This is a genomic window from Corynebacterium sp. HMSC074C01 (assembly GCF_001814605.1).
GTDB lineage: Bacteria > Actinomycetota > Actinomycetes > Mycobacteriales > Mycobacteriaceae > Corynebacterium.
Genome location: NZ_KV817260.1, coordinates 1 through 57671, shown reverse-complemented (window position 1 = coordinate 57671; position 57671 = coordinate 1). Strand labels below are relative to the sequence as shown.

The window sequence follows — 57671 nt, the reverse complement described above, 5'->3', positions numbered from 1 at the left end:
CCATCCGCCGCGGCTATGACCCGCGCGATTTCGTCCTCGTTGTCGGCGGCGGCGCCGGCGCACTGCACGGTGCCGAGGTTGCTCGCGACCTCTCCATCCCCACCGTCGTGGTCCCGCCGCACCCGGGCGTGACCTCCGCGCAGGGCTGCCTGCTCGTGGACATCCGCCACGACATCACCAAGATGTACCAAGCCCCCGTGGACGAAGTGGACACTGCGGACCTGCGCAAGGAATTCCAGGCGCTTATCTCCGAGGCCCGCGAGCGCCTCCACAAGGAGCATGTCCCCGAGGAGCGCATGAAGTTCAAGCTGACCGCTTCCATGCGCTACCGCGGCCAGTGGCGCTCCCTGACCGTAGAGATTCCGGAATCCGATAACCCGCTGGATGATGCCGTGGCCATGTTCCATGACGAGCACGAGCGCGAGTACTCTTTCGCCGACCGCGAGGGCGCCGTGGAGTTCTACCAGATTGGCCTCATCGCCATCGGTGAGCTGGAGAACCCGCCCTTCAAGCATTACGAGGTTGAAGAGCACGAAGCAGAGCTTCCGGAGACGACCCGCCCGGTGTACTTCTCCGCCCACGGCGGCTGGGCCGATGTCCCGATTTACCACCGCCCGGATTTGAAGGCTGGTGCGAAGCTCAACGGCCCCGCCATCATCGATCAGTTCGACGCCACCACCGTCATTCCGCCAGGAGACCGCGCAGAAATTGATGAGTGGTCCAACATCCGCATCCACATCGGCAAGGCCACCAACGCCTAAGACTCTCGCCTTAAGACTCTCCTTTGAAAGGAATCGACATGACTACAACCCAGACACAGTCGCAGACGCAGAATAAGTCCTCGTCCAACCGCCGTTCACTCGATCCGGTGACCTTCGAGGTGCTCAAGAACGCCTTCGCCACCTCGGTCAACCTCATGTCCGAGCAGATTCTGCGTACGTGCTACTCCTTCGTTATCTATTCACGCGACTTCTCCTCCGCGCTGTGCGACGCCGAGGGCAACACCGTCATGCAGGGTGACCAGGACATTGCCGTGCACGTGGGCACGCTGCACTTTCAGTGCCAGGCCGTGCTCAAGGAATTTGGGGATGACATCCACGAAGGCGACGTCTTCGCCATCAATGACCCTTACCAAGGCGGCACGCACATGAACGACGTGTCCTTCCTGCGCCCCATCTTCTACGAGGGCACCCTGCTGGCCTTCGCGCAGAACAAGGGCCACTGGGCGGATGCCGGCGGCTCCGTCCCGGGTTCTTTCGATGTTTCCGCCACCAACTACTACACCGAGGGCCTGCGTATTACTCCGGTGCGCGTGTGGTCCAAGGGCGTGTTCCTCAAGGACGTCGCCAAGCTCCTGGCGGGCAACACCCGTAGCCCCGAGATCGTCATGGGTGACCTCAAGGCCCAGGCTGAGGCCACCGCTGTTTGTGAGCGCGAAATCCACCGCCTCGTGGACAAGTACTCGGTCGACATCGTGCGCACCGCGCTGCGTGAGGTCCAGGATTACGTGGAAGACATCGTCAGCGCCCGCGTCGCCGAGCTTGACGACGGCGAGTGGTCGACCGTCGACTACATCGACCTCGACCCGGCCAAGGAAGAAGGCCTCGTGCCGATTAAGGTCACGATGCGCATCAAGGGCGGGCGCCTGTCCTACTCGCTGGATGGCTCCGCACCAGCTGTGGCCAGCTTCCTCAACGCGGGCTATGGTTCCGCGTTCTCCGGAATCGTCGCCGGTACCAAGACCTTCTTCCCCGACGTGCCGCTGAACTCCGGCCTCTACCGCGCCATGGATATCGACCTCGGCCCCGAGGGAACCGTGGTCAACGCCGGCATGCCGCACGCGGTGACCGGCTTCTGTTCCGGCCCCTTCGAGAAGATCATGAACGCCGTCTTCGAGCTGTGGTCCCAGCTCATGCAGGAGCGCGCCATGGCCTGCGCCTTCAACCTGGAATACCTCCTCATCGGTGGTTGGGATACGCGTGATGCGAAGAAACCGCAGGATAAGGGCGAGTTCTTCATGTGGTACGACTGGATGGCCGGCGGCTGGGGCGGCCGCGTCGACCGCGATGGTTCCTCTGCCACCGCTCCGGTCTTCGGCCCGGGACTAGCGGTCCAGCCGGTGGAAGGCCAGGAGCGCCTCTCCCCGGTTCTCACCAGCCACCACGCGCTGGTCACCGACTCGGCTGGCCCCGGCAAGTTCCGCGGCGGCGTCGGCGTATCCAAGGGCGGCGTGCTCACGGATGCGAACCAGACGGTGATGAGTTACTGCTGTGACCGTTCCCGTTCGGTCACCTGGGGCATCGACGGCGGCTTGCCCTCCATCCCGCAGGGCGTGTGGCTCAACCGTGGAACCCCGGATGAGCAGTACCTCGGCGCGCTCTTCTCCAATGTTCCGGTGGGCCCGGGCGATACCTTCGAGCGCCCGTCTGCTGGTGGCGGCGGCTTCGGTGATGCGCTGGAGCGTGACCCGAGGGCCGTGCTGGAGGACGTCATCGACGGCTATGTCTCCGTGAACCGTGCCGCAAAGGATTATGGCGTGGTCATCCGCCCCATCGACCCCGAAATCGATGAGTATGAGCTCGATGAGGAGGAAACCAAGAAGCTGCGCGAGGAGCTGCGCTCCACCCGCCTGGACAAGCTGGCGGAGTCCCCGGAGTCCGTGGCAGAGCGCTACAACGCCGGCGAGCTGGACCAGCTCGACCTGGTCCGCCACTACGGCGTCATCCTCGACTGGTCAACCGGTGAGCTCCTGCCCACCACCACCCAGCAGTACCGCGAGCAGATGACCAAGCGTTCCTCCTCCCACTGGAAGTAGGTAGCGCCCCGACTAGCCCCCTAAGCTAGGGGGCATGTCTCTCCTCGGCCCCGTACTTTCCCACCTCGCCAGCGGCACCCGTGTCCCCGACGAGTTGCGAGAGCAACTGGCAGCCGAGGAGCTTGGCGCGCTTCGGGCCGTTGAGGAAACCATGCGCGCCAACCACACGTGGCGGGTGATGTCGACCAAGCTTCTCGACGTCTCCCACATGCTCAACTCGGGCCGCGAATCCACCGATATCTTCCGTGCCATCGTGCGCCACGCGCGCTCCACCATCGGCACGGACGTGGGCTACCTCAGCCTCAACGATGAGGACACCGGCTTTACTAAGGTGCTGGCCACCAGCGGTGTCGTGACGGAGGAGTTCCGCACCATCAATATGCCGATGGGCTCCGGAATCCTCGGCATTGTGGCCGCCACCAACCGCCCGGCGTGGACCTATGACCATTCCGCCGATCCCAACGTCACCCACGTGGATTACGTGGACCGCGCGGTAGAAGCCGAAGGAATCCGCGGGATCCTCGGCGCCCCAATCCGCATTGCCGGACGCACGATTGGCGCGCTGCTGGTGGGCGACCGCCACCCCCGCCACTACACGCACGAGGAAATCGCCGCACTGGAGGTGCTCGGCTCTATTACCTCAGTGGCTCTGGAAAATGCGCAAGTCATCGAAAGTCAGGGAGAGTCCGTCGCGGAGCTTACCCGCTCCCAGATAGCGCTGAGCCGGCACGTGGAGGAACTGCAGTGGCTCAATGAGGTCAATACACAGCTACTCCACGTGCTCATGAACAACGCCAGCTTTGAGGAACTCGAGCGCGTGCTGGCTGAAAGCCTTGACGCGCCGGTGACGCTGTGGACCACGGAGGATGCCCCTAATACTCCCCCAACCAGCACCTTCCCCGTAGAGTTCAATGGGCGCGCGCTGGGCACGATTGGTGTGGATAAGGAGCTCAGCGATGCTGAGCTGCGTGTCATCAGCCACGCTTCTGCGGCCTTTACCGCGACTGCGCTCTTTGCCGAGGCGCTTGTCGACGCCACCGCGCGCAAAGTCGATGACCTGGTCTATGCCGTGGCACTCGGCAACGCCGGGCGCGAGGAAATTGCACGCCTGCGCCACCTAACAGGAATTAGCCTGAACTCCTCAGCGCAGCTCTATTTTGTAGGCCTGCACTCGGCTACGAACCTGCCTACCCGCCCGCAGCTGGAGCACCTCTTGCCCGGCAATGCCGCTATTACCCACCACGACCAGCACGTATGCGTGCTCTATCAACCGGAGCGGGATATTGATAAAGCGTTGACCCCGCTGCTGGATGAGTTTCCTGACCTGACGGTCTCCGCCATCGGCTTCGATGGGCTGGATTCGGCACGCAGCGCCCACGATTCCGCCATGGCCTATCTGGATTCTGCCTTGGCGCTCGGCGTACGCGGCCGCCTAGTTACCGAAGATACCTTGGGCACAATCGGCCTCATCTTGGGCGCAGACCCGCAGGCACTCAGCGCGCTGTCCACGCGCACCATCGGTCCGTTGGTGCGTTATGACGCGGAGCATTCCACGGAGCTCACCGATACCGCGCACCACTACCTGCTCTCCGGCCACAGCATCCCGCAGACGGCCCGCGCCATGTTCATCCACCCCAACACGGTGCGCCAGCGCCTAGACCGCATTGCCGAGCTCATGGGTGATAAGTGGGCCGTCGGCCAGCGCGGGCTCGATGTCTTCGTAGCGCTGCGCGCCCACGCGCTCAGCAGGTAGAGAATTCCCCACCCATACAACTATTGGATGTAGGTTTTCCCACACCATTCCCGCCCTCCCCGACGTGACGTGGCGTACATTGCGATGCATTAACCCCATCCGATGTCTGGAGGTATCAATGTCTGACACGATTACCATTCGCGGCGCCGTCCTGGAGCGCTCCGGCGATGAGCGCCCTTACGCCGACTCTCAGCCCATCACCGTGAGCGAGCTCGAGCTCACCGCCCCCGGCGAGGGCGAGATTCTGGTCAAGATCACCGCCGCTGGCCTCTGCCACTCCGACCTCTCCGTGGTCAACAACAACCGCCCGCGCCCGCTGCCGATGCTGCTGGGCCACGAGTCCGCCGGCATCGTCGAGGAAATTGGCCCGGGCGTTACCAACGTCAAGGTTGGCGACCACGTAGTCATGACCTTCCTCCCGCGCTGCGGCGAGTGCGCCGGCTGCAAGACCGACGGCAAGATGCCCTGTGAGGTCGGCTCCAAGACCAACAACGAGGGCACCCTCATTCGCGGCACCCGCCACCTCACCCGCAACGGTGAGATGGTCCAGCACCACCTCGGCGTTTCCGGCTTCGCTACCCACGCCGTGGTCTCCGAGCTCTCCGTCGTACCGGTGGGCTCCGATGTCCCGGCGGACATCGCCGCTATCCTCGGCTGCGCCATCCTCACCGGTGGCGGCGCCGTGCTCAACGAGATCGACCCGAAGCCGGAGGACAGCATCGCTGTCGTCGGCCTCGGCGGCGTGGGCATGGCTGCGATCATCACCGCCGCTGCGCTCGGCGTGAAGGAGATCGTGGGCATCGACATGCAGAAGGACAAGTGCGAGAAGGCGCTCGAAATCGGCGCCACCTCCGCCATGACCCCGCAGGAAGCTGAGGAGTCCGGCAAGAAATTCACCGCCGTCGTGGAGGCCGCCGGCCACCCGAAGGCCCTGGAAACCGCATACAAGGTCACCGCACCGGGCGGCCTGACCGTTACCGTTGGCCTGCCAGCACCGGGCTCCACCATCACCATCGATCCGCTCGTGATGACCGGTGAGGCACGCCGCGTGCACGGCTGCTACTTGGGTTCCTCCGTTCCGTCGAAGGACATTCCGAAGTACGAGCAGCTGTGGCGTGAGGGCAAGCTCAACGCCGAGGCCCTGATCTCCGATCACATCAAGCTCGAGGACATCAACGCCGCCATGGACCGTCTGTCTGACGGTGCGGCCCTGCGCCAGATCATCGAATTCGACTAAACGGAGTTCAGCTAAACCTCAACCACTTCACCTTTCCTCACCAAGCCCTGCGTGGTTCGCGCCCGTAGGGCTTGGTCCCTTTTCTTTGAAAGGAGGCCGTCATGGCCGAAACCACTGAAGCCACCGAACCCGAAGATCAGGGCATCGGTCAAGCTTCGCCCCACTGGAAGATGGGGCCCTTTGATGTCCGTTTGCCATTCGTGCACTACCGCATGGAATGGCCGGACTTCGCCCAAGGCTTGTTCATGTGCGTGGTCGACCTGGGCGCTATCCCCCTGATGACCGAGGCCCTCGGCATGCCCTACGAAGCGGCACTGGCCGTCGTTATGCTCAACGGCCTTCTCTACCTGACCCACCACCTCTTGGGTGACCCGGTTGTCCCGGGCTGGATTACCCCGGCCATTCCGCTGCTGACGGTCTACATCCAAACCTTCCCGGAGGGTGAAGAGCGTATCTGGGCCCTGATCAGCTTCCAGCTGATGCTGGGCATATTCTCACTAACGCTGGGCATAACGGGATGGGCGTCAAAGGTCGTTCGCCTCATCCCCTCGGGCTTGCGCTCCGGCATCGTTCTCGGTGCCGGTATTGCCGCCATCATCTCGGTGTTTAAGGAGGATGGACGTTTCCACTCCTTCCCCATCACCATCACCATCGCGGTAGCCGTAGCTTTCTTCCTCATGTATTCACGAGGTTTCCAAGCCCTACGACAGAAGGCCGCCGGTTGGCGCTTCCTGGCTTCGCTAGGCATCCTGCCTGCCATCTTCGTCGCGGTCTTTGTCGCACCGCTGGCGGGCGAGGCTCCCTGGCCGGACGTGGAGTGGGGCTTTTCAAAACCTGACTTCATGACCTTGTGGTCTGAGTACACCGTCTTCGGTGTCGGTCTTCCGCCGGCGCACATGTTCCTCACCGCTATCCCCACGGTGTTGGCTGCGTACATCGTTGTTTTCGGTGACGTCCTGCAGGCTAACGCCGTTCTCAAGGAAGCCGACCACGTCCGCACGGACGAGGCCGTGGTCTACAGCCCATCGCGCGCGCACCTGCTCTTCGGCGGCCGCAACATGCTGATGTCCATCATCGGCCCGGACATCGCCATGTGTGGCCCGCTGTGGGCGGCGATGCACGTGGTCATCGTTGAACGCTACAAGCAGGGCAAGCGCGCCATGCGCACCATCTTTGGCGGCGCGGGCTCTTTCCGTTGGGGTACTAACACAGGCCTCCTCCTGCTGCCGATTACCTCCTTCGTGGAGCCCATCCTGCCGGTGGGCTTGGCACTGACGCTCATCATTCAGGGCTTCGTGTCTGTGCGCGTGGGCATCATGGAGGCCAAGAACCAGAAGGATCTGGGTATCGCAGGCGTTACCGCCGGCGTGCTGGCCACCCAGGGTGCCGCATGGGGATTCGCCGCCGGCATCATCATGGTTCTGGTCATCTACGGCAAGGACATGTTCAAGGACGAACGCGACGGCACCATCCGCAACTTCGATGAAATCGATCCGGAAGAAGGCTTCGCCGATGCCCAGGCGGACTTCACCGAGCTCGCTGAGCTCAACGATCTGGACGCTGACGGACGCCCGATCGATCCGAACGCCTCGAAGCTGAAGGACACGGACTTTAAAAAGCCGAGAAAGGCCTAAGCCTAGGTAGTTTTGAGCACCTACATTTGCCCTCCCCGGATATACGAAGTACCGGGGAGGGCTACGTGATCGTTGACACGATTGCATTGATCAAGGCGCCACGGCGTCTATAGGAGCGTTTTTATAAGCGCTTCCAGCCCCGCCTCAAAGGACTTGTCCGCACGAAGTCTAGCTTGTTCTTTTTCGTCAGATGATTGTTCTCTAAACTGCGCCAAGTAAATCGAATTCATCTTATTCAAAGCACTATCCTCGGGTCCCGGTGAGGCAAAAATATCCAAGGGCGCATGGACGTCATAGGCAGAGCCAAAAACCAATGCCTCAATTGCAACCAATCTCGTAATGACATCCCGCTCGGGTACTCCGGCAAGTGAAATCACTTGAACTAGCGCTTCGTACATCGCAATCGTTTGTGGCGATCCATAAAGAGGAAGCTGGGTAATAACGCGAATTAGAGGGATGTTGGCAGCCAGGATGTCACGATAAGACCATGCCCATTTTCGAAGCGCATCCACTGCCGAAATTTCGCCTGCGAGCGCACCTTGGAGCACTGAGATATCAACTTTGGCAATGATGTCATCCTGCACCAACGCCAATAACTCTTCCTTATTTGAAATGTGATTGTAGAGCGCTGCGGTGCTCACTTTCATAGATCTCGCCACCGCTGACATAGATAGAGCCTCAAGCCCTTTGCGCTCAACAATGTGCAATGCGGCTGAGGCAATTTTCTGCCGGTTTACCAGTGCTTTAACCGGACGCCCTTTGGGGCGCGAAACTTTTTCCACTGTGATCCCTACAATTCTCTCCGCAACTTTGTTACTGTAGTCACAGCGTTAAATTAAAGGGTTTAATTTAACGCTGGAGCACCGTCGTTCATACGAAGGTTCCCTCCCCCGCATACCTACTGCACGCGAAGGAGAAAAACTCCAATGGTCACGCAACCAAATGGTAATACCAGCGCCGAAGAGCGCACAGTTGATGTTGTAATCGTCGGCGCCGGCGCTTCGGGTCTTATGGCTGCCCGCACCCTAAAGAAGGCAGGTAAGTCAGTCTGCGTTCTCGAAGCGCGCAATCGTGTCGGCGGCCGAACATGGAGCGGCAAGGTGCTTGATGCCCAAGGCACCGAGCATTTCATCGAAATCGGCGGTCAGTGGATCTCGCCCGATCAAACACGACTGACAGAGCTCGTAGAAGAGCTTGGTCTCGAAACCTTCGACCGCTACCGCGAAGGAAAGTCGGTTTATGTTTCCCCGGATGGCACGCGACACGAGTTCGAAGGAGATACGTTCCCGACCTCAAAGGAAACTGCTGCAGAAATGGATCGGCTGATTAGTAAGCTTAATCAGCTAGCCGAGGAAGTCGACGCGGATTCCCCTTGGGAGCACCCACGCGCAAAGGAATTAGACAGCCTATCGTTCCGCGACTGGCTAGAGAGCCTTTCCGACGATTCCGAGGCAATCGACAACATCTCCCTCTACATTTCCTCAGGGATGCTCACCAAGCCTTCTCGGACTTTTTCCGTGCTCCAAGCAGCCCTCATGGCTTCATCGGCCGGCTCATTCGACAACCTTGTTGATGAAAACTTCTTGCTTGACAAGCGCGTCGTTGGCGGCATGCAGTCCGTCTCCATAACGATGGCTGAGGAACTCGGCGACGACGTCATCTTGAGCTCACCTGTACGCACTCTCGAGTGGGCTACGCCGGATCCCGCTACGGCGGATGCCCCCAATAATGTAGAAGCGGATGTCCGCAACGGTGTAGCCAACAACGGCGGCCCTGGCACCGTAACCGCTTACTCGGACCGAGCAATTGTCCATGCTCAATACGCAATCCTTGCGGTTCCGCCCAACCTCTACAATCGCATTTCCTATGTGCCACCGCTACCACGCGAGCAGCATGTTGCCCACCAGCACATTTCCATGGGCTTAGTCATTAAAGTTCATGCTGTCTATGAAACCCCCTTCTGGCGCGAGGAGGGATTGTCCGGTACTGCATTCGGTGGCGATCGACTCGTTGCTGAAATCTATGACAACACAAATTACGGAAAGAACTTTGCGGGCGGGGAGGAAGGAAAGGAAGATACCTTCGGCACATTAGTCGGCTTCGTCTCCGATGTTTACACCGAGGAGATGTGGGCGCTCACCGCCGAAGAACGCAAGGAGCGAATCCTCGATGCAATGTCCATTTACCTTGGTGACAAGGTAAAGAATCCCATCGCATTCTTCCTCTCCGATATGGCGGCTGAAGAGTGGACTCGCGGAGCTTACGCAACATCTTATGACTTGGGCGGATTATCGCGATGGGGCCATCTCCAAAACCAACCAGTCGGTCCGATCTATTACTCTTCCTCTGACATCGCTGGTGCAGGTTACCAGCACGTCGACGGCGCAGTACGTATCGGCGAAACCGTTGCGCAGCAGATCATTGGGCAGGGATAAGCGGTGACTGTCAATGAATCCACTCACCGACTTTCCACGCCGCAAAGCTAGCGGCTCCTTGCTCGTCGCCTATATCGATACTAGTGATGGCCACGATGCACTCCACTTGGGAATCGCTCTCGCACGCAAGCGCCAAGTCACCCTAAAACTAGTCTCTGTTGTTCCACCAATTACCCCTCAAGGGTTTGGCGTGCAGACTCAGGACCCTGGCTACAACGCAATCGTGCGAAAGCAAACCCAACAGCGCCTCACCGACGCAGTAGAGAGTCTTCCCTCTGATATCTCTGCGACGTGTCACATTGTGGAGGGAACCGATCCCGCGCTCGCCTTGAATGACGCCGCGCAAGAACTTGAATGCGATCTAATTATCGTCGGAGCACGCTCAGGCGGACTCTTGAACCGATTCCGCATCGGTACAGTGTCCAGTTCCTTGCTCTACACAGCGCAAGTCCCAGTCGCGCTAGCTCCCCAAGGTTATTCATATCCCGGACCAATAACGTGCGTTTCTGCACTTGTCGGCCCGCGACAAGGACGATCAGATGTCGCTGCTATCGGGCTCGACCGCGCATACCGCCGAGAGGTCCCGCTGCGCATCATTACTCTGAAGATTTCTGGAGAAGATTCCGGGGTCACTTTCGAGCAGCAGCTTTCCGAAGCAATCGAGGACGCGGTTTCCAAAGGCCGGGCGTCGCGCATCACCACATCGGGAGCAAGTGTCCAGTCAGCGCTACAAAACCTTAGCTGGGAAGAAGGCGAAGTAGCAGTTCTTGGATCAGCACGGATTGCCAGTGAAGGTCGGCTCTTCCTTGGCGCTACCGCTCATCGAATCCTCAGGCATGTTCCGGTTCCATCCATTGTTGTCCCTTCGGGCTACATGACGCTGAAAGGAGGTGAACGCTCATGAGCGAACAACCAGTAGTTTCTGACAAAGGCCTGGCAGTTGGCAAAGTCGGTTTGCTCGGCGCAGTTGTCATTGGCATCAGCTGCTTAGCACCAACCTACACCCTAACTTCGGGAATTGGTCCTGCTATTTCGGCGGTGGGTGCCTTCGTTCCGGCCGTCCTCATTCTGGGCTTTATTCCCATGCTGCTTGTTGCTTTTGCCTACCGCGAGCTTAACAACCGTGCTCCTGATTCCGGTACCACCTTTACATGGGCAACAAAAGCTTTCGGCCCATGGGTCGGATGGATGGGCGGCTGGGGCCTTATCGCCGCTACGATTCTGGTCCTGTCGAATCTTGCCGCAGTAGCCGTCGACTTCTTTTACCTGCTCATCGCGCAGCTTGCAGGTAAGCCCGAACTTGCTGAACTCACGCGGAACCTCTGGGTGAATATTCCAACAACCCTTGTGTTCTTGATTGCTGCAGCTTGGGTTGCATATCGGGGTATGGATACAACGCAGAAGATGCAATACATCCTCGTCGCAATTCAAATCATCGCGATTCTCTCCTTCGACATTGCAGCTTTATGGCGCGCATACAACGGAGATGGTTTTGACTTCACCCCCATTCAATTCAGTTGGTTCAACCCATTTGAAATGAAGGATTTCTCGGTGGTCGCAGCCGGTATCTCGCTATCCATCTTCATGTTCTGGGGATGGGATGTCACCCTAACCATGAATGAAGAAACCAAGAACCCAGAAAAGACCCCTGGCCGAGCGGCTACCGTCGTGATCATCATCACGATCATCTTGTATGTTCTTACAGCGGTGGCTGTCATGGCGTGGGCAGGAATCGGCGAAACCGGATTAGGCGCTGGTAACCCTGATAATCAGGAATCCATTTTTGCCGTGCTTTCCTACCCAATTATGGGCCCGTTCGCCATCCTCATTTATATCTCGGTTCTAGCTAGCTCGTTTGCCTCCCTGCAGTCCACGCTTGTTAGTCCCGCCCGTACGATTCTTGCAATGAGCTACTACAAAACTCTTCCCCCACAATTGGCGCGAATCAGCCCAAGGTTTCAAACTCCAACCGTCGCAACGATTGTCGCAACCGTCGTTTCGGGGACATTCTACGCCGTGACAAGGGTGCTCTCGGAGAATGCACTGTGGGACACAATTGCTGCTCTTGGTCTCATGATTTGCTTCTATTACGGAATCACGGCAGTAGCCTGTCTGTGGTATTTCCGAAAAGAGCTCTTCACTTCAGTGCGAAACTTCTTCTTCAAGTTCCTATTCCCACTGCTGGGCGGTGGCTTCTTGCTCATCATGTTTTTCATCACCGCCTATGACTCCATGGACCCGAGCTTTGGCTCTGGTTCTTCCCTCGGAGGCGTCGGAATCGTATTCATCTTAGGAGCCAGCATCCTAGTGCTTGGCCTGCTCCTCATGATGATTACCCGTTTACGCAATCCCGAATTCTTCACCGGCTCAGTCATTAGCCGTAGTGATTCCAGTTCAGATAACACCCCAACCTTTTCCTAGGAGGAAAAATGTCTCAGTACCGTGTCCAGAACCCAGCCAACAACGAAATCATTGAAACCTTCGATGCGCTAGATAATGCTGCCATCGAGCCAATCCTCGAAGCTTCGTCTGCGGCTTTCTCAGAGTGGTCTACAACGCCCGTCGCAAAGCGAGCAGAGATTGTGGCCAAGGCAGCCTCACTGTTCGAAGAACGCAAGGATGAGCTCGCCGCCATCATTGCTGAAGAGATGGGCAAGCCCCTGCCTGAAGGCGTCGAAGAAGCCGAGTTTTCATCTGCCATTATCCAGTACTATGCAGATAACGCGGAAAAATTCCTCGCTGATCAGGAAATCCCCACGGAGGCTGACGGTAAAGCATATATTCGCCGCCGTCCCTTCGGACCGCTGCTCGGCATCATGCCGTGGAACTTCCCGTACTACCAGGTAGCGCGATTTGCAGGCCCCAACCTTGTCGCTGGAAACACCATCATCCTTAAACACGCAGAGATTTGCCCGCGTTCTGCTCTGGCGATCGAAAAGATCTTTCTCGATGCCGGCGTTCCCGCAGGGGTTTATACCAATGTCTTTGCAACCCACGAGCAAATCTCCACCTTTATCGCCGACCCCCGCGTTCAGGGAGTTTCCCTTACCGGTTCCGAACGTGCTGGGGCTATCGTTGGCGCTCAAGCTGGCGAGAACCTCAAGAAAGCCGTACTCGAGCTTGGCGGTTCAGACCCGTATATCATCCTCGACACGGACAATGTAAAAGCTGCAGCTGAGCTCGCTTGGGGAACACGCATGTACAACACTGGCCAAGCCTGCAATTCAAACAAGCGGCTCATTGTTGCAGAAGACATTTATGACGAGTTTGTTCAAGAACTAGTCCATCTTGCGCAGCAAATGGAGCCGGGGCTGCCAGATGCTGCCGGCGGAACTGTGTATGCTCCGCTTTCTTCCCGTAGCGCCGCAGAGAATCTCAAAGACCAGCTCGACCGCGCTGTTTCAGCCGGCGGTCAATTGTTGGTTGGCGGAGAGCTTTCCGATGAGGGAGCCTACATCTCCCCGGCAGTAATCACAGGTATCCCCCGTGGCAGCGATTCCTACTATGAGGAGTTCTTTGGACCTGTAGCCACTGTCTACAAATTTAAGACCGATGAGGAAGCACTCGAGATAGCGAACGACAATGTTTTCGGCCTCGGAGCAGCGGTGTTCTCTCAAGACTCCAAGCGAGCCCAAGCTATTGCTGAACGCATCGATTCTGGAATGAGTAATGTCAACACCCCGACTGGTGAAGGTCCTGAACTGCCGTTTGGTGGCGTCAAGCGTTCAGGTTTCGGCCGCGAGCTTGGCTCACTCGGTATCGAAGAATTCATCAATAAGCAGATGTACTTCATCGCCAACTAGAAATAGTTAAGCCCGAAACCACTTGGAGGAGAGGTCTCGGGCTTATTTCTAACTAAACGCCTGCTCCCCCGTCAGCACACGCCCCAGAATCAGCGTGTGGATCTCATCCGTGCCCTCATAAGTGCGCACTGATTCTAGGTTGGCGGCGTGCCGCAGCGGCGAATAGTCCGCGGTGACGCCGTTACCGCCCAGGATGGTGCGGGCCTGACGGCAGATCTCGATGGCGGTGCGGCAATTGGCTAGCTTGCCCACTGAAATTTGATAGGGCTCCAGCGTGCCGGCGTCCTTGGCGCGGCCTAGGTTGAGCGCCAGCAGCTGGCCCTTGTTGAGCTCCACCGCCATATCCACTAGCTTTTGCTGGGTGAGCTGGAAGGATGCCAGCGAGCGGTCGAATTGCTTGCGCTCCTTAGCGTACTTCAGTGCTACCTCCAAGGAATCGCGCGCAGCACCCAAAGCGCCGAAACTAATGCCGAAGCGCGCCTCATTGAGACACATGAACGGCCCTTTGAGGCCAGGGTGCTTGGGCAACAGTGCATCAGCAGGCAGGGTAACTTCTTCCAGTTCAATATCGCACTGGATAGAAGCGCGCATCGACAGCTTGCGGGTAATTGGCGTCGCTTTAAACCCCGGCGTGGAGGTCGGCACGATGAACCCGCGCACGCCCGCCTCCACGCCAGCCGCAGCGGCGTCCTCCTCAGAAACCTTGGCCCAGATAATGGCCACCCCGGCCACGCTTGCCAGGCCAATCCAGCGCTTCGCACCATCCAGCACCCACTCCCCCGAGCGGTAGCGGGCCACCGTCGCCATGCCCGCCGGGTCCGAGCCCGCGGTCGGCTCCGTCAGACCGAAACAACCAATGATCTCACCGGCGGCCATCTTGGGAAGCCACTGTTGCTTCTGCTCCTCCGAGCCGTGCTTATAAATCGCCGACATCGCCAGCGAGCCCTGCACCGATACCACCGTGCGGATGCCGGAGTCCCCTGCTTCCAGCTCCTGCATGGCTAGACCGTATTCAACCGCGGAACGCCCGGCGCAGCCATAACCTTCTAGGTGCATACCGAACAGACCAGCCTCCGCCAGTACCGGGAAGATCGACTCCGGCAACACCGCCTCTTCGTACCACTGCCCCACGTGCGGGCGGATGTGTTCATTCACGAGTGCCGCGACGCGGTCGCGCGTTGCTTTTTCTTCTTCGCTCAGCAGAGCATCGATTCCCAGAAGATCTGTCATGGCATTCTCCTCAAGATTCGGGTGACGAACCACAATTCGTATGTATAGTAATGTGCATCACTCTACATGCTCGCACCAGGAGGAACAATGCGCGCGCCTGCTAATGCCATCCCCATAACCCTCGCGCTGCGGTGGTCTGACCAAGACGCGAACGCCCATGTCAACAACGCCACCATGGTCACCCTCCTTGAGGAGGCGCGCGTCCGAGCGGCCGCCACCCTCACGGGCCCTGTCGCCACTGATACCTATGCTCACGTGGTGCGATCCCTTGAAGTGCAGTATGACGCCGAGCTCACCTACGCCGATTCCATCGAGGCGCGGGTATGGATCTCCCGGATCGGCACCACCTCCTATCAAGTCGCCCACGAGCTCATCCAGGACGGCACCTCGTGCGTGTTCGCTACGGCGACGCTGGTGCTTATCGACGTCTCCGCGCGCCGCCCCATCCCCCTGTCCGATGACCTCGCCGAGCGCCTGCGCGCTCATTTTTCCGAATAGCCATTCACCCCCTCTAGCTCAAAACTCATTCAGCACTCCCCCTCGCTTTCCCACCACGAAGGAGAACAACTCTCATGATTTCCACCCGCGTTACCGAGATGCTCGGCATCACTCACCCCATCATCCAAGGCGGCATGCAGTGGGTCGGCCGCGCAGAGCTCGCCGCTGCTGTATCTAATGCCGGCGGCCTCGGTGTTATCACCGCGCTCACCCAGCCCACCCCGGAGGATCTGCGCCAAGAGATTCGCCGCACCCGCGAGCTCACCGACAAGCCATTCGGCGTCAACCTCACCATGCTGCCGGCAATCACCCCACCACCCTATGCCGAGTACCGCGACGCCATCATTGAGGAAGGCGTGAAGATCGCAGAAACTGCCGGCAATAACCCGAAGGAGCACATGCCTGCCTTCAAGGATGCCGGCATCACCGTCATTCACAAGTGCACCTCCGTGCGGCATGCGCTCAGCGCGCAAAAGGTGGGCGTGGATATCGTCAGCATCGATGGCTTCGAATGCGCTGGCCACCCTGGCGAGGATGATATCCCGGGCCTGGTCCTCATCCCCGCCGCCGCGGATCAACTCGACATCCCCATCGTGGCCTCGGGCGGTTTCGCGGATGGCCGCGGACTGGCCGCCGCGCTAGCGCTGGGTGCCGAAGGCATCAATATGGGCACCCGCTTCGTGGCCTCCACGGAGGCACCCGTGCACGAGAACGTCAAGCAGGCCATCGTGGAGCGAAGCGAACTCGATACGCAGCTCATCCTCCGCGAGCTGCGCAATTCCACCCGCGTAGCCAAGAATGCCGTGAGCGATGAGGTGGCCGAGCGCCTCGCCCAAGGCGCTGAGTTCGGGGATATCCGTCACCTCGTCGCCGGCAAGCGCGGCCGTGCGGTCTACGAGACCGGTGACTTGGACGCGGGCGTATGGACCTGTGGCACCTCGCAGGGTCTCATTCATGATGTTGCGCCGTGCTCCGAGATCCTCTCCCGCATTTCTACAGATGCCGCGCGCATTATTTCCTCCCTCACCGAACTCGTTAAGGACTAACCATGACCGAAGCCATCCTCACCCGCCGCGAAGGCTCCGCCCTTATCGCCCAGATCAACAACTCCGCGCGGCGCAACGCCATTGCCAAGGAACACTGCGAAGCACTTTCGGCCGCGCTTGCCGACGCCTCCCAAGACCCCTCCATCCGCGCCCTCATCATCACCGGTGATGAGACCGCCTTCTGCGCGGGCGCGGACATCGTGGCGGCGGCACAGGCTGCGGCTGCAGCGCAGCAGTCGGGCGAGACCCCCAACCCGGCTGAGTCGACGATGCTGCCGCAGCTCAACGCGCTCGTCACCGAAATCCAGGCCGCCGAGATTCCCGTCATCGCCGCGGTCGAAGGCGCAGCCGCCGGCGCTGGGGCATCGCTGGCCTTCGCCTGCGATCTCATCGTGGCCGGCGAGCAATCTTACTTCACGCTGCCCTTCGGCAAGATCGGCCTAATCCCGGACGGCGGCGTAAGCCTCACCGCGCTTGCCTCCGTGGGGCGCCACCGCGCGCTTGCTTTGGCGTTGCTGCAGGACAAACTCGGCGTCGCGGAAGCGGAGGCAGCTGGGATCGTCGCCAAGCGCGCGCCCCGGGGCCAGGCGCTGAAAACCGCGCTCAAGGTAGTAGAGCGCCTGCACATTGCGCCGCGCGATGCACTGGCCAAGGCCAAGGAGGCCATCAACCGCACGGCCCTCGCCCATCTCGAGGATCAGCTTTCATGGGAAGAGCCCACGCAGTACGCACAAATGAGCTCTGCCGGGCACAAGGAAGGCGTCATGGCCTTCCTGGAAAAGCGCCCCGCGCGCTTCGATTAGTAGAGGTTGCGACTAGCAGAAAACTGCCAGGAAGAGTTCATGGCGGTGCCAGCGTTAGCCCCCATACTCAGTGTTGTGCGTTTGAGAGAGCGCATGCGAGAGAGAGAACCCCTCACCCTCCAGAGGGCGGCCCGTGGCCGATAATTGGAGGGACTTGATAGAGACGCCGTTGGGCCCCTTACCCCGAGGAATCGGAAAGGGGCCCAACGGTGTTTTTCACCTAGGCTAGACCGTATGAATTCCAGCTTAAGAGGCTCCGCCGTCCTGGACCTTCACTCCTGCGCCACCGCCCGCGCCATGGAGCTCCCCAGCGCCACGCTGACGCATCCATTTGGACCAGACTGGGACGTGTTTAAGGTGCACGGCTTGGTTTTCCTTCTCCTCACCGCAATCACTGGCAAGCACCAAGCCATCCTTAAAGCCGAGCCTCTGGATGCCGAGGCGCTGCGTAGCGAGCACTCCTTCATCACGCCCGGCTACCACATGAATAAGCGACATTGGGTGTCGGTGCACCCTGATCCCCAGCTGACCCCGGAACTTCTGGCCGAACTCGTGACGGACTCCTACCGCCTCGTAGTAGAAAAACTCCCCCGCTCGCAACGCCCCATCGACCCATCCACTTTTGGTTAGGGATTCCGCTGTAAACATTTGCGGACACTATCCCAGAGCTCTTAGGCTTGAGCACGTGACGGATTTTGACCTCATCGATGAGACCATCGCGGAATACCGCCGCTTCGAACGCGCCCGCGCGCGATTCGATACTGAAGCACGCCGCGAATATGGAATCACCGGTTCCCATCTTTCGCTCCTCCGGCTCATTGATAAGAAGAGCCCCATCCCCATCCTGCAGCTGCGCAAGGAGCTGGGATGGCAGCCCGCCACCATCGGGCAGGCGGTCAAGCGCTTGGTGCGCGATGATCTCATTTCCATCGACGACGATCCAGAGGACCTGCGCCGCCGCCTGTGCAGCATTACCGAAGAGGGCCGGCACTTCCTGCTCCACGTGCCCCTCACCGGCCCGGCGCGCCTGCGCACCTATGAGTTCAGCGAGGAAGAGTTGAACACGATGAAGCGCGGTTTTGAGACCGCGCTGAAAGCCTTCGGGTATGTGCCGTGGAGCGATGAGGACTAGCGCGTCGGCCGCGCTATGGACATAGCACGAGGGACCTAGCCCTCCCCGCAGCCGTTTTCCACGAGGCGCTGCGCCACGTGCGTTAGCACGTCCAGTCCAGCCACGCAGTCTTCCTCCGTGGTGAACTCCTTTTCGTTGTGTGAGATGCCGTCGACGGACGGGACGAAGAGCATGACCGTCGGCACCACCTCCTTGAGGTTGGTCGAATCATGGCCGGCCACCGTGTAGATCTCCTGGTGCGAGTAGCCCAGCTCCTCCACGACCTCGCGGGCCAGCGCCACACCGGCTGCCGGGTAGGGGTTGAGCGCCCACTCGTGCGTTGGGGATAGCTCGACTGAGGTGCGAGACTCCTCCTCTGCTTCAGTGATAATTTCCTGCAGGCGCGCCTGTGCCTTGTCCAGCACCTGAGTGGAGGGCGAGCGCACGTCCACGTTGAAGCGCACCTCGCGGGCGATGGTCACCGGCGAGTTCGGCTCCAGTGTTAGCTGCGAGACCGAAGCCTGCAACTGGCCTTCGGCAAATTCGTGGGTCAGGCGCTCTACTGAAGCAATGATGAGGGAGGCACCGAAGAGCGCATCCTTCCTATCGGCCATCAGCGTGGAGCCGGTATGGCCCTGTTCACCGGAGACCACCGCCTGGAATTTCTTCGCGCCCCACGTGGCGGTGACCAGACCAATCGTGTTGCCGGCGGCTTCCAGCTCCTTTCCTTGCTCGACGTGGATCTCCGCATAGGCCGCGAGCTTCGGGGCTTCACCGCGCGGGGCCCAACCGGCTTCCTCCTGGGCCTGCGCGACGGTGATGCCGGCAAGGTCGGTGGCGGAGAGGGCGCGGTCAAGCGCCAGCGTTCCCACAAACACGGAACTGCCCATCATGGAGGGCGCAAAACGCGAGCCCTCCTCATTGAACCAATTGATGACCGCCAGGTTATAGCGCGCCTTGACCCCGGCCTGCGCCACGCGCCCGGCCGCATGGGCTGCCGCCAGCACGCCATAGGCGCCGTCGAAGCGGCCGGCCAATGGCTGCGAATCCAGGTGCGAGCCCAGGCCCACGTACTCGGCGCCGGGGGCGAGCTCGAAGAGCCCGTACTGGTTCCCAATCTCGTCGTAGATGACGCGCGCCCCGAGGGACTCTAGAACCTCGTGGAACCAAGCGCGGTTGAGGTTATCGCCGGCACTTGCTGCTTGGCGTTCCACGCCGCCCCCCGGAGTGGCGCCGTTGGCGGACATGGCCTGGAAATCGGCCAGAAATTGTTCGTTGGTGGTTGCTCGCATTACTACTCCTTAAAAGCTTCCGTAGCGCAGCTCGCCGCCCACGATGGTGGCGGCCACGTCGATGGTGGAAAGGTCATCAGTCTGCAGCGGGTCCTGGGAAAGCAGCACGAAATCCGCCAGCTGCCCCGGCATCACCTGCCCCTTGCGTCCGGCCCAGCCCGTCGCCGCGGCCGAACCTGCGGTGTAGGCGTAGAGAGCTTCAGCTGGGGTCAGACGGTCCTTGGGCCCATAGTCACGGCCCGAGGCGGTGCGCCGCTCCACGAAGGCCTGCATGACCTCGAGCGGCACGCCGGGCGCCACGGGTTGATCGGAGCTGCCGGGGAGGATGAGGGAGGCGTCGAGAAGCCGCTTGCCCGGGTAGCTCCACGCGGTGCGCTCCGGGCCGAGGGCATCCGCCATCGCGTCGCCGAAGGCCTTGATGAACAGCGGCTGTGGCACCACCACGATGGGCTTGCCGCGCAGGCGCTCGATCTGGTCTGGGCGCACCACGCCGCCGTGTTCGATGCGGTGCGGCATGGCGGGCACGCCATGCTTGGCGACGGCCTCCTCTAGCGTCTCTATCGCAAAATCCACCGCCGCATCACCAATGGCATGGATGGCCAGTGACCAGCCAGAATTCGCTGCCTGCAGCGCGCGGGTACGCATCTGTTCTGGGTCGCCCTGGAAGTAGCCGTGATGGGAGCAGCAGGCGTAATTCTCGCTCAGCGCGGCGGTGGTCCCCAGCAGGGAGCCATCGCTGAAGATCTTGACGGGGCCGACCTGCAGCCACTCGTCGCCGAATCCGGTGCGCAGGCCGCCGTCGAGACCCCAACCGGGGCCGTCGGAGGCGTGTCCGGGAATCTCGTGGAGCACATCCATAGTCACCATCACTTGCATGCGGGTATGCAGGGTGGCGTTCTGGTAGGCGGCAATCTCGCGCGGGCTGTGCCCGATCCAGCCGCCGGCCACCCCGGCATCCGTGACGGAGGTTAGACCGCGCTCGAGATAGCGGCGCGTTGCCAGTTCCAAGGCACGGCCGATTTCCTCCCCGGATTCCGGCAGGGTCACCTCCTGGATGGCGCGCATGGCGTTTTCATCGAGCAGCCCGGTGCAGTGCCCGTCGGCATCGCGGACGAACTCGCCGCCGTCTACCTCGGGCGGGTTGGCGGGGTCAACGCCCGCCGCGCGCAGGGCCGCGGTGTTGACCGTGTAGGCGTGGCCGGAGTTGTGCTTGATCAACAGCGGAGCACCGCCGGTCACGCGGTCAAGCTCTGCGATCTTCACCGGGGCATCGAGCCCGGAGGGCCGGAATCCTGCGGCCACCACCCAGCCATCGGGGTTGGGCTCGGCCTCGTGCAAGGCGGAATAGACCTCATCAGGAGTTGTGACCTGGGATAGGTCGACTTCCAACAGCGTCTGGCCGAACCACACGGTGTGGGAATGCACATCATTAAAGCCAGGGGTGAGCGTGCGCCCACCGGCATCCCATGTCTGCTCAGCAGGCAGGGCGCGGGCGTCCTCTCCCACTGCCAGGATGCGGCCGTTGGCAAAGGCCACCGCATCCGTGACCGGCCGCGCGGGATCTTGGGTCAGGATGTGGGCGTTGTCGATGCGCGTGATCATGCGTCCTCCTGAGTTCTCATGCTTCTCCGACAAATTGCACGCGGCGCGCGCTGTGTTTGCTCCCACATGCTAGACGCAACAGTGACACACTTCTCCACATTGAGGGCAATTCACCAAAGGTCGCCGTGTAGCGTTGTGCATATGCACGAGAAACGCTGGCATGACATCGTCACGGAGGTCCATGGCACCATCCCCCGGCTGGTGGAGGATTTCCTCGCGGCCTTTACTCGCTCGGGGCGCTATGGCGACTCGCTGGTGAGCGAGGACGAGCTGCGCCTGACCGCTTTCGAGGTTTTTGCGCGTATCACCGACGTGCTGGTCGGCGCGATGGATGAGGAAGAGCTGCGCACCCACGCGCAGAGCCTGGGTCGGCGGCGCGCACACCAGGGCGTGGAACTAGCAACGCTGATCGACGCCATCCAGCTCGACTTCACAGTCCTCTGGGAGCATCTACGCCGGGCCGCCGGTGCGGACCAGGACGTGCTCATCGACCACGTGACCCAGCTGCATTCCGTTGTGACGATGTACAACCTGGTGGTGCGTGATGCCTATCGCCTAGAAGAGGCGCGCGGGCAGCACGACGTGCACCGCGCCCACGCCCGACATTTGGAACGGCTCTTTGCTGCCGAATCACTGGGCACGCTCGGCATTGCGGAAATCACCCGCGCGCTCAACGTGGACAAGGACTGCCGCTTCGACGTTGTGGTGGCCCACCCCACCGCGGCGGTGGAGTTGCGCGCGCTTCTCGACGACCCCATCTCCTCCGGCGAGGCCTTCGGCCACGGTGTGCGCGGGATGTTTGTGGCCTTCTGGCCCAAGGAGCAATGCTCCAGCGAGCATTCCGCCGGACTCCCAACCACAGAACTAACAGAGATCCCCGGAGTCCTCTTCCAGGACGTCATCGGCCTAGCCGGAGTTCGCGCGTCGGCGCAGCAAGCGCCGCGCATCTTTGACGCCACCGGCCCGCTGGACCACTTAACCGAAGCACCCGACGCACTCTGGGCCGTCGCCGGGGATGCTATCGCTGACTTCAGCGCCAGCGGCATTACGGAGCTCACGCAAACAATCACCGAGCTACGTCTTAATAACGCGCCGCTCTACCGAACCATCACCACCTACCTGGATTGTGGGTCCATCAAGGACTCCGCCGAAGCGCTGCACTGCCACCGCAATACGGTGCTCAACCGCCTTCGACAAGTCACGGAGCTCACCGGCCTTGATATCACTCGCCCAAAGGACGCCGCGCGAGTATTGCTGGCGCTACACCGCACAAACCGATAGCACTTGTGCACAGACACAACCGTTGCCGTTGCGTCGTGGGTCGATGCATAGAAATACCTCCAGATCATTTACTCGCGGGTGATGTGCGCCTAATGTCCCATAAAAAGGTAATGCACTTCACATAAGGAGTACCTCGATATGACTACCCATGCACCGCCGGCCTCTTCGGCCGAATCCGGCGCCGAGGAAATCAAGGTCGAGTCAAAGGACGTCTTCCGCATCGCCAGTTCCGCATTCGTCGGCACTGCCCTTGAATGGTATGACTTCTTCCTCTTCGGCACCGCCGCCGCGCTCGTCTTCAACGATCTCTTCTTCTCGGGAATGTCAGGCACCGGCGCCACCCTGGCCTCCTTCGCCACCTTCGGCGTGGGCTTCCTTGCCCGCCCGCTCGGCGCGGTCATTTTCGGCCAAATCGGCGATAAGATGGGCCGCCGACCAGCCCTCATCATCTCCATCGTTGTCATCGGTGTGGCCACCGGAATCATCGGCCTTCTGCCCACCTTTAACAGCATTGGCATTTGGGCGCCCATCGCTCTCGTCATCCTGCGCCTGCTTCAAGGAGTCGCCGTTGGCGGCGAATGGGGCGGTGCAACGACCATGGCTATCGAACACGCACCGGCTGAAAAGCGCGGCCGCTACGCGGCCTTCGTGCAGATCGGCTCCCCCGCCGGCACACTGCTCTCCTCCGGCGCCTTCGCGCTTGTGCTCATGCTTGATGATGACGCGGTGAACTCCTGGGGCTGGCGTGTTCCCTTCCTCATCGCTTTCCCCTTCCTTGGAGTAGCACTGTGGATTCGCACAAAGGCTGAAGAATCTCCTGTCTACAAAGCCCTCGAAGAGGAAGCAGAAGCCGACGAGGCTGCGCACCAAGGATCACTGAAGGAACTTTTCACGCAGCACTTCCCACAACTGTGCCTTGCTTCCGCAGCGGCCTTCCTCGGCATTGGTGGCTTCTTCGTCATGAGCACCTATGTCCTCTCCTACGCCACAACCACGCTGGACTTCGAACGCCAGACCGTCGTGAACGCCACCCTCCTCGGCGCTGTGTGCCAGATCTTCATCAACATCATCTTCGGACGCATCGGTGAAAAGATTGGCCCGGGTCGTGTTATCGGATACGGCGCGCTTGCCACCGCCATCATGGCGTGGCCGCTGTGGGCGATGATCGATACCGGCAATGCCGTTCTCCTCACGCTTGCCGTCTGTATTGGGCTGTCCCTGGTCACCATCACCTATTCCGTGTCAGGCGTCCTACTCTCAGAGGTCTTCCCCGCCAACGTCCGCTATTCCGGCGTGGCCATCTCCGCCAATATCGCGTCAGCAGTATCGGGGCTGCTCCCCTTCTTTGCCACCGCGTTGAACGCTTCCAACGAGACCCCCAGTTCCACACCGGGAATCATCATCCTGGCCGCGACCGCCCTCATCACAGCCTTCGGCGGCTTCGCTGGCGAGAAACACCGCCGAGAAGACGACGTCGCCATCGTCGACTAATCCGAAACGGTTCATAAGAAAAACAAATTGGGACACGGCACCTCAGCCCACTAAGCTCAGGTGCCGTGTCGCATGATCTCTCCGCCTCCACACTGAACGCTCGCGCCCGGCGCATTGTCGCCTGGGTAGCCGCGCTGAACCTCCTCGGATTCTTCGGCGAGTTCATCATCGCCTGCATCATTGGCTCAGCCTCGCTCTTCGCTGATGCCGCCGACTTCCTCGAGGACTTCCTCATCAATGCGCTCGTGTTGTTAGCGCTGCGTTGGTCGGTGGAGGGGCGTCGCAAAGCAAGCTATGGGCTAGCCGGGCTCATCCTGATCCCCGCGGTGGCGTCCTATGGCATGGCGATTTGGAAGATCATCAACGGCGCTGTCCCTGAACCACTCACGCTATCGGGTACGGCCGTGGCCGCCATGCTCATCAATCTGCTCTGCGCAGTGCTGTTGCTGCAGCTTCGCCACGGCAGCGCACTCACACGCGGGGCATGGTTGGCTGCACGCAACGATGTCGCCGCCAATATCCTCATCCTTGGCGCTGGCCTGCTCATGCTGGCATGGGCAAGTCCATGGCCGGATATCGTCGTCGGCCTCATCATCGGCACCATCAACTTGCGCGCAGCGGCGGAGGTCTTCGAACAGGCACGTTCAGAGGACCCAGAAATCGAAGAAGACTAACCCGGCCTTTATAAGAAACCTTTAAGCCTGCGTCGCGTCGCCGCGCGCCCATTCCCCCGCCCCCTGGTGGCCAGAATTACCCACTGACACCCCACCCAACAACCCCTATACGCCCCTATATGGGGTCATTCTTTAGTTTGTGAACGAACGGTCAAAGAGACGTTTTCGCAGAATACGGTCTAATTGGACAAAACCAAGGTCTTCGCAAATTTCTTAGCAAAATGTTCACCCTAGGGTCACCCAATCGACATTTACTTTCATTGGCAAAAATATGGACAATTCTAAGGGTGCGTGATCCTGAAAAGCGTCTTATCGTTGCAACACGTCACGCACTGGGCACTACAGCTCACCTACAGCGCCACCACAGTGCGTCACCACATTGCCCCATAATTTTTCATCCAGGAGAACAATAATGACCAAGCGTCGTCGCTCCGCCGGCCTTATCGCTGGCCTCGCGATTGCGGGCTCCGCCCTCATCGCACCGGCTGCATCCGCAGCAACCCACACCGAGTCCTACCCGGAGACCCCGGCCGTGAACGCCAAGCTGCCGATCGTTCACACCACCCACGGCTCCGACCACAAGAAGGCCAACGTGCTCAACCCGCGCCCGGTCTGCAACCCGTGGGAGGACCACCGCACCGTGGTGTACAAGGTGACCGATAACTTCATGCCGGCCGGCACCATCTCCACCACCAACCAGACCAAGAAGGACATCCCGCTGCAGCAGGACCTGTCCAAGTCCCAGTCCATCTCCCTGTCCGTCAACGGTGACCGCACTGAGACCACCTCCATGAACGCAGGCGGCAAGGGCTCCGGCAAGAACTCCGAGGGCTCCTTCGGCATCTCCCACGAGATCGCCACCAAGCTCGGCGCTTCTGCGTCCTACTCCCTGTCCTGGGAGGCTGGCCAGTCCATCGGCCCATACGATGTTCCGCCGAACCACACCGGTGAGGCCACCTACGGCTTCCGCGTTCTGAACATGACCGGCACCCAGCAGTACTGCAAGCCGAACGGCACCTGGTCCACCCCGACCTTCTGGTCCGCAATGCAGCCGATGAAGAACGAGGTTCGCGTCAAGCTCTACGACGACATCGCTGATTCCTACGCTCCGAACAAGGACGCTCAGAACACCACCGACGTCAACGATCCGAAGGTTGTTGAGGAGGAGAAGTCCCCGGAGGCTGACGCTGAGGTCATCAAGGACAACGAGGTCGCTCCGGAGGAGAAGGCCGTGTCCGAGGCTGAGGGCAATAAGGAAGAGGAAGCCGACAAGAAGGTCCAGGAGGACGTCGAGAACGGCAAGACCGATGAGGCTAAGCAGAAGCTGGACCTGAAGCCCGTTCTGACCACCTCCGGCGCTAAGCACGCAGGTTTCGCTGGCACCGTTGCTCTCCGCCTGGAGAACGTCGGCACCGAGCGCTACTACGGCGACTTCCCGGCTGTTCAGTACCGCGTTGACGTCAAGACCGCCGAGGGCCCGAAGGGCGTTGACCGCCTCATCACCCCGCGTTCCTCCAACGGCGCGCACATCCGCGACCTGGGCTTCGACGAGAAGACCTCCACCCGCTCCTTCGAGGTCACCCTGGCCAACCCGATTAACGCTGGCGAGTCCGCTCGCGTTGCCAACCTGGACTTCGGCGACGGCAACACCAAGGAAGGCCGCCTGAAGAACTACATCGAGGTCACCCAGATTTCCCGCCTCGACGGTGACAAGTCCACCGACAACGACCAGAACGTTGACTCCCGCGAGATCACCGTGAAGGACACCGGCAAGAAGGCTGAGGGCCTGTTCTAAGCAACACCCCTCGCCCACTGCAGAGAGTGCACAGCCCGCCGGTGCTTCATCCGGCAATGAGAGAGTGAGAGGACCCCGACCGCCACGCGCGGTCGGGGTTTCTTTATGCCCAGAGACTCTTTCACGAGGCTCTCATAACGCAGACGGCATTTCGCGGTACACAATTAGTTGGCTATTGTGAACAAATGCATTTCTCTCGCACCGCACTCGCGGTCCTTCTTTCTGTGGGGCTGGTCCTTTCCCCCACTCACACGCAGCCGGCACACGCACAAACACCGGATACGATGAGCAGCGATATCGCCAACATCGATCAACACTCCAGTGCCCTCGATCCCATAGCACTGGGCCCACTAGCCCCAGTACTCTTTGCCGACAATATCGTCGCTGCCTGGGGGCAGTTGCTTCAGCAATTGAGAATCCCGACGGTAGCACCGGACGCTACGCGCCCACCGGCGACCACCGCACCGGCACAACTGCGCGAGCTGCGACATATCCAAGACAACGTGTGGGAACTTAAGGCCTATTCACCGGCCATGGACCGCGTCATCACCAACGACATCATTCTTCCTCCGGGAGGATTAGACAATACTCAGCCTCGCCCGACCTATTACCTCCTGGGCGGCGCTGGTGGAGGCGAGGACGCACTGTGGTGGGACGGTGGAGGAGCTTCCGAGTTCTTCCGCGACAAGCACGTGAATGTCGTATCACCCCGCGGTGCTTATGGCTCGATGATGTCCGACTGGTCGCAGCCCCATGACACCCACGGAAAATACAAGTGGGCTACCTACCTGACCAAGGAGCTCCCGCAGCTTATCGACGCCGAGTTTCACGGCAACGGCCGCGACGGCATCGCGGGCGTGAGCAACTCGGGTGGCCCAGCCCTGGAGCTCGCCACATATGATCCGCGCTTTAAGGTGGCTGGTTCCTTCTCCGGCTGCCCTTCGACCACAGGTATCCTTGCGCAGTCTTTCGCATGGGTAAGCGCGGCTTTCTACGGTACGGACCCAGCGCGTTCTTTCGGCGCACCATGGGATCCGGCATGGGCACAGCATTCGCCGGTTCTCAATCTCGAACAACAAAAGGGGCGGAAGACCTTTGTCATCGTCTCCCGCGGTGGCCCAGCAGACTTTGACGTCGATATTGAGGACTCACCACTCCCAGCCTTGGGCCTCAACGAACGCTTGGATTACTGGTGCAGTTCCTTTTACGCCAAGCGAGCCACCGCCGCTGGCGTTGATCTTGACTACTACGAGCTTCCGGCCGGGCGCCACACGTGGGGGCTGTTCCGCCGGGAGCTAGCCATCAGTTGGGCCACGGTGGGCCCGGCACTCGGAGTGAACTAGCACCGGCGATCCCGCACACAACTGAAGCGTGTGAGCTCTAGATCACCACGCAGCGCACACGTAAAATCAGCATTCATGAATGTCATGGATACTTGGGAGCCCACGCTGGGCACCGGACCTCTACTTGGAATTGCGGTGGCGGCCATTGCCGTCATCCTCATCCTCGTCATCCACTTCAAGGTGCACGCCTTCGTCACCCTTGTCACGGTCTCCGCGCTCACCGCTTTGGCAGCGGGAATCCCGCTGGATGGCGTGGTTCCCACCATGACGAGCGGCTTCGGTTCGACCCTCGGTTCCGTGGCCTTGTTGGTGGGCCTGGGCGCCATGATCGGGCGCTTGGCAGAGACCTCCGGTGGCGCCAAAACGCTTGCCGACGCCCTCGTGAAACTCTTCGGCGAAAACAAAGCGCCCCTGGCGTTGGGCGTGGCTTCCCTCATTATGGGCTTCCCAATCTTCTTCGACGCAGGCCTCATGGTGATGCTGCCGGTCATCTTTGCCGTTGCCAGGCGCTTGGATGGCCCAGTCCTGGCCTATGGCATTCCCGCGGCCGGTGCTTTCTCCGTCATGCACGTCTTCGTGCCACCTCACCCAGGCCCCGTCGCAGCAGGTGAGTTCTTCAGCGCGAACATCGGCCTGATCCTTATCTTCGGTCTCCTCGTGGCTTTGCCCACGTGGTATCTCTCCGGCTACCGCTTCGGGCTCCACCTGGGCAAGAAGTACCCCTACCGTCTTGAGGAGGCCATAACCGGCGCGCTGGTCAGCGATGCCGAATTGCCGGATCGCCCCGCCTCCCCGGCTTCAGTAATCAGTATCCTACTCATCCCTATGGTCCTCATCTTCGGCAATACCGGGTTGAGCACGCTGGGAACGGCTGGCGTTGTCGATCCTTCTGCTACATGGGTGCGCTTCCTCATCTTCCTGGGGCAAACGCCGATCGCGCTCATCATCACCGCGCTTGCAGCGATGGCCGTGCTGGGGTTGCGCCGCGGGGAAGACAAGAGCGTCATTGAGAAAACCATGGAGTCCTCGCTCGGACCGATTTGTTCCGTCATCCTCATCACCGGTGCCGGCGGCATGTTCGGCGGGGTGCTGCGTACCAGCGGCATTGGTGATGCGCTCGCGGATTCTATGTCCAACCTCGGTGTCCCCGTTATCTTGGCCTGCTACCTCATCGCGGTAGCCCTGCGCCTGGCACAAGGCTCAGCCACCGTTGCGCTCACCACTGCCGCCGCGCTCATGGCACCCGCCGTCGAAGCTGGTGGCTTCAGCGAAATCCAGCTGGTCCTCATCACACTGGCCACCGCGGCTGGCTCCGTCTTTGGTAGCCACGTCAATGACTCGGGCTTCTGGCTCGTCGGCCGGCTCATGGGCATGGATGTGTCGACCACGCTGCGAACGTGGACTGTAAACCAGGCGCTCATTTCCTCTATTGGCTTCGGCATTGTCCTTATCTTCTACGGTGCCGCCGCGCTGCTTTAGCTAGCTCTGAAGGTACTTTGCCGCCGCGGCGGCCAGCTCCTCCGGCCTAGCGCTGACATCGAGCACTACTCCTGCTTCCTCTGGGCGCAGTTCCTCCAGCGTTTCGAACTGCGAATCAAGCAGGGATACAGGCATAAAGTGCCCAGAACGCTTACTCATGCGTTCTTTGAGCAGATCATAAGAGCCGTGCAGGTGCACGAAAACCGTATCTGGCGCTGCGGCCCGAATGAGTTCACGGTAGGAATGCTTGAGCGCGGAGCAGCCGACGATGGCTCCATCTTCTTGGTCCGCGAGGAAGCGCCCGATGGATTCGAGCCAGGGTTTCCGGTCATCGTCGTCAAGCGCCTGCCCCGAGGCCATCTTCTCGATGTTCGCCGCCGGGTGCATGTCATCCCCGTCCTGAAAGGGGAGGCCGGTGTGCTGCGCCAGCAACTCCCCGACCGTAGACTTGCCGCAGCTTGAGACTCCCATGATCACGACATGTTTGCGCATCATTCCTCCTTCACACGCCACCAGATTTTAGGCGCTATGCACTACGTGACAGAGCACGGCTGAACACAGTTCGGCTTAGCCCAGTGGCCCGTAGCCAAAGTCGCCACGCTGGACCTCACCGCGGGATTGTGGGTCGAAGGTCGCACACAGGGCAGCCGCGACGTAGCGCACGCCGCCCGCCGGCGAGGAGGAGCCGACGCGCTCGGCGCAGTTCTGGAGTGTCGGCATGCCGATGCTCTGCCCCGGCTGCGTCATGGAGAAGAAGGAGGCGGCCATCATGGTGTTGCCGTCGGCACGCACATACTCCGAGGAGCCCTTGATGGCTTGCCAGGCAACTGCCCCGACGGGATCGGTGCGGAATTGATCCCGCTCGGTCTGGGTCAGCTCGGCGTTGGCGGCGGGTACGGTCAGTGTGGTGATGAACAGCGCTGCGGTTGCAGCGAGGAGTGGAAACTTTTTCATAGGAACACTCTATCCCCATACCACAGGATTGTCTCGGCATTAACCAGACGGCTTAGCTGATGGCCTTGCGCAACTGCCGAATCTCCGCAGGGCCAACGCGGCAACAGCCGCCCAGCACGTTGACTCCTGCGGCGCGAAGTTTCAACGCCGCTTCGGGCAAGCTCATTTCGCTAGCCGGAGCAGGCTGCCAGTCGTGGGCACTAAAATCCCAGACCTCACCACTGTTGGGGCAGGCCAGAAGCGGCTTATCGATAGCACCGCGCACGTGCGCCACCACCCCGCATGCCTGCGATGGGTTGACGCAATTTACGCCCAAGGCTCCCAGACGGGGTGACTGGTTGGCCAGCTCAATAACCTGCGAGAGCTTCGCCAGGCCCGCCGCGATGGCGCCGGTAATGCTTAGTGCAAAAGGCTTAGGCTGTGCTTCAAGGAGTTCGAGCAGTGCTGCGGCCTCCTCGACGTTGGGAATGGTTTCCGCAAGAAGGAAGTCGGCATCAGTATCCGCGAGTACCGCTACCCTGCGGGCATGCCAGCGCTGCAGCTCATCACGGCGCAGATCATAAGCGCCGTCATAGTCCGTCCCCTTCCCCGGACCGGCACCATAAGGACCGATGGATGCGGCGACAAGCAGTTCACCGTGGGCAGCGCGCTTGTCGACGGCCACTTGCGCCGCCCCACGAGCCACTCCGACGCTGCGACGCAGAAGCTTCTCCGCTTCTTCACCAAGCACATCAAAGGTGACTTGGTAGGAGGCCGTGGTGGCCACCTGAGCGCCGGCGGCGAAGAAGTCCACGTGCGCAGACTCAATGAGCGCGGGGTTCTCCCGCAACACCCGCGCCGACCACAGCGGGCCTGCGATGTCATGCCCCTGGGCTGCAAGGTGGGTTCCGAGGCCACCATCTAAGAGCAGCGGCCCATCAAAGAGTGCCATGGCGCATCAGCCTAGCAACGATTCAGCAACCACCAGGCACCGTCAGGATAGCCCGCCTTAATGGTTCGATTGATTTTCTTAATCCTCAATCTCCACTACAAAGCACACACAGCCCTTCTGCCTGCTCTTCGCCGCGCTTGCCGACGCCTCCTCCGCCAACACCTCCCCACAGATGGATAAATGCAAACTATATTTTGCGCGAAGCAATATAAACGCACAGACAAGCTTAAAACCACTGGTCAAACGGATTTTCCACCCGATTAGGAGCTTTAATTTTAGGTGAAAGTACCGCTCGGTACGCGGCCACAATGCCGCCACTTAGCCCCTGAAGTAGAAAAAGGTGCCCAGCCATGTTCCGCCTTTCATTCGGGCATAAAGCCACAAAGATCGTCGCCCCGATTGCTGCCGCCGCAGCACTCTTCGCCGGCTCCCTCAACGTTCCTGCTCAGGCCGTAAGTTCCTTCGGCTCTTCCACGCCAGCCGCGTTCATCAACGCCATGCCCTCCGCTGCCGGCCCGGCAGCTCCAGCTCCCCGCGCATCCGCCAGTGTGCAAGGCATTATTAAGCAAACCAATGCCCAACGCGTGGGCAATGGCCTCGCACCGCTGCGTGTTGACCCGAATCTGACCAACTTGGCACAAGATTGGGCCAACACCTTGAGCCGCGATGGCAAGACCCGTCACCGCCCGAACTACTGGACCCACTACCCCGCCGGCCTGCCAGCCGGTGGTGAGAATGTTCTCCAGGCATGGAGCGACTACTCCGATGCCCGCGTTGTTCAGCTGTGGATGGACTCCCCTGGCCACCGCACGAACCTGCTCGATCCCCGCGCCAAGTCCGTGGGCATCGGCATGGCCGTCGGTGCTGATAGCAAGCTGTATGCTGTGCAGAATTTTGGGCGGTAGGATTCGTACACTCCGCCACTAAAAGGAAGGACCAAACCGCAGACAGGTTTTAACTCTAAGGAAGCTTCAGGAGTTCTAGAAAATAAAGTCAGAAAATGCTGCAGCAAGAACTGCCGCTTCCTAGGTTGTACGGCCGCCCAGCATCGATCCCACAGGACTTTCTCCCTGAGCGTCACCACACATGGTCATTCTGCAGTTTCAGAGTCAAATCCAATCCACAAGTTCAAGCCGCAGTAGAGACGTCTTGGAGTGAGATTTCCAGAGAACTAACGCTTTTGATTTTGACCCAAAAGAAAAATAAGCGATATTTATATCACGACGTTCTCTCGTCTACAGCAGGAGCCGAAAAGCTCAGACTGACTATCTACCCGAGCGAAACCATCGCTACGCCTCATGTCACCACCGGCGGCCCTATTAGGCTTGGCAACGGGTGCCCTCTCCTTCGACAACCAATCACTGAATGATTCGATAAAACATGGCAAATGACAATTCAAACCCGTTCTACGTTCCCGCAGTTAGGAAGCAAAGCTTCCTCAAGAAACCGGTACCCCTTTGGTCATTGGGCGCCTCACTAATCGCAGGTCCACTTCTAACCTTCGGCGCCATCACACTCGCGGATACTGGAACGACCGACGCACGGGTAAACACCGGCGAGAATTCCTCGGCGGCTCCAGCCAACTTACACTCAACTGCACCAAGTTCGACTTTAACCGGACAGGATGATTCACCGTCTTCGACAGACGAAGGTCAAAACATTTTTTCAGTGGGAGAATTATCTACCAACCACGGGATCCGTCTAACAGTAGAGTCAGTTGAGATAGTCAGTGAGCTAGGGATAAAAAAGGAAGCTCGCGAGTACCTCACTGATTCAGAGGCTCTAACCCCAGATCACGACGGGGCTAAGTTTGTTCGGGTAAACGCTTCTATTACCAATGAGAGCGTCAAAGCCCTTCATTTGTCATGTGGCTTTGACGGCTTTACGGTGCTCATGAATAGCCAAGGACAAGAATATACAACTGTTAAAAATCTGTACCATCTCGCAGGGAACCCTGACTGTTCCGACTCAATCGCTCCCGGCTTCTCGGGGAAGGCATCGTATGCCTATGAAGTGCCGGACAACCACGAATTGGGATACTTTGTCTACGCAGATCCTTCAGTTTCAGGCGCTACCGACAATCCGACCCTTATTCGTTTGGGAGAATCCGTCTAGCGAACACTTTAGGTTCAGGTATCAGACACCTTCGCATCACGGGGTAATAGCTAAACACAGCACCCTTCCAATAGAGCTTTGTACAGGAATCAGGTTGGAATGTTCCACTGACTCACGAACGCTTTAGCGGGAGCTGGTTTCACAAAACCTGCTCCATTTTCTCCTCCTCCCTTGAGCTTTTGAGGCATGCTGGAATGGACTATTCACCACAGAGGAGGCTCCGGTGGGTTTCAACACCAACATGCACCAACTATCGGCGCTGATGCGCTCCACCGAGAACGGAGAGGTTCAGCTCCCCGATTTCCAGCGAAAGTATAAGTGGGAAGACGAGCGTGTTCGTCAGCTCCTCATCACCATTTTCCGTGGGCATCCGCTGGGCATCATCATGTTGTTGGAAACTGGTAACTCCTCGGTCAGGTTCAAGCCACGCCCGATCGAGAGCACCGAGGCTACGGCTACTTCCGAGCCCAAGTTCTTGCTTCTCGACGGTCAGCAACGACTAACATCGCTTACCCAAGCCCTCAAAGGCGACGGCGTTGTTCACACCAAAGACTCACGCGGCAAGCGCCTCGATCGCAGGTACTTCATCAATATCCAGAAGTCTATTGAGGATCCCTTCGAGCTGGATGAGGCAGTGATCTCCGTGCCAGCTGATGGGATAATTCGAACCAACTTCAACCGCGATATCGTGCTTGATCTCAGCAGCATGGAGAAGCAACACGAAGCGGGTTATATCCCCGTTTCGCTACTGCTTGATCAGATGGGACTTTTCGAATGGTTCGGCAAGTTGGGCGATACCGAGCTCATGACCGCATTCAGCGATGGAATCATCCGCCAGATCAACGAATACAAGATTCCAGCAATTGAGCTAGACAAACAGACCGACAAGGCAGCGGTGGCCACCGTCTTCGAAAAGGTCAATGTTGGCGGGCTCCCGCTCAACGTTTTTGAGCTCCTCACGGCGGTGTTCGCAGGCGATGCCGAGTACTACGACAAGTACCAGCGCGATTTCCGCCTCAACGATGACTGGGTTGAGACCAAGGAGCTATGGAAAGAACATGATGTCCTCCACAAGGTGGAAAACACTGACTTCCTCCAAGCAATCACAATGTTAACGACCCTTGAGCGAAGCAAGCATTCTTCGGGAAACCGCAAAGTCGGTCTGTCTGCCAAGAGGGAAGACGTTCTAAGGCTTGAGTTGAACGACTACCTCACCTGGCGTGACGCCCTGCGTCAAGGATTCATCTGGGTAGCAGGCTTCCTCGCAGACCTGCACATCTATCGATTCAGGGATGTCCCCTACCCGAAGCAATTAGTGCCGCTAGCTGCCATCGCCGTTGTCCTTGGCAAGGAAGCAGACAAGCACCACGTGAAAGAAAAAATCACGCAGTGGTTCTGGAGCGGAGTCTTGGGCGAGCTTTATGGCGCTGCCATTGAGACACGCTTCGTGCGTGACCTCGAAGGGGTGCCCGCTTGGGCGATGGGTGAAGAAACTACCGCCCCGCGCACCGTGCAGGACGCTACTTTTGCTGAATCCCGCCTTCATTCCTTGCGCACCCGCAATGCCGCTGCATATAAAGGCATTGCCGCGCTCATCATGGCACAGGGCTCAACTGACTGGGTAGAAGGTAAACAATTCGGCGCATTCCAGTACAGGGATATGGCCGTGGATATTCACCATATTTTCCCGAAGGACTGGTGCAAGAAAAACGGAATTGATGACGAGCGCCGCGAATCCATCGTCAACAAGACGACGCTGAGCGCACGCACCAACCGTGTCATCGGTGGCGTCGCACCGTCGGCATACTTGTCCAAGGTTGAGAGCGAATCAGGCTTCGCTGCCGACGGCGTGGACGACGTTCTCCGCGGACACCTCATTTCACCCAAAGCACTGCGCAGCGACAACTTTGATGCGTTCTTTGAGCTTCGAAGGGAATCACTCTGCACGCTCATCGAGGGTGCCCTGAAGAAGACGGTCCAACGCGATGTCAGCGAAGGAAACGCTGTAGAAGACTCGTCATTCTTCGAGGAAGAAGCCCTTAAAGAACCAGGCCAGTTGGTAGAGGAACCCCTATCAGAAGCCTGAGGCAGCATCTGTTCCTTGCCGACCAGCGCAGCAGCGCAGCCTTCGGCCAAGAACGACTGCACCACCCGTTTCAAGTTTGGGTAACCTTGGCAGACCGTAGCTTTCAATCTTAGGAGTCGCAATGAATGATGCTCACACTCTCCGCACCCCGCGGCTCAGCTTGTCAGCACCAAGAGATGCCGACATTGATGCCGTCTTTGCTATTCACTCGGATGCTCGCACCTACGAGCACCGCCCTGAACTAGCCATGAAGACCAGGGAGGAAGCCGTGGAGCTAGCACGCTCGTGGCAACAGAATTGGAGTGAAAAGCAACTGGGATACTACGTGGTGTCCACACTCGATGGCACAACCATAGGCTTTACCGGTGTGCGCCATAGCGAAGAAGCCGGTGAAGAAGTGCTCAACCTCTACTACCGCTTCGCACCCGAATCGCAAGGCCAGGGCTATGCCAAGGAGGCCGCAGCCGCTGCGATTGCCAGTGCGCGCGAGCGTTTCCCTCAGCTCCCCGTCGTCGCCATCATCGACCCCACGAACGAGGCGTCGATTGCTCTAGCCCTAAAGCTTGGACTTCAGCACGTCCCCGGTGCGGGCGTGCCGGATGACTACGAGGTGTACCGACTCTCCTAGGTTTCGGCGTGCCACGGCACCAAACCCCTAGTCGGGTACCGCGAGTCGATGGTGAAACGCTGACACACCACCTGGGTGTCATCGTTGATATCTAGCTCCCCGATATATTCAACGAACTCGGGTGAACGCCAGAACTGCTCATGCCCGGCGCGCCATTCACTGGCATCGGCGTATCCCTCGCCCTCGGCGATGGCGTGCTCGTCGCTGACGTCCGCAAGCCGGCACGCGTAGACCTCGGTGGTGCGGATGACGCACACCACGTTGTCGTGTGAATCGAGGACGGCCTCAAAGGTGCCCACATCCTCACGCGGGTCATGGTCGCGCGGGTACTCAGCCAGCAAGGACGTCGTGGTGGTCTTGGTGCCGTCCAGGATGGCGGTGACGAGGGCATCGCGAAGCGGGCCGGGGAAGGCGAACTCGCCGCGGGGCAGTTGCGATATAGGTTCCAAAGCGTCCTGAGCCATACGTTTACAGTACGTTGCTCATTAATGCTGTTGACCGTGCACGTGCTAGTTTGCCGTTTCGTCCAACTGGACGTTCGACCCGCGCGTTCGAATCATGCGCAGCCATGTCCAGCTCCACTCCTAATGTCAAAGATTCCCCTACACGGAAGACGGAATCCGCCCTTCTTCCCTATCACTCCGGGGCCGCGCTGCTACTTCCCATTGCCTAGCGGCGCGGCCCCTCTTTCAAACTTCAAAGCTCTTCACAAACTTCAAAGAATTCACAAAATTCGTAAACTTCACAAGGCTTCAAAAGCTCTTTGGGTGGGATTCGCGCAACGGGTCATGGGAGAGCATGAGAAAATTTCCCCTTTCTACTATTCGCGCAGAGTTTTCATTCCCTCCGTCTTTATTCATCCAGCCTCCGGCTAGGGCACGATGGCCTCGGCGTCGATGTTGCCGCAGTGGTGGAGGGACGGACGTCGGCAAGCTCTGCATGGAACCGCACCACGTGCGCGCCAGGACCGTGTGAATAAACGCAGATAATAGTATGCACACAGCCGCAAAAACTGCATCTACGTGGACTTTCCTCACCCTCGGAAGCTTGAAAAAGTTCAAACTCATCTTAGAATTGTCATCTAGTTCACAATCAGCTCTTGCGGTGCTGCCACTCACTACACACGTGGCTAACACGGTGCACCGCACGCAAAGAAAGGTTCACGCAGATGACAACTCCCCCGCTGGGCGTGTGGTCCGAGGTTGGCAAGCTCCGCCAGGTCATGGTGTGTGCGCCGGGACTCGCGCATGAACGGCTGACCCCCAACAACTGTGGGGAGCTGCTTTTCGACGACGTCCTCTGGGTCGACGAAGCCAAGAAGCATCACGCGGAGTTCGTCGCCAAGCTGCGCAGCTACGGCGTCGAGGTGCTGGAGATGCACACCCTCCTGGAGGAAACGCTAGCCACCCCGGGCGGGCGTGACTTCATCTTGGATTTCAAGCTGTTGGATAGGAACGTTGGCGTGGGCATCGGCGGCGAGCTGCGCCACTGGTTCAACGAGATGTCCAACGCGCGCCTGGCGGAGCTCCTCATCGGCGGGCTGCCTTTCGCTGAGATTCCGAAAGGTCTCGGCCACGGCACCATCGACGCCATGCGCGAGGTCTACGGGCCTTCCGCTTTTGCGCTGCGCCCGCTGCCCAATACGCAGTACGCGCGCGATAACTCGGCCTGGATTTATGGCGGGGTTTCGCTCAACCCAATGCGCATGCCGGCGCGCCACCAGGAAACACTCCTAACACGGGCTATCTACAACTATCACCCGCGGTTTGCGCAGGCAGATTTTCAGTTCTGGTACGGAAATAACGATGAGGAGCCGGGGCTGGCAGCGCTGGAGGGCGGCGACATCATGCCGATTGGCAAGGGCATCGTCCTCGTCGGCATGGGTGAGCGCACCACGTGGCAAGGTGTGAGCCAGCTGGCCATGCGGCTCTTCGAGGAAGGCGCGGTGGAGAAGATCATCATCGCGGCGATGGCTGCCGACCGCGCCTCGATGCACCTGGATACCGTCCTGACCTTCCTGGATGCGGATAAGGTCACCGCCTACCCCAAGGTTGTGGACACCATCCGGCCCATCGTTCTGCATCCCTCGACGAGCACGGCGCCTTTCGACGTCGAACTACCCACCGACTCCTTCCTTGAAGTCGTCGCACAGGCACTCGGCATTGGAAGCTTCGAGGTCATCGAAACCGGCGGAGATGTTTATACCGCCGCCCGTGAACAGTGGGATGATGCCAACAATGTCGTGGCCATTGAGCCCGGCGTGGTGGTGGCCTATGACCGCAACAAGCACACCAATAAGAAGTTGCGGGCTGCCGGCATTGAGGTCATCGAAATCGGCTCCGCGGAACTAGGCCGCGGGCGCGGTGGCGGGCACTGCATGACCTGTCCGATTGTTCGCGATGCGGTGGATTATTAACAGCCCTATGGGAATATACTTTCGCATCACCCAGCACATACCCCGCCCTACATAAGAGAGGACCGCGAGGGAGACGAGGGGGACGTCGCCAAGCGCAGCGCCATTTGCACCATAGTGCCTTCCGCGCGTTTCTCACCCCGGGGTGAGAAATGCGGACATGGCAATACCCTTCATCCCCCTCAATCTCACGGTGGAAGATACACAGAGTGAAGCCCACTGCCAGCAGGTTTGACAGAAAACTGTAGGTTTTTCAACTCCCCCACATAGGGTCGACCAAATTATGGTGCACGAAAGGTCAAAACACTGGCAGTCATCATATTGACATCGCTAACCTCCCCACCGGCCTAAGAAAAGTCATTCCTCCTTTTCCTAGGAGTGCGCTTCTGACGCCTAGGATTGTTTCAGGCTTAAATTAGTTCCACATCATTCTTTGAGATTCTTTAAGGACGGTATCCAGGTGCACATCAAGGGATTGCGTGCGCTCGCGCCGCTGACAGCTACTGCCGCGATGGCAACCGCGGCCTTCATCGCGCCCGCAGCACAGGCGGCCAGCATTCCGCCCATGCCGCAGGCCTACCCCATCACCAACCTCTACAAGAGCTGCAGCGCAGCAGGCGAAGACAACGCCACTCCCGAGTGGCACTTCGCAGAAACCGGACGCCGTTATTTGAGCGACGGCACCCTGCAGTTCAAGAACACCACTGACCAAGAGGTGCCCTACACCGCCTCGGTGGAAACCGGCACCAACCACAAGATTGAGGCCAACTCCAAGGCCGCGATGCCCTCCGGGTGGGACACCACCGCCAAGTCCGATATCGGCCTGAAGTTGAGCAACGGTTGGCAGGAGAAGGAAACCTTCGGCCCCATCACGCTCAAGCCGGGCGAATCCTTCCGCGTGGAATATGGCGTGGTGGAAAAAGACTTCATCTCGATGTTCGTCGGTTGCAATGACGACCGTCTGGAGAACCTCCCCGGCGCCAACGTCATCCGCGGCAAAGGCCCGGCCGAGCGTTATGCCTTTGCCTACATCATCAAGGCCGATGGCTCCATTTCGGACCTGGCCATGGAGATTCCTTCCCGCTCCCCGGGCGCGAACTCAAAGCCCATCGAAGGCAACTACACCTCCGTATCCGGCCCCAGCCTGGAGAAGATCGCGGACCCGAAGAAGGATGAAATCATGCAGCCTTCCGAGGACTTGCAGCGCGACCCCTCCTGGCCGAAGGAGGGAGAGACCTGCGAGAGCGGCGATAGCTCCTGGTACCCGCTGGATATCACTGCCGTGACGCCGAGCTTCCGCAAGCCGGGCTACTCCACGGACTTCCTCAACTGGTCCAAGGGTGACTACGAGTATGCGCCGGTCACTGACTTCGTCGTCGGTGCGGAGCACTCGCCCTACACCAACTGGCAGGGCAACCGCGGGGATATCCCGAAGGGCTGGCTGGAATCCGTCGGCGCGGTCAAGCGTGCCTACATGCCGGTGGGAACCGAGCTCGAGCACGTCGACCTCGCTCCCGGCGAGCGCGTTCGCGTGGAGTACGGCACCACCATGACCCGCATCAACTACCGCGAAATCCACTGCGGCAAGGACGGAAAGTACAGCCTGACCTCCAACTACAAGCAGACCACCGCTCCCAGCGGTTTCTGGGCGGAGGCCACCATCACGGGCAAGGACGGTTCCACCCGCACCGAAGACGTCACTCCGGAGGAGTACCGCGACCTCCCGGTCCCGACCCAGACCATCTACTAATCCACCTTTAATCCCAAGGAGAAATCACCATGTTCAAGACCAAGATTGCTTCCACCACCGCCGCCGTGGCCATCGCCTGCGGCCTGATCGCTACCCCGGCCGCTAACGCCCTCCCGGCACGTGACCTGGGCCCGGCCAACCCGACCACCATCGGTGAGCACTGCACCAACCCGGGTGACACCGGCCAGACCGTTAAGATCAAGCGCACCTACTTCGACGGCTCCGCCGGCTCCTGGACCGTGTCCAACTACAACGACGAGCCGCTGCCGGTCACCCGCTCCATCAAGGAAACCAAGACCAAGACCTGGAACGTTTCCGCCGGCGTTGACTTCAAGCTGCTGGATCTGATCAACTTCACCTTCTCCTCCAGCTACACCGATTCCCAGTCCTATGAGGTCGGCGAGCAGGTCGGTCCGTACAACATCGCCCCGGGCAAGACCGCCGTCATGCGCGCCGGCTGGGTTGTCTCCGACTTCGAAGGCCAGAAGACCATCTGCGGTTCCGATAACACCTGGCAGGCCAACGGCGAGACCTTCACCGCTACCCTGCCGAAGGAGCGCCACGTGGAGGTCTCCACCCGCGACAACAACGATTGGGGCTAAGACGTGCTGAAGAAGTCCATCGCGAGCACCTTCGCTAGCGCCTGTGCCGCGCTGAGCCTGCTGGCGGCCGCTCCCGTTGCCCACGCCGCGGACTTCGGCGGGGACTTCGAGCTGCCGCAGCGTTGGAATGATGATTTCAAGCCGGGCACGCACTGCGCAACACCCGGTGAGAACGGCACCTATGTCACCGCCACACGCCGCTGGTTCAAGCAGACCGATGCCACCAGCGTGGCCAACCGCAATGATGAGCCCGTGCCGGTCAGCCACACCGTGACCCAGGCCCGCACGCAGACCATCGAGGTCTCCGGCTCCATCAAGGGCGAGGGCGAACTGGCCAAGGTGCTGACCCAGACCTACGGTTTCAACTACGTGCACGAGCAGCACTGGAAGCTGAACCAGGAGGTTGGCCCGTACACGCTGCCGGCGAACTCCCAGGGCAAGCTGGTGTGGGGCTTTACCATGCTCGATACCGACGGTCAGGACGTGCGTTGTAATACCGACCAGGAATGGGAGGCTGTGGGCAAGCCCTACTCCGCCACCGTTCCGGAGGCGCGCTACTCCGAGCTGCAGCTTGGTAGCGCCCCCGTCTGGAACTAGCTCACCTCCCCAGGCCTCAGAGAAGAGGGCACCCAAACCGTTTCGAGATGGCTGCGGGTGCCCTCTTTTTGGCGTTTCACAGCGTGATCAAACGGCAGCGGGAACATTACAGAACGGCAATGAACGGCCTCCCCGGACCATGAGGCCCACCGATATACTGCACCCATGTCTCACCGCATCTTTTCCGTGCCCTTCGCCGATATCTATCCGCACTACATTAAGAAGGTAGAGCGCAAAGGCAGGACTGTCAGCGAGCTCCACGAAGTCATCACTTGACTTACCGGATACTCAGTTGAGGGGCTGGAGCGGGTCCGCGAAGAGAAGGTCACCCTCGAGGAATTCTTCGAGCAGGCCCCGCATCTGAACCCATCCCGCTGCCTCATCACCGGCAGCATCTGCGGGCACCGTGTCCAGGACATCGAGGACCCACTGATGCAAAACATTCGGTACATGGACAAGCTCGTTGATGAGCTAGCCAAAGGAAAGACCATGGAGAAAATCCTTCGCAGCTAGCTTTCACCAACTGCGCTTTTAATGCTTCTAGCTTTAAGCCACGGAGGGGTACGGCGGTGCGGTCCTCTCGCGGAAGAAGTAGCGCGCGTGCGTGTGCCGGACGGACTCTAGGCTCTCAGCGCCAATGGCAACGAGTTCAACGTTTGGTTGTCGTTGATTTGATCGAGGTCGTGACGGGCAAGAGTTACCGCAGTGAGGGATTCAAACTCGGTGACGTTCAGTGCACCCGTTGGACGGTGATATTTGATGAGAAAAGCCGGCATACTATTTACCCCCCTCCGACTCATTGTCTGCCCGTCTCCTGTCGAGCTCACTAATGAGACTATACAACATCGTAAAAGTCCTTTTCCGCAATAACCGGGCTTCACGCAGCTCCACCGTTTCCACGAGGTTCTCGGCAAACGGAGAAGAGAGCACATCGAAGTCCATTCGCACTCCTAAAAATCTTGGATGCTCTCCAGCGGAATACTCGGCATTCTCCGCAGTTTCTCTACGATTACCGGCCGAGTCTTGACCCTCGAACCTATGAAAATCTACTCGAGTCCGGTTCCACACCGGAATCTGCCGAGCGCTGCAGCGGTACTCTCAGCTTTGCCATACTTGATGCATGACCACGCTAGAAACTTGTGCCAGCGCCTGGGCGGAAGCAATTGTGGTCGCACTCGAGCGCGAATTTCCCGCCGCGATGCACCACACGAGCACCAATGCGGATGAATGCACCGTGCGCCCACGCGAGCTACACCCCAGTTTCTACGGCTGCTTCGACTGGCACTCCAGCGTCCACATGCAGTACTCAGGCGCGCTACTAAACAAGGTTCTCGGACCGGAATCCCCCACCAGTCTTGCCGCGCTTCTCGACGATCGCCTCAGCCCCCAAGCCCTCACCGTCGAATACAACTACCTTGTCGAACACCCCGGGTATGAGATGCCCTATGGACGCGCTTGGTTGTTGCAGCTCGCCTCGGTTCGCCCGAGTGAAGCGATGGACAAACTCGTTGAACTAACCGCACAGCACTGCCACGACTGGCTTGAATCGCTCAACCAACCGGTGCGCCACGGCATGCATTCCAATACCGCCTTCAGCCTTTTCCTCATTCTCGAGGCCGCGGAGAAGATCAGGCTAGATTCACTGGCGAGCTCGGTGCGCGAGGCTGCCGTCCGCCTTTTCGGCAATGACCGCGACTACCCACTGGACTGGGAGCTTTCCGGGCACGATTTCCTCTCCAACGGACTATCTGAAGCACTACTCATGTCCCGCGTGCTGCCGGATTTCCCGCGTTGGTTTGATGTCTTTCTTCCCCGTCGTTCCGAAGCGCTGGACTTCTTGACCACAATCCCAGAGGTACTCGATCCAACCGATGGCCTCCTCACCCACCGCCACGGACTGGCACTGACCAGGGCATGGATGCTCGTTGAACTCGCCGAGCATTTCGATGCCTCCGTCCTGCCGCGCGCCCAAGCGCTGGCGGCCAGTGCGCAACCACAGCTTGTCGACGGCCACTTCATGTCCACTCACTGGCTCATCACCTACGCACTACGCTTTCAGCTCGCCAGTGAGCGGAAGCCCTTGGATGGACTTCGGTAACAAGCGATTGATGACGCGTACTTACGGACTAGTCACTTACTGAGTAGTACTGTAATTTTCTAATTATCGTTCTTCTCAGGAGCTCACCATGGATTCTCGCTACTCGGCACAGCGCGATAACTACCGCCTGCCAGAAGAAGGAATCCGTATTGATCTTCGTGCTGAACGTGCACGCCGCATCCGCTCTCTTCAAGGCCGCGCGGCCTCTACCCCTGAGCGCCCGCCTTACCAGCCACGGCGCAGCCCTAGCCAGCAACGATCAGCTGCTTCCTCATCGGTATCCACCCCCTCCCGGCGCTCTGCTTCCCCATCGGCAGCTGCCCAACAAGCACCAACACGAACAGCGCCGACGAGAAAGCAAGGAACTTCACCACGGCACCACGCAGCGCGCCATCGCCAGCCTGTCAGCCGTCGCGGCATGGGCGTCCTCCTGATCCTGGCGTTGGTGTTCATCGGGATTGTCGCCGCGCTTAAGTTCAATAAGGAACCAGAGGCCCCCGCGCCGCAACCCACCGACGTGGTCGCAGAACCCGCCGCAGTCATCGAGCCCTCCCCCGCAGTCGAAATGTACATCCCCGCGATTGACGTGCGCACAGATTTCGAGGAGGGCTCCTGCCGAGTCAAAGACAATAAGATTAATCCGGACTCGATGAATAAGGCCTGCACCTACACGGCGGAGGATAAACCTTATTCACTACCCGGCACGGATGCTCAGGACATCGTGGTCATTGCTGGCCATACCGGCGCGGGCGTACCGGCAGTCTTTAATAATCTCTATGACGGCCGGGCAGATGAGCACAAGGCGTCTATAGGCGACAAGCTATACCTGCGCACACAGAACTCCGGGGATCAGTGGCTGGTGTACACCGCAACGGATCTACACGATCCCTCAAAGGAAGGCCTCGAGCAGGATGAGAGCATTTGGGGCGCCGATGCCCAGCCCGGCCGCTTGCTCACCATCAGCTGCATCCAGCCAGCCAACCCTCTAGCAGCGGCGGTGCGCAATGCCGTGGTGGGATGGCAGTTTGAAGGCGTAGCCGAAACACCTGAAGCTGCCACAGACCAAGGCTAGAGCTTCCTGCCATACCCCCATAGAGGGGGGCATGCGGTCTACTACGCTTCTATCGAGCATTTTCCCAGCTCGCCAGTTTTCATTACACATGTTCCTGCAGGTCAGCACACACCATGGACCCAATTAAGCGAGCCTCCATACGTCGAACACGCAGTTCAATTAACGCGATAAACATCCGCCATGCTAGTGAAACTAACCCCCAAACCTTGTGACCGATGTGAAAGTTGTGACTATTGTGGTTCACGTTGGATCGAACCCCTCTCACCATCCTCACAAGGAGAAACTTATGAAGCGCATCAACCGCACTCTGACCGCAGCCGTCCTGGCTGGTTCCCTCGCACTCGGCGGCACCGCCGTTGCCTCTGCTCAGATTCCGGCCCCGGCCGAGTTTGAACTCGATGGCGTGACCTACCAGAGGCAGGCCGACGGTACCTACGCGCACCGCAACGAGGACGGCGAGTTGGACAAAACCACCGAAATGACCGCAGAGCAGGCACAGTGGGCTTGGGAGCAGCTGCAGGCTCAGCAGGCCCCCGAAGAGGAAGCTCCTGAAGAAGAAGCTCCGGCCGAGGAAGAAGAGGGCTCCTCCTCCGAGTCCGATTTCGACAAGAAGCAGCTGGCTTGGTTGGCACTCCCGGCAGCCCTCGTCATCGGTGGCGTGACCTGGTACCTGTCCCAGGACGGCAAGACCTACGTGAAGTCCCAGGAGGCTGCACAGCAGGGCACCCCGACCGCTGAGGAGAAGGCCGCTTCCGAGCAGATGCTCAACGCCAACAAGGACGAGGTCATCGCTCAGGGCGGCCAGGTTGCTGACAACACCGCCGCACAGGCACCGGCACAGTCCCGCGGTATCTCCGCTGAGACCGGTTCCAACACCGTCGCTCGTGGCCTCGCTGCACTCGCCTTCGCAGCCATGATCGCTGCTGGCGCTTTCGCCGCTCGCCGCAAGTTCTTCGCCTAAGAACTAGGCTCCGCACACCGCGTTCCTCTTTTTCAAGGCAGAGGAACGCGGCTTTTGCGTTTTACCCCACACTCCCCCCAGCAACATCTCAGTGACAGCACCAGACAGCCGTACCCCCATCGCCGTCGCGATGGGGGTACGTTCACTTCCCACAACTACACAGATGAGGGACACACTTCACAAAGTGGCGTGATGCGGGCTACACTAGGCACCCATAGATTGTTCAACAATTTGGGAACTACAGAAGAGGTGTCCTCCTGTTATGAGCGCGCTGCACATAGACCTCAACGCTGACCTCGGCGAAACCACCGCCGGCAACCCCGTGGCCGATGACGCCGCGATGCTCCAGCTCGTCTCCTCCGCCAACGTCGCCACCGGCTTCCACGCCGGCGACCCGCACTCCATCGCGGGCACCCTCAAGGCGGCCGCAGAAGCAGGCGTCACCGTCGGCGCGCACGTAGGCTATAACGACCCGGCAGCCTTCGGGCGCCGCTTCATCGATTACGCACCTGCCGAGCTTGCCGACGAAGTCACCTACCAAATCGGTGCCCTCCAAGCCCTGGCCCAGGCCAACGGAACCCGCGTGGCCTATGTCAAGCCGCACGGCGCGATGTACAACACTATTGTCCACCACGAGGCCCAGGCCCACGCGGTTATCGACGGCATCAAGGCCTTCGGCGACCTGCCCGTCATGCTGCTGCCCGGCGGCATCGCCGTCGACATCGCGGAGAAGAAGGGGCTCACCGTCATCCGCGAGGCCTTCGCCGACCGCAACTACAACCCCGATGGCACGCTCGTCTCGCGGCGAGAGGCGAATGCGGTGATGGGTGATGAGGGGGACGTCGTCAAGCGCGTGCTCGAGGTCGCCGAAACCGGATCCATCACGGCCATCGATGGCTCCGTGCTCAACGTGGATGCCCAGTCGGTGTGCACGCACGGTGATTCGCCCGGCGCGGTGCAACTGCTGCGCGGTGTGGTCGCCGAGCTGCAGGAGCGCGGAATTGAGATTCGGAGCGCCATCTGATGCATATTCACCCCGTAGGAACGCGCGCGCTGCTCGTGGAGCTGGAGGACTTATCCCAGGTCATGGCGTGGCACGCGGCACTCGACGCTAATCCGCTCAAGGACCAAGTCGACGCCATTGCTGCAGCCACCACCCTGTTGTTAACCTTTGCCACCCCGAACTCTGCCGCCGCTGCCGCCGAGAAACTGCAGGACTTCCACCCCACCGCGCAGGCGGGCGAGGATCCGCGCTTCGTGGAAATCGACGTTCTCTATGACGGTGAGGACCTCGACGAGGCCGCCGAGTTGATGGGTATGTCGCGCGAAGGCCTCATTGAGTGGCACACGTCCACTGAGTGGCTCGCTGCCTTTGGCGGCTTCGCGCCCGGCTTTACCTATTGCACCCCGGCTGACCCGGCGCAGAACTTCAACATCGAGCGCCGCGCCACCCCGCGCACCGCGGTGCCGGCGGGGGCCGTCGGTATTGCCGGCGGTTTCTCCGCTGTCTACCCGCGCGTCTCCCCCGGCGGCTGGCAGCTGCTGGGCACCACTTCGACCCCGATGTGGGAATCCGATGCCCACCCACCAGCGCTGGTGCAGCCCGGTGACCGCGTGCGCTATCGCGCGGTGAGCTCGCTGCCGGACGTGGTGTCGACCACGCCTTTTGGCCGCCGCACCCCGGCGCGCTTGCCACGCTTGGAGGTCCTCGATGCGGGCCTCCTCACCCTCTTCCAGGATCAGGGTCGCCCCGGCCGCGGCAACTTGGGTGTCACGCCCTCGGGCGCGGCGGACCTGGCAGCGGCTGCCACGGCCAACGTCGCGGTGGGCAACCCGCGCGGGGCAACCGTGCTGGAGAACATCGGTGGCATCCGTCTGCGCGCGCTGACCGACGCAGTCATGTGCGTCACCGGCGCCCAATCCCGCGTCCTGCTGGACGATATGCCGGTGCACCTCGCGCGCCCAGTGCTCGTCACGGCTGGTTCGACTGTGACTGTGGATCCCGCGGCGGTAGGCCTGCGCAACTACATCGCCATCCGCGGCGGCATCGTGGCGGATGCAGAGCTGGGCTCGGCCTCCACCGATGTGCTTTCCGGGCTGGGGCCTGCACCAGTGCGGCTTGGCGACGTAATCGGTGTCCTCCCCCGCTCCACCGCGATGACCGATGCCCAGCTGAGCAACCCGATGCGCGTTCGCGAAGGCGCGCACGGCCAGACCGAGGGCGTGCTGCGCTGCGTGCTCGGTCCGCGCGATGACTGGTTCACGCCTGAGAGCCTGGAGGCCTTCCTGGCCACCGAGTGGACTGTGACCGCACAGTCCAACCGCGTGGGCGTGCGCCTGGTCGGCCCGGAGGGCTCCGTGAGCTTAAGCCGCGCCCGCGAGGGCGAGCTGGCTTCGGAGGGTATGGTGGCCGGCTCCGTCCAGGTACCGCCGAGTGGCGAACCCGTGATTTTCCTCCGTGATCACGCCGTGACCGGTGGCTACCCGGTCATCGCCACGGTCCTCGAAGAAGATATTGATATTGCCGCGCAACTCCCGCCGGGAGCGACGGTCCGCTTTGAACTCGCTTAAACACTAGTAAAGGAACAACCACCCATGATCTCTGCAGTCCTTATTGCTAACCGCGGCGAGATCGCCGTCCGTATCGCCCGCACCGCGCGTGACTTGGGCATCCGCTCCATCGCCATTTACTCCGAGGCCGATGCCGGCGCCCTGCACACCCAGGTGGCTGACGAAGCTTACGCGCTGCCCGGTAACTCTGCGGCGGATACCTACATGAATATCCCAACACTCCTCGATATCGCCGTGCGCGCAGGCGCGGATGCCATTCACCCGGGCTACGGCTTCCTCTCGGAGAACGCCGACTTTGCCCGCGCCGTGGCCGAGGCCGGCCTGACATGGATTGGTCCCTCGCCGGAGTCCATCGAGCTGCTCGGTGACAAGATTGCTGCGCGCCGCGTGGCCGAGGAGGTCGGTGCCCCGCTGGCACCGGGTACCTCCGATCCCATCGATGACTGGCAGGAAGCCCGAGCCTTCGCTGAGGAGCACGGCCTGCCCATCGCCATCAAGGCTGCCTATGGCGGCGGCGGACGCGGTCTGAAGGTGGTGGAGAACCTCGAGGACATCGAGGCCGCGTTCAACTCCGCCGGCCGCGAAGCCAAGGAGGCTTTCGGGCGCGCGGAGTGCTACGTGGAGAAGTTCCTGACCCACCCGCGCCACGTGGAGGCGCAGATTCTGGCTGATACGCACGGCAACGTCGCCGTGCTGGGCACCCGCGATTGCTCCACGCAGCGCCGCTTCCAGAAGCTCATTGAGGAGGCCCCGGCGCCTGCGCTTAGCGACGAGCAGCGCACCGGCATCCACGAAGGTGCCCGCGCCATCTGCGCGAAGGTCGGCTACACCGGTGCAGGCACCGTCGAGTACATCGTCTCCGAGGACGGCACGATTTCCTTCCTCGAGGTCAATACCCGCGTGCAGGTGGAGCACCCGGTGACTGAGATGGTCACCGGCGTGGACATCATTGCGGAGCAGTTCCGCATCGCCTCGGGCGAGCCCTTGTCTTTCCTATCTGACGCTCCCGCGTCAGATACCTCTTCCCCGTCTGAAGCGCACGCTTCAGACGCTTCAGACCCCGTGTCCGACGGCCACGCCTTCGAGTTCCGCATCAATGCCGAGGACATCCTCAACGGCTTCGCTCCCTGCCCGGGCACCATTGTGCGCTTCGAGCCACCAACCGGCCCTGGCATCCGCGTGGACGCCGGCGTACGCTCCGGCTCCATCGTGCCGCCCTACTATGACTCGCTCGTGGCCAAGCTCCTAGTATGGGGCCCGACCCGCGAGATCGCGCTGAAGCGCGCACAGCAGGCCCTCCAGGAATTCGACATCGAGGGCGTGCGCACCGTCCTGCCCTTCCACCGCGATATGGTCTCCTCCCAGGTCCTCGTGGACCACGGCGATGCCGATGCCGCGGCCGGCATCTACACCGACTGGCTCGACCACAACTACCGTCCCTCCGCGGAAGCCACGAGCGCTACCGTCCCCGTCGAGGCCATCTACGCGCAGCGCACCCGCGTTGCGCTGGAGATCGACGGCAAACTAGTCAGCGTGGGCTTCCCCACCGATATGTTGGCGCAGGGACAGGTGAAGGGGGCGCCGGCAAGCGCGGCCTCCGGTGCCAGCGCCAGTGGCAACGAAGTGACCAGCCCCTACGAGGCCAACCTCGTGGCATGGAACGTCGAGGACGGCGAGACGGTCGAGGAAGGCCAGGCCATCGCCACGATTGAGGCCATGAAGATGGAATCCGCGGTCAAGGCTCCGTCCGCGGGCAAGCTGAGCCGTGTTGCGAAGGAGGGCTCGAGGTTGGAACCCGGCGCGGTAATCGCCACGATTTCTTAAGCGGCGGGCTACTGTAAGTCGCATGCTTGCAGATTCCGTCGCCTCCGCGCTCCGCGCCGCCATCTCCGAGGGCGAGTACATGCCTGGGCAGCAGCTCAGCGAGGTCCGCGCGGCCGAGCGCTTCGAATGCTCCCGCAACACCCTGCGGGAGTCCTTCGCCATGCTCGCTTCCGAGCGCATCGTGGAGCGCATTCCGCACAGAGGCGTTTTCATCGCCACCCCGGATACCGATTTCGTGCGCGATCTTTATCTGGCGCGCGCCGCCATCGAACCGGCCGCGGCGCGCTACGCCACCTTCGAAGACCCGGGCGAGCTGGTGCGGCTGACCGAATCCGCCGTGCAAGACGGCGCTCCCCGCCCCCTCATCAACCAGCGCTTCCATCGGCAGCTGGTCGCTGGCTTGGGCTCGCCGACGCTGGACCGCTCAATGTCGCACCTGCTGGCGCGGATGCGCCTGACCTTCTTGTTGACGCTGGAGCGCTACCCGCAGATTCACGATAACCACGTGCAAGCCAACATCGACTTGGCTCACCTCATCGTGCAGGGTGAGCGCGAGGCGGCCGCCGATGCCTGCCGCGCAGACTTGATGCGCGCGATGGACTCGATTCTTCGGGTCCTCTAACCGCGCCTCCGCGGCACAGGACCGCCCGCGTTTGCAGGTACTTCTTTGCCCGCGGCTCCGTTTTCGCCCGCAGGCCTGCCCTGTGTTTACGGGCTCTCTTCGCCTGCGGTTCCGTTTTCGCCCGCGCAAACGGCTATTGACCGGGCTTCGGCACAGTTCGCAGATGCCATCTGCGGGATGCCTTTTGTGAGATGCCATCTGCTGTCGGGCCACGCGGCAGCGTGCTCGGCGCCGTAGTCGGAGGTGCGCCGCGACTATTGTGAGGTGCCTAGTCACGGCAGGGGCCGTGGCGGCGTGGAACGGAGCGACGAGGCTCAAAAGCACTCCAGCCGCTTGCGTAGAAACTACGGGATGAGGAAATCGCGGTCCGGGATGTCGGTAACGAGCATCTTGCCCGGGGCATGCGTGATAGCCAGACTGGGCCGCGAGTTCATCACGATGGCCTGCGGGGTCACGCCGCACGCCCAAAAGACCGGGATGGTGCCCTCCGGGATGTCGACGGCTTCGCCGAAATCGGGCTGCGACAAGTCCTCGATGCCGATGGCCGCTGGGTCGCCCACGTGAACCGGGGCGCCGTGGACTCCCGGATAGCGGGAGGTGATGCGGACGGCATCGGAAACCTGGCTCGCGGGGATAGGCCGCATGGAGACCACCATCGGCCCGGAGAAGACTCCAGCCGGCGCACAGGGAATTGAGGTGCGATACATCGGCACGTTGCGGCCCTGATCAATGTGGGCGATGGAAATGCCGTTCTCCACGAGCGCATTCTCAAAGGTAAAGGAACAACCAATGAGGAAGGAGACGATGTCGTCGGAGTAGAAGGGAGAAGCGTCGTCAAGCGTCTGCGTAAGCTTGCCGTCCTCATAGATGTTGTAGGCCGGGATGTCCGTGCGGATGTCTCCGCCCGGGATGAGGTCAGAGGTGAACTGCCCGGCCTCCAGCACGCCCACGATGGGGCACGGCTTGGGATTGCGCTGTGCGAAAAGGAGGAAGTCGAAGGCGTACTCGCGCGGCAGCGCAATGAGGTTGGCCTGCATGAAGCCGCGGGCATGGCCGGCGGTGGTGGTCATGTCGTGTGTGCGGGCAAAAGCGCGCACCTCTGCGGGAGTCTGCATCATGCCCATAGGTTAACGATTCCCGAGATGGATTTAACGCCGATGAAAATTTCCAGCAGTAGAGCCAGGACGCCAGCGATGAGCAGCCACATCGGCTGCTTGACACCGTGGGTGAGGTCGTGACGCTTGAAGGCTACCCACATCACCATGGCGAAAGCGATGGGCAGGATGATGCCGTTGAACGCACCCGCGAAAATGAGCAGCTTCTGCGGTGCGGAGTTGAGGATAGCGAAGAGGATCGCGCACACCACAATGAAGCCGACGGTGAGGTAATTGCGGGTGCGAGGGTTGATCTTCTGGGTGGTCACGAAGGTGATGGAAGTATAGGACGCGCCGATGACGGAGGACAGGCCGGCGGCGAAGAGAACAACACCGAAGGCACGGAGACCGAACTCGCCAGCAGCGTGGCGGAAAGCATCGGCGGCCGTATTGTCCTCAGAGAGCGCAACACCGGTAGATACAACACCCAGGACCGCGAGGAAGAGCAGCACGCGCATGATGCCGGTGACGATGATGCCAAGCACGGAGGTCTTCGTAATCGCGCCGACGTTTTCCGGGCCGGACAGGCCCGAATCGATAAGGCGGTGCGCGCCGGCGAAGGTGATGTAGCCGCCCACTGTGCCACCGATGAGGGTGGTGATGACGAAGAAGTCGATGCTCTCCGGCATGACGGTGTTCTTCAGGGCCTCGCCCACCGGCGGCTGGGAGACAATCGCCACGTAGAGCATGAGCAGAATCATGATGGCGCCCAGCGCAGCGACGATGCGATCGAGCGCGACGCCTGCGCGCTTGGACAGGAAGATGAAGATGGCGATGGCGGAAGCAATGAGGCCGCCGATGCGGGCATCAATGCCGAGCATGGCGTTCAGGCCCAAGCCGGAGCCGGCGATGTTGCCGATATTAAAGACCATGCCGCCGATGAAGACCAGGATGGCGAGGAACCATCCGAGGCCAGGCAGGACGGTGTTGCCCAGCTCGTTGGCGCGCATGCCGGAGATAGCGAGGACGCGCCACACGTTCAGCTGAATGGCGATGTCGACGATGATCGACAACGCAATCGCGAAGGCGAAGGCCGCGCCCATCTGGACGGTGAAGACGGAGGTTTGGGTCAAGAAGCCCGGGCCGATGGCGGAGGTGGCCATGAGGAACATGGCGCCTGCCATGGCGCCGATGCCCTTGGGGGCCTGTGCCTCGGTCGGCGCGTTCTGTTTAGTTCCCTGGGCTGCTTCCTGGGAAGTTTTCTGGGAAGCGGAGGGGTTGGTGGATTCCAAGCTCATTGTTGGGCACCTTTCGTGACGAAGGTCGCATTAAACGTTGGTGAAAGCATAGGGGTTGTTGAACAATCTGTAAACAGCGCGGGGGTGGCGCACGTTACACCCTGTGGAAACTGCAGCGCCACACACACCTGGATGCAGGCCCTATTGCACGACACTAAAAAGTGACCTAGGATACGGCTTTAACTAATAGCGATTCGTTTAATCTACGGAGGAACTCATGCCCCAGGACATCTACATCGCAGGAGCCGCGCGCCTGCCTATTGGCAAATTTGGAGGTAGCCTGGCCCGCCTTTCCCTTACCGAGCTCGGTTCGCTTGCCGCCGAAGCGGCTATTGAGCGTTCGGGGCTTACTGGTGCAGACCTCGATACCGCCGTGGCCTCCAACGTCATGCCCGTCGTGCCGAAGGACCTCTACCTCTCCCGCGCGATTGCCCGGAACGTAGGCATGCCGGACTCTTCCACCGCCATGGGCGTCAACCGCCTCTGCGGCTCCGGCGTCCAGGCCGTCATCAGCGCGGCGCAGCTGCTGCAGTCTGGCGACGGCTCCCTAGCTCTCGCCGTCGGCGCGGAATCCATGAGTAACGCGCCCTACTCCGTCGAAGGCGCACGCTTTGGCAAGCGCATGGGTGACGGCAAGCTCTACGACTGGCTTACCGGCGCGCTCTCCTGCCCCTTCGGCACCGGCCACATGGGCGTGACCGCAGAAAACGTCGCCGCCGATAACAACATCTCCCGCGAGCGCCAGGACGAGTTCGCCGCCGAGTCCCAGGAGCGCGCCGCCCAGGCCCGCGCGGAGGGCGTCCACGCCGAGGAAATCGTCCCCGTCGGCGAGCTGGACTTTGATGAAGCGGTGCGGGAGACGGACGTCGAGAAGCTGGCGAAGCTCAAGCCGGTCTTTGTTAAGGACGGAACCGTCACCGCCGGCAATGCCTCCGGCATCAACGATGGCGCGGCGGCCGCCGTGCTGGCCACCGCGGAAGAGGTGACCAAGCGTGGCTTGGACCCGCTGGCGAAGATTGTGTCCTGGTCCATCGCGGGTGTGGACCCGACGCGCATGGGCATCGGCCCTATCGCTGCCGTCCCGAAGGCGCTGGAGAAGGCCGGGCTGAGCTTGGAGGATATCGACCTCATCGAATCCAACGAGGCCTTCGCCGCCCAGGCCATCGCCGTGCAGGACCAACTGGGCTTTGACCCGGCGAAGACGAATATCTATGGCGGTGCCGTCGCGCACGGCCACCCGGTCGGTGCCACGGGCGTCATCCTGCTGACCAAGCTGGCGTATGCGCTGCGCCACCAGGGCAAGCGCTATGGCCTGGTCACCATGTGTATCGGCGGCGGTCAGGGAATCGCCATGATTATTGAGAATGGAGCGAAGTAAATGAGCATCACCAAGGTAGCCGTCATCGGCGCGGGTTCGATGGGTTCTGGCATTGCGGCGCTGTGCGCGTCGGCAGGCATGGACGTCGTGCTCCTGGACCAGAATGCGGAGGGCGCCCAGCGCGGCGTCGATATCCAGCTCAAGCGCAAAGGTTTTCACCTGCCGGAGTTCGCCGAGCGCGTGCGCGCCAGCGATGACTACGCCCTGCTGGAGGACCGCGAGTGGGTCATCGAGGCCATCTTCGAGGACTTGGGCGCCAAGCATTCGCTCTATCAGGCCATTGAGCCTCATTTGTCTGCGGACGCTCTGTTGAGCTCGAACACCTCGACCCTGCCGCTGGCCTCCCTCCTGGAGGGCGTGCCGGAGGCCCGCCGCGAGAAGTTCGCTATCACGCACTTCTTCAACCCGCCGAAGGTCATGCGTCTAGTGGAGCTCATCGCTTCCGGCTCCACGGAGGCCGCTCTGCGCACGACCATCGAGCAAACCCTGGGCAAGATTGCGCTCGAATGCCGCGACACCCCGGGTTTCATTGCCAACCGCGTGGGCTGCTACTGGATGGCCGCCGGTGTGGCACGCGCCCGCGAGTTCGACGTGAGCTACGAGCTTGCCGACGCCTCCTTCGGCCGTGCCTTCGGCATTCCGCGCACCGGTATTTTCGGGCTGCTCGATTACATCGGCCTCCAGCTGGTCAAGCCGATTTGGAAGTCTTTGGAGACGGCCCTGCCGGCGGGCGATCCGCTTCTTGACGTCCCCCTCGGCGATGACTCCTTTATCGAAGGTCTCGTTTCTCGAGGGCTCACCGGCCGCACCGGTGACGGCGGCTTTTACCGCGGCCGTGACGAGGTCATCAACGCCTCCTACGAATACGTACCCCGCACTCAGCCCACCGATCCTGTCGTGGGACTCAAAGATCCGCGCGAGGTCATGGAGACCGATTCGCCGGGCGGCCGTTTTGCCCGCGCCGTCTTCCTCGGCACGCTGGCGTACTGCTGCGAGGTCGCACCTGACATTGCGGACCACGTGGGCCTCATCGACGAGGGCCTTACTCTTGGTTTCGGCTGGAAGAAGGGCATCTTCGCGCTTGCCGACGCCATCGGCATCGACTGGGTCGCCTCCGCCTACGGCTCCAACGTCCCGGCCTTGGTCTCCGCCGCGGCTTCGGCGGGCGGTTTTTACGGCAAGGGCTCGGTGCTCTCTTCTCAGGGAGAACGTCAGGAACTCGCGCCGCGCGAGGGTGTTGTCACCCTGGCTTCTCTGGATGCGGAGACCATCGTGTCTCAGGAGGCGGGCGCTGTCCACGCGGTCTCCACCCCGGCTGGCCGCATCGGCATCATCGACCTACACACCCCGATGAACTCCCTGCCAACGCCCGCCCTCGAAGTCATCCGTGCCGCTCTGGGCGCCGTGACCTCGGAGAACCTCGTCGCGCTGGTTATTGGTAATGACAAGCCGGTTTTCTGCGCGGGCGCAGACCTCGCTTCCATCGCTTCCGCTGGTGAGTCCGGCGATGCCTCGCTCGTCGAATCCCTCCTTTCGGACGGCTCGACCACCCTACGCGCCCTTAAGTTCGCCCCGGTTCCGGTCGTGGCCGCTGTGCGTGGCGTCGCTCTGGGCGGCGGCTTCGAAACCGCTCTGGCCTGCGACCGCATCGTGGCCCACGCCGATACCCGCCTTGGCTTCCCGGAGCGCACCGTGGGCCTCTACCCCGGCTGGACCGGCACCATCTCCTCACTGGAGCGCCTCAAGGCGGCCGGTGTCGAAGACTATCACCAGAAGGCCTTCGATTTCATCGCGTCCGCCCGCAACTTCTCGTCTGCTTTCGAGGCACAGAAGGCTGGCTTTTTGTCCTCGGATGATGTCGTGCTCATGTCCTACGACCACGTCCTCGCCCGCGCTATGGAGGAGGCCGCCACCCTGGCCGGCTCCTACACCCCGCCGGCCGATGAGGAGATTGAGATGTACTCCGGCTCCCCCGCCCTCGACCGCGATTGGCCTATCGAGGGCACCACCGAGAATGACCACGTCATCGTGGCCAAGCTCGCCGAGATGTACACCGGCTCCGGCTCGCTGAGCTTCACCGAGTTCTGCGACCGCGAGGTGGAGTACGACGTACCGCTGGTCCTCCTGCCCGCCAACGTGGAGCGCGCCAAGCACATGGCCGCGACCCGCAAGCCGCTCAACAACTAGCCTGCGCCACCCTCATCGCAAATGGTCCCCTTACTCTGGTCCCCTTTACTCAGCAAAGGGACCATTTGTATGGGGTTTTGGTGTGGAGATGGTCCCTTATCCCTTATTGCCAATGGAGTTGTGAACATCCCAGTAGTCCCCGGTGATTGCCGGGGGAGAAAGGAAAGTGTTCATGGCTATCTCCATCCCGCCAGAGGATATGGTTCCGCAAGGTCGGTATACCGCAGAGCAAAAGGAGAAGGTGGTCCTTGAGTACTACTCGGTTAAACATGGGCAGCGCCGGAAGTACTTGGACTCCATCGGTGTCAGTTATAGCTCGTTTAAGCGTTGGCGGAAGCAGTTCGCCGGCGGGGATCTAGCCACAGGGCTTACGCCAAGGCACAATATCCCTGTGTGCCCAGAAAATATCAATGAGTACAAGCGCCTCCGCAAAAGCAATGAGGCCTTAAGCGATGAAATAGCCAGGCTCAAACAGCAGTTAGCGGAAAAGGACGAAATCATTGCTCGTAAGGCCGAGCAGACTGAAGCTCACTGTCGGGCAGTTGATGCCATGGGAAAAGCTATCGCCATCATGCAGAAGTATTCCGAGGATTAACGCGTGGTGGCCGTACTTTAACTGCTGAGCAACGTGCTGATTATGTTGAGTTTCTTAAAAGCGAAGAACTCATCGTCGAAGGCTTGGTTGAGGCGGGCTACTCTTTAACCCGCGCGTTGAAGATTATTGGTCTTGGTCGAACGACCTGGTATTACCGGCACAATCCTCGACCATGCAAGGCACCTAGTGAGTCTTTGCCTCATCCTCGCAAGCTAGATGAAAGTGATTACACACGCATTGCTGAGCTGCTTGTTCGCGGGCGGGCGCAAGGCTTGTCAGTTGCCAGAATCTTTTTTGATCATCTTGATGGTCCCGATCCGCTTTTAGCGTCGATTCGGACGTTCTACCGGATTAACGCTCAACTGTTTCCAGCATTAGAACGGCGCAGGCGGCCAGCTACACCAGCGCGAGGGGTTCCTATTGTCACCGCAGATAGGCCCGGGCAAGTACTGTGCTGGGACATCACGTGGCTGCCAGGATCTTTTGTCACTAAAGGCTTTCATCTTTACACGGTGTTGGATTTGTACTCGCGCAAGGTCGTGGGATGGACTGTCCAACACCGACAGGAAAAGA

At 60.6% G+C, this 57671-nt stretch carries 48 protein-coding genes and 1 pseudogene (1 of these 49 running past the window's edge); 39 read left to right on the top strand and 10 right to left on the bottom strand.

The window, feature by feature from the left end; translation table 11 throughout:
* The 5 genes from HMPREF2978_RS01920 to HMPREF2978_RS01900 form a co-directional block, all read left to right on the top strand.
* A protein-coding gene (locus tag HMPREF2978_RS01920) for a hydantoinase/oxoprolinase family protein (RefSeq protein WP_070526335.1) crosses the window boundary here: on the top strand, nucleotides 1-761 show its 3' portion. 1297 nt of this gene lie to the left of the window's left edge; the window shows 761 of its 2058 coding nt (coding positions 1298-2058); its start codon lies off the left edge, out of view; its stop codon occupies nucleotides 759-761.
* Nucleotides 762-799: 38 nt separating this feature from the next.
* Entirely contained in the window at nucleotides 800-2815 is a 2016-nt protein-coding gene (locus HMPREF2978_RS01915) for a hydantoinase B/oxoprolinase family protein (protein ID WP_070743840.1), read from the top strand.
* Nucleotides 2816-2849: 34 nt separating this feature from the next.
* Nucleotides 2850-4568 (top strand): helix-turn-helix domain-containing protein, encoded by a 1719-nt coding sequence (locus HMPREF2978_RS01910; RefSeq protein ID WP_070743838.1) that lies wholly within the window; start codon nucleotides 2850-2852, stop codon nucleotides 4566-4568.
* 118 nt (nucleotides 4569-4686) lie between these two features.
* Nucleotides 4687-5805 (top strand): alcohol dehydrogenase catalytic domain-containing protein, encoded by a 1119-nt coding sequence (locus tag HMPREF2978_RS01905; RefSeq protein WP_070526346.1) that lies wholly within the window; start codon nucleotides 4687-4689, stop codon nucleotides 5803-5805.
* 101 nt (nucleotides 5806-5906) lie between these two features.
* The gene (locus HMPREF2978_RS01900; RefSeq protein ID WP_070743836.1) at nucleotides 5907-7439 is read left to right on the top strand and encodes a permease family protein; all 1533 of its coding nucleotides are present in this window, start codon (nucleotides 5907-5909) and stop codon (nucleotides 7437-7439) included.
* Nucleotides 7440-7546: 107 nt separating this feature from the next.
* Here HMPREF2978_RS01900 and HMPREF2978_RS01895 read toward each other — a convergent pair whose 3' ends face one another.
* Complete coding sequence (locus HMPREF2978_RS01895; RefSeq protein ID WP_083316472.1) at nucleotides 7547-8221, bottom strand: TetR/AcrR family transcriptional regulator; 675 nt, start codon at nucleotides 8219-8221, stop codon at nucleotides 7547-7549.
* A gap of 144 nt (nucleotides 8222-8365) precedes the next feature.
* Here HMPREF2978_RS01895 and HMPREF2978_RS01890 point away from each other — a divergent pair, with 144 nt between their 5' ends.
* Genes HMPREF2978_RS01890 through HMPREF2978_RS01880 form a run of 4 tightly spaced genes read left to right on the top strand, consistent with a single transcriptional unit; the run spans nucleotide 8366 to nucleotide 13677 of the window.
* On the top strand, nucleotides 8366-9874 hold the full coding sequence (locus tag HMPREF2978_RS01890) for a flavin monoamine oxidase family protein (protein ID WP_070743832.1): 1509 nt from the start codon (nucleotides 8366-8368) through the stop codon (nucleotides 9872-9874).
* 13 nt (nucleotides 9875-9887) lie between these two features.
* Nucleotides 9888-10778 carry a universal stress protein gene (locus HMPREF2978_RS12685; protein ID WP_083298976.1) on the top strand — a complete coding sequence of 297 codons (891 nt, stop codon included), beginning with the start codon at nucleotides 9888-9890 and terminating at the stop codon, nucleotides 10776-10778.
* Nucleotides 10775-12295 (top strand): APC family permease, encoded by a 1521-nt coding sequence (locus HMPREF2978_RS01885; protein ID WP_070743830.1) that lies wholly within the window; start codon nucleotides 10775-10777, stop codon nucleotides 12293-12295. The genes HMPREF2978_RS12685 and HMPREF2978_RS01885 overlap by 4 nt, the downstream gene beginning before the upstream one ends.
* 8 nt (nucleotides 12296-12303) lie before the next feature.
* Nucleotides 12304-13677 carry an NAD-dependent succinate-semialdehyde dehydrogenase gene (locus HMPREF2978_RS01880; RefSeq protein ID WP_070526360.1) on the top strand — a complete coding sequence of 458 codons (1374 nt, stop codon included), beginning with the start codon at nucleotides 12304-12306 and terminating at the stop codon, nucleotides 13675-13677.
* Between the two features lie 48 nt (nucleotides 13678-13725).
* Here the strand turns inward: HMPREF2978_RS01880 and HMPREF2978_RS01875 are convergent, their stop codons facing one another.
* A complete protein-coding gene (locus HMPREF2978_RS01875) occupies nucleotides 13726-14907 on the bottom strand; it encodes an acyl-CoA dehydrogenase family protein (protein ID WP_070743828.1) in 1182 nt (393 codons plus the stop codon).
* 87 nt (nucleotides 14908-14994) lie between these two features.
* Between HMPREF2978_RS01875 and HMPREF2978_RS01870 the strand changes: the two genes are divergently transcribed.
* From HMPREF2978_RS01870 to HMPREF2978_RS01850, 5 genes are all read left to right on the top strand, one after another.
* The gene (locus tag HMPREF2978_RS01870; RefSeq protein ID WP_070743826.1) at nucleotides 14995-15405 is read left to right on the top strand and encodes an acyl-CoA thioesterase; all 411 of its coding nucleotides are present in this window, start codon (nucleotides 14995-14997) and stop codon (nucleotides 15403-15405) included.
* Nucleotides 15406-15479: 74 nt separating this feature from the next.
* A complete protein-coding gene (locus tag HMPREF2978_RS01865) occupies nucleotides 15480-16451 on the top strand; it encodes an NAD(P)H-dependent flavin oxidoreductase (protein ID WP_070743824.1) in 972 nt (323 codons plus the stop codon).
* Between the two features lie 2 nt (nucleotides 16452-16453).
* Nucleotides 16454-17254, top strand: a complete 801-nt coding sequence (locus HMPREF2978_RS01860; protein WP_070743823.1) for an enoyl-CoA hydratase-related protein — start codon at nucleotides 16454-16456, stop codon at nucleotides 17252-17254.
* Nucleotides 17255-17488: 234 nt separating this feature from the next.
* Complete coding sequence (locus tag HMPREF2978_RS01855) at nucleotides 17489-17884, top strand: MmcQ/YjbR family DNA-binding protein (protein WP_070526370.1); 396 nt, start codon at nucleotides 17489-17491, stop codon at nucleotides 17882-17884.
* A gap of 55 nt (nucleotides 17885-17939) precedes the next feature.
* A complete protein-coding gene (locus tag HMPREF2978_RS01850) occupies nucleotides 17940-18386 on the top strand; it encodes a MarR family winged helix-turn-helix transcriptional regulator (RefSeq protein WP_070743821.1) in 447 nt (148 codons plus the stop codon).
* Nucleotides 18387-18421: 35 nt separating this feature from the next.
* Here HMPREF2978_RS01850 and HMPREF2978_RS01845 read toward each other — a convergent pair whose 3' ends face one another.
* Together HMPREF2978_RS01845 and HMPREF2978_RS01840 are read right to left on the bottom strand one after the other, a co-directional pair.
* The gene (locus HMPREF2978_RS01845) at nucleotides 18422-19657 is read right to left on the bottom strand and encodes a M20 family metallo-hydrolase (protein WP_070526376.1); all 1236 of its coding nucleotides are present in this window, start codon (nucleotides 19655-19657) and stop codon (nucleotides 18422-18424) included.
* 9 nt (nucleotides 19658-19666) lie between these two features.
* Nucleotides 19667-21259 carry an amidohydrolase gene (locus HMPREF2978_RS01840; protein WP_070743819.1) on the bottom strand — a complete coding sequence of 531 codons (1593 nt, stop codon included), beginning with the start codon at nucleotides 21257-21259 and terminating at the stop codon, nucleotides 19667-19669.
* Nucleotides 21260-21400: 141 nt separating this feature from the next.
* Here HMPREF2978_RS01840 and HMPREF2978_RS01835 point away from each other — a divergent pair, with 141 nt between their 5' ends.
* The 6 genes from HMPREF2978_RS01835 to HMPREF2978_RS01810 all read left to right on the top strand — a co-directional run bounded on the left by HMPREF2978_RS01835 (nucleotide 21401) and on the right by HMPREF2978_RS01810 (nucleotide 29322).
* Nucleotides 21401-22540 carry a helix-turn-helix domain-containing protein gene (locus HMPREF2978_RS01835; protein WP_070526383.1) on the top strand — a complete coding sequence of 380 codons (1140 nt, stop codon included), beginning with the start codon at nucleotides 21401-21403 and terminating at the stop codon, nucleotides 22538-22540.
* Between the two features lie 138 nt (nucleotides 22541-22678).
* Nucleotides 22679-24031: an MFS transporter gene (locus HMPREF2978_RS01830; protein WP_070743817.1), complete on the top strand. Its 1353-nt coding sequence runs from the start codon at nucleotides 22679-22681 to the stop codon at nucleotides 24029-24031.
* A 65-nt stretch (nucleotides 24032-24096) separates the two neighbouring features.
* A complete protein-coding gene (locus HMPREF2978_RS01825) occupies nucleotides 24097-24705 on the top strand; it encodes a cation efflux transmembrane domain-containing protein (RefSeq protein WP_070743815.1) in 609 nt (202 codons plus the stop codon).
* Between the two features lie 412 nt (nucleotides 24706-25117).
* A complete protein-coding gene (locus HMPREF2978_RS01820) occupies nucleotides 25118-26500 on the top strand; it encodes a hypothetical protein (protein WP_070743813.1) in 1383 nt (460 codons plus the stop codon).
* A gap of 185 nt (nucleotides 26501-26685) precedes the next feature.
* Nucleotides 26686-27843 (top strand): alpha/beta hydrolase, encoded by a 1158-nt coding sequence (locus HMPREF2978_RS01815; protein WP_070526396.1) that lies wholly within the window; start codon nucleotides 26686-26688, stop codon nucleotides 27841-27843.
* Nucleotides 27844-27927: 84 nt separating this feature from the next.
* Entirely contained in the window at nucleotides 27928-29322 is a 1395-nt protein-coding gene (locus HMPREF2978_RS01810; RefSeq protein ID WP_070526477.1) for a GntP family permease, read from the top strand.
* On the opposite strand, the gene HMPREF2978_RS01805 is transcribed toward HMPREF2978_RS01810, so the two are convergent.
* From HMPREF2978_RS01805 to mmuM, 3 genes are all read right to left on the bottom strand, one after another.
* On the bottom strand, nucleotides 29323-29814 hold the full coding sequence (locus HMPREF2978_RS01805) for a gluconokinase (protein WP_371326355.1): 492 nt from the start codon (nucleotides 29812-29814) through the stop codon (nucleotides 29323-29325). It lies immediately after the preceding gene.
* 75 nt (nucleotides 29815-29889) lie between these two features.
* Nucleotides 29890-30276, bottom strand: a complete 387-nt coding sequence (locus tag HMPREF2978_RS01800; protein WP_070526402.1) for a hypothetical protein — start codon at nucleotides 30274-30276, stop codon at nucleotides 29890-29892.
* A gap of 52 nt (nucleotides 30277-30328) precedes the next feature.
* Entirely contained in the window at nucleotides 30329-31207 is an 879-nt protein-coding gene (mmuM, locus tag HMPREF2978_RS01795) for a homocysteine S-methyltransferase (protein ID WP_070526405.1), read from the bottom strand.
* 350 nt (nucleotides 31208-31557) lie between these two features.
* On the opposite strand from mmuM, the gene HMPREF2978_RS01785 reads away from it, so the two are divergent.
* The 4 genes from HMPREF2978_RS01785 (at nucleotide 31558) to HMPREF2978_RS01775 (ending at nucleotide 36036) form a co-directional block, all read left to right on the top strand.
* Entirely contained in the window at nucleotides 31558-32112 is a 555-nt protein-coding gene (locus HMPREF2978_RS01785) for a CAP domain-containing protein (RefSeq protein ID WP_070526412.1), read from the top strand.
* Between the two features lie 475 nt (nucleotides 32113-32587).
* Nucleotides 32588-33322: a DUF4352 domain-containing protein gene (locus HMPREF2978_RS12680; RefSeq protein ID WP_083298977.1), complete on the top strand. Its 735-nt coding sequence runs from the start codon at nucleotides 32588-32590 to the stop codon at nucleotides 33320-33322.
* Nucleotides 33323-33563: 241 nt separating this feature from the next.
* The gene (locus HMPREF2978_RS01780) at nucleotides 33564-35408 is read left to right on the top strand and encodes a GmrSD restriction endonuclease domain-containing protein (RefSeq protein ID WP_246818712.1); all 1845 of its coding nucleotides are present in this window, start codon (nucleotides 33564-33566) and stop codon (nucleotides 35406-35408) included.
* A gap of 121 nt (nucleotides 35409-35529) precedes the next feature.
* Complete coding sequence (locus HMPREF2978_RS01775; protein WP_070526418.1) at nucleotides 35530-36036, top strand: GNAT family N-acetyltransferase; 507 nt, start codon at nucleotides 35530-35532, stop codon at nucleotides 36034-36036.
* Here the strand turns inward: HMPREF2978_RS01775 and HMPREF2978_RS01770 are convergent.
* Nucleotides 36033-36500, bottom strand: a complete 468-nt coding sequence (locus tag HMPREF2978_RS01770; RefSeq protein ID WP_070526420.1) for an ASCH domain-containing protein — start codon at nucleotides 36498-36500, stop codon at nucleotides 36033-36035. The two genes, HMPREF2978_RS01775 and HMPREF2978_RS01770, sit on opposite strands and share 4 nt — an antisense overlap.
* Nucleotides 36501-37204: 704 nt before the next feature.
* Here HMPREF2978_RS01770 and HMPREF2978_RS01765 point away from each other — a divergent pair.
* From HMPREF2978_RS01765 to HMPREF2978_RS01710, 12 genes and pseudogenes are all read left to right on the top strand, one after another.
* The gene (locus HMPREF2978_RS01765; RefSeq protein ID WP_070743809.1) at nucleotides 37205-38452 is read left to right on the top strand and encodes an arginine deiminase; all 1248 of its coding nucleotides are present in this window, start codon (nucleotides 37205-37207) and stop codon (nucleotides 38450-38452) included.
* Nucleotides 38453-38960: 508 nt separating this feature from the next.
* Nucleotides 38961-40199 carry a hypothetical protein gene (locus HMPREF2978_RS01760; protein ID WP_210383628.1) on the top strand — a complete coding sequence of 413 codons (1239 nt, stop codon included), beginning with the start codon at nucleotides 38961-38963 and terminating at the stop codon, nucleotides 40197-40199.
* A gap of 29 nt (nucleotides 40200-40228) precedes the next feature.
* Nucleotides 40229-40801: a hypothetical protein gene (locus tag HMPREF2978_RS01755; RefSeq protein ID WP_070526429.1), complete on the top strand. Its 573-nt coding sequence runs from the start codon at nucleotides 40229-40231 to the stop codon at nucleotides 40799-40801.
* Nucleotides 40802-40804: 3 nt separating this feature from the next.
* The gene (locus tag HMPREF2978_RS01750; protein WP_070526433.1) at nucleotides 40805-41398 is read left to right on the top strand and encodes a hypothetical protein; all 594 of its coding nucleotides are present in this window, start codon (nucleotides 40805-40807) and stop codon (nucleotides 41396-41398) included.
* A 165-nt stretch (nucleotides 41399-41563) separates the two neighbouring features.
* Nucleotides 41564-41911: pseudogene (locus HMPREF2978_RS01745) on the top strand (DUF2200 domain-containing protein).
* Nucleotides 41912-42518: 607 nt separating this feature from the next.
* Nucleotides 42519-43496, top strand: coding sequence for a DUF2891 family protein (locus HMPREF2978_RS01740; protein WP_070743807.1), 978 nt, complete (start codon nucleotides 42519-42521; stop codon nucleotides 43494-43496).
* 88 nt (nucleotides 43497-43584) lie between these two features.
* A complete protein-coding gene (locus HMPREF2978_RS13400) occupies nucleotides 43585-44568 on the top strand; it encodes a sortase family protein (protein WP_246818711.1) in 984 nt (327 codons plus the stop codon).
* 286 nt (nucleotides 44569-44854) lie between these two features.
* A complete protein-coding gene (locus tag HMPREF2978_RS01730) occupies nucleotides 44855-45529 on the top strand; it encodes a hypothetical protein (protein ID WP_070743805.1) in 675 nt (224 codons plus the stop codon).
* Between the two features lie 262 nt (nucleotides 45530-45791).
* Nucleotides 45792-46553: a 5-oxoprolinase subunit PxpA gene (locus HMPREF2978_RS01725; RefSeq protein WP_070743803.1), complete on the top strand. Its 762-nt coding sequence runs from the start codon at nucleotides 45792-45794 to the stop codon at nucleotides 46551-46553.
* Nucleotides 46553-48100: a 5-oxoprolinase subunit B/C family protein gene (locus tag HMPREF2978_RS01720; RefSeq protein ID WP_070743801.1), complete on the top strand. Its 1548-nt coding sequence runs from the start codon at nucleotides 46553-46555 to the stop codon at nucleotides 48098-48100. Before HMPREF2978_RS01725 ends, HMPREF2978_RS01720 begins: the two co-directional genes overlap by 1 nt.
* 24 nt (nucleotides 48101-48124) lie before the next feature.
* Nucleotides 48125-49924 (top strand): acetyl/propionyl/methylcrotonyl-CoA carboxylase subunit alpha, encoded by a 1800-nt coding sequence (locus HMPREF2978_RS01715; RefSeq protein ID WP_070526449.1) that lies wholly within the window; start codon nucleotides 48125-48127, stop codon nucleotides 49922-49924.
* Between the two features lie 22 nt (nucleotides 49925-49946).
* Nucleotides 49947-50546: a GntR family transcriptional regulator gene (locus HMPREF2978_RS01710; protein WP_070526452.1), complete on the top strand. Its 600-nt coding sequence runs from the start codon at nucleotides 49947-49949 to the stop codon at nucleotides 50544-50546.
* A gap of 344 nt (nucleotides 50547-50890) precedes the next feature.
* On the opposite strand, the gene HMPREF2978_RS01705 is transcribed toward HMPREF2978_RS01710, so the two are convergent.
* A complete protein-coding gene (locus tag HMPREF2978_RS01705) occupies nucleotides 50891-51670 on the bottom strand; it encodes a putative hydro-lyase (RefSeq protein WP_371326352.1) in 780 nt (259 codons plus the stop codon).
* Complete coding sequence (locus HMPREF2978_RS01700; protein WP_210398328.1) at nucleotides 51661-52824, bottom strand: NRAMP family divalent metal transporter; 1164 nt, start codon at nucleotides 52822-52824, stop codon at nucleotides 51661-51663. The genes HMPREF2978_RS01705 and HMPREF2978_RS01700 overlap by 10 nt, the downstream gene beginning before the upstream one ends.
* Nucleotides 52825-53155: 331 nt before the next feature.
* Here HMPREF2978_RS01700 and HMPREF2978_RS01695 point away from each other — a divergent pair, with 331 nt between their 5' ends.
* The 3 genes from HMPREF2978_RS01695 (at nucleotide 53156) to HMPREF2978_RS01685 (ending at nucleotide 57098) form a co-directional block, all read left to right on the top strand.
* Nucleotides 53156-54316, top strand: coding sequence for an acetyl-CoA C-acyltransferase (locus HMPREF2978_RS01695; protein ID WP_070743797.1), 1161 nt, complete (start codon nucleotides 53156-53158; stop codon nucleotides 54314-54316).
* A complete protein-coding gene (locus HMPREF2978_RS13520; RefSeq protein ID WP_070743795.1) occupies nucleotides 54317-56503 on the top strand; it encodes a 3-hydroxyacyl-CoA dehydrogenase/enoyl-CoA hydratase family protein in 2187 nt (728 codons plus the stop codon). It begins immediately after the preceding gene.
* A gap of 172 nt (nucleotides 56504-56675) precedes the next feature.
* Nucleotides 56676-57098 carry a transposase gene (locus HMPREF2978_RS01685; RefSeq protein ID WP_070743793.1) on the top strand — a complete coding sequence of 141 codons (423 nt, stop codon included), beginning with the start codon at nucleotides 56676-56678 and terminating at the stop codon, nucleotides 57096-57098.
* Nucleotides 57099-57671: the final 573 nt, after the last annotated feature.

Bases quoted from the DNA above. Each gene is read 5' to 3' on its own strand.
- HMPREF2978_RS01875 (WP_070743828.1), bottom strand. From the start codon at position 14,907: ATGACAGATCTTCTGGGAATCGATGCTCTGCTGAGCGAAGAAGAAAAA.
- HMPREF2978_RS01835 (WP_070526383.1), top strand. From the start codon at position 21,401: ATGCACGAGAAACGCTGGCATGACATCGTCACGGAGGTCCATGGCACC.
- HMPREF2978_RS01905 (WP_070526346.1), top strand. From the start codon at position 4,687: ATGTCTGACACGATTACCATTCGCGGCGCCGTCCTGGAGCGCTCCGGC.
- HMPREF2978_RS01800 (WP_070526402.1), bottom strand. From the start codon at position 30,276: ATGAAAAAGTTTCCACTCCTCGCTGCAACCGCAGCGCTGTTCATCACC.
- HMPREF2978_RS01845 (WP_070526376.1), bottom strand. From the start codon at position 19,657: ATGCGAGCAACCACCAACGAACAATTTCTGGCCGATTTCCAGGCCATG.
- HMPREF2978_RS01830 (WP_070743817.1), top strand. From the start codon at position 22,679: ATGACTACCCATGCACCGCCGGCCTCTTCGGCCGAATCCGGCGCCGAG.
- HMPREF2978_RS01730 (WP_070743805.1), top strand. From the start codon at position 44,855: ATGAAGCGCATCAACCGCACTCTGACCGCAGCCGTCCTGGCTGGTTCC.
- HMPREF2978_RS01785 (WP_070526412.1), top strand. From the start codon at position 31,558: ATGTTCCGCCTTTCATTCGGGCATAAAGCCACAAAGATCGTCGCCCCG.
- HMPREF2978_RS13400 (WP_246818711.1), top strand. From the start codon at position 43,585: ATGGATTCTCGCTACTCGGCACAGCGCGATAACTACCGCCTGCCAGAA.
- HMPREF2978_RS01755 (WP_070526429.1), top strand. From the start codon at position 40,229: ATGTTCAAGACCAAGATTGCTTCCACCACCGCCGCCGTGGCCATCGCC.
- mmuM (WP_070526405.1), bottom strand. From the start codon at position 31,207: ATGGCACTCTTTGATGGGCCGCTGCTCTTAGATGGTGGCCTCGGAACC.
- HMPREF2978_RS01710 (WP_070526452.1), top strand. From the start codon at position 49,947: ATGCTTGCAGATTCCGTCGCCTCCGCGCTCCGCGCCGCCATCTCCGAG.
- HMPREF2978_RS01915 (WP_070743840.1), top strand. From the start codon at position 800: ATGACTACAACCCAGACACAGTCGCAGACGCAGAATAAGTCCTCGTCC.
- HMPREF2978_RS01765 (WP_070743809.1), top strand. From the start codon at position 37,205: ATGACAACTCCCCCGCTGGGCGTGTGGTCCGAGGTTGGCAAGCTCCGC.
- HMPREF2978_RS01885 (WP_070743830.1), top strand. From the start codon at position 10,775: ATGAGCGAACAACCAGTAGTTTCTGACAAAGGCCTGGCAGTTGGCAAA.
- HMPREF2978_RS01700 (WP_210398328.1), bottom strand. From the start codon at position 52,824: ATGGCAGGCGCCATGTTCCTCATGGCCACCTCCGCCATCGGCCCGGGC.
- HMPREF2978_RS01775 (WP_070526418.1), top strand. From the start codon at position 35,530: ATGAATGATGCTCACACTCTCCGCACCCCGCGGCTCAGCTTGTCAGCA.
- HMPREF2978_RS01880 (WP_070526360.1), top strand. From the start codon at position 12,304: ATGTCTCAGTACCGTGTCCAGAACCCAGCCAACAACGAAATCATTGAA.
- HMPREF2978_RS01725 (WP_070743803.1), top strand. From the start codon at position 45,792: ATGAGCGCGCTGCACATAGACCTCAACGCTGACCTCGGCGAAACCACC.
- HMPREF2978_RS01740 (WP_070743807.1), top strand. From the start codon at position 42,519: ATGACCACGCTAGAAACTTGTGCCAGCGCCTGGGCGGAAGCAATTGTG.
- HMPREF2978_RS01910 (WP_070743838.1), top strand. From the start codon at position 2,850: ATGTCTCTCCTCGGCCCCGTACTTTCCCACCTCGCCAGCGGCACCCGT.
- HMPREF2978_RS13520 (WP_070743795.1), top strand. From the start codon at position 54,317: ATGAGCATCACCAAGGTAGCCGTCATCGGCGCGGGTTCGATGGGTTCT.
- HMPREF2978_RS12680 (WP_083298977.1), top strand. From the start codon at position 32,588: ATGGCAAATGACAATTCAAACCCGTTCTACGTTCCCGCAGTTAGGAAG.
- HMPREF2978_RS01715 (WP_070526449.1), top strand. From the start codon at position 48,125: ATGATCTCTGCAGTCCTTATTGCTAACCGCGGCGAGATCGCCGTCCGT.
- HMPREF2978_RS01840 (WP_070743819.1), bottom strand. From the start codon at position 21,259: ATGATCACGCGCATCGACAACGCCCACATCCTGACCCAAGATCCCGCG.
- HMPREF2978_RS01890 (WP_070743832.1), top strand. From the start codon at position 8,366: ATGGTCACGCAACCAAATGGTAATACCAGCGCCGAAGAGCGCACAGTT.
- HMPREF2978_RS01720 (WP_070743801.1), top strand. From the start codon at position 46,553: ATGCATATTCACCCCGTAGGAACGCGCGCGCTGCTCGTGGAGCTGGAG.
- HMPREF2978_RS01865 (WP_070743824.1), top strand. From the start codon at position 15,480: ATGATTTCCACCCGCGTTACCGAGATGCTCGGCATCACTCACCCCATC.
- HMPREF2978_RS01860 (WP_070743823.1), top strand. From the start codon at position 16,454: ATGACCGAAGCCATCCTCACCCGCCGCGAAGGCTCCGCCCTTATCGCC.
- HMPREF2978_RS01705 (WP_371326352.1), bottom strand. From the start codon at position 51,670: ATGGGCATGATGCAGACTCCCGCAGAGGTGCGCGCTTTTGCCCGCACA.
- HMPREF2978_RS01870 (WP_070743826.1), top strand. From the start codon at position 14,995: ATGCGCGCGCCTGCTAATGCCATCCCCATAACCCTCGCGCTGCGGTGG.
- HMPREF2978_RS01805 (WP_371326355.1), bottom strand. From the start codon at position 29,814: ATGCGCAAACATGTCGTGATCATGGGAGTCTCAAGCTGCGGCAAGTCT.
- HMPREF2978_RS01685 (WP_070743793.1), top strand. From the start codon at position 56,676: ATGGCTATCTCCATCCCGCCAGAGGATATGGTTCCGCAAGGTCGGTAT.
- HMPREF2978_RS01900 (WP_070743836.1), top strand. From the start codon at position 5,907: ATGGCCGAAACCACTGAAGCCACCGAACCCGAAGATCAGGGCATCGGT.
- HMPREF2978_RS01695 (WP_070743797.1), top strand. From the start codon at position 53,156: ATGCCCCAGGACATCTACATCGCAGGAGCCGCGCGCCTGCCTATTGGC.
- HMPREF2978_RS01760 (WP_210383628.1), top strand. From the start codon at position 38,961: ATGGCAACCGCGGCCTTCATCGCGCCCGCAGCACAGGCGGCCAGCATT.
- HMPREF2978_RS01815 (WP_070526396.1), top strand. From the start codon at position 26,686: ATGCATTTCTCTCGCACCGCACTCGCGGTCCTTCTTTCTGTGGGGCTG.
- HMPREF2978_RS12685 (WP_083298976.1), top strand. From the start codon at position 9,888: ATGAATCCACTCACCGACTTTCCACGCCGCAAAGCTAGCGGCTCCTTG.
- HMPREF2978_RS01780 (WP_246818712.1), top strand. From the start codon at position 33,564: ATGCACCAACTATCGGCGCTGATGCGCTCCACCGAGAACGGAGAGGTT.
- HMPREF2978_RS01770 (WP_070526420.1), bottom strand. From the start codon at position 36,500: ATGGCTCAGGACGCTTTGGAACCTATATCGCAACTGCCCCGCGGCGAG.
- HMPREF2978_RS01855 (WP_070526370.1), top strand. From the start codon at position 17,489: ATGAATTCCAGCTTAAGAGGCTCCGCCGTCCTGGACCTTCACTCCTGC.
- HMPREF2978_RS01820 (WP_070743813.1), top strand. From the start codon at position 25,118: ATGACCAAGCGTCGTCGCTCCGCCGGCCTTATCGCTGGCCTCGCGATT.
- HMPREF2978_RS01810 (WP_070526477.1), top strand. From the start codon at position 27,928: ATGGATACTTGGGAGCCCACGCTGGGCACCGGACCTCTACTTGGAATT.